This is a genomic window from Lacticaseibacillus daqingensis (assembly GCF_003946115.1).
Taxonomy (GTDB): domain Bacteria; phylum Bacillota; class Bacilli; order Lactobacillales; family Lactobacillaceae; genus Lacticaseibacillus; species Lacticaseibacillus daqingensis.
Map to the genome: position 1 here is coordinate 115,343 of NZ_RHOH01000001.1, position 57,671 is coordinate 173,013.

The window sequence follows — 57,671 nt, forward strand, 5'->3', positions numbered from 1 at the left end:
ACATGTTACACACCATCGACCCTGCGTAGGGGCGATGTTTCACGTGAAACAAAAAATGACTCAGGCGCGCCGGTGACAAGGCGCGCCTTTCATTCGCGCTAGTTCGTGAATCAGTTAATTATTTCCGGTTGAATCAGAAAATGTTAGCGTTTTCAATCTTGTCTAGCACCCCTAGACTAGATTGTGGGGGGAGGGAACCAGAATGAGATACGGGCAGATCTTGGAACGACTTGAAGAAGCGCAACCGGCGCCCGTTTCACGTGCGGCGCTGACGGGGTCACTGGCCATTACGGAGCGGACACTCAGCTCTGACATTCGGACGCTGAATGATGATGGTGTGCACCATGGCTTCACGATCACAACGGTGCGCGGCCGGGGCTACGCGCTGCGCATCACGGATCCCAAGCGATACGCACAGTACTGTACGCGCGAACTGCCGGCACCGGGCCCAGCCGATGTGGCCCAGCGCGTGCGCAACCTTGAGATGCTGCTCCTGCTGGCCGGCACCTTTATCACCTCAGAGGAGCTGGCCCAGCGCCTGAACGTGAGCGTGCCCACCATCAAAAGCGACATGAAGCAGACCCGCCAGTTCTTTGCGGAGCATCAGCTCAACGTGATGGGCCGCGCGCATTATGGCAGTTGTGTCACAGGCACCGAAGAGCACAAGCGGCGCGCCATCATTGACCTGTTCCGCGCGCAGCTCCCGGCCCCGATGGTCACCCCGGAGTACTCGGCGTTCGTTCAGACGCTGGACGAGCCGCAACTGCGCGCCCAACTGACGACCCAGCTGCAGGCCCATCAACTGACGATCAACGATGCGCTGCTTAAGAACGTGATCGAGCACACCCGGCTGTTGATCTATCGCATGACGCGCCGGAATTACATCACGCCGGACACCGCCAGCCTGGTGCCAGAGCCAACGCGCGATGCCCGCGTGGATGTGCTGGTTGACGCAATCGTGACGTACATCCACGGGCACTACGACCTGATCCTGCCGCAGTATGAGGTCACGTACCTGCGCAACCAGATGATCGGCAAGCTCTCGTATGTGGACAGCCAGGATGAAGCTCGGTACAAGGCTATGATCGCGGCGGCGCTCCGGCAGTTGGACCGGTCCTACGCCACGCGGTTTGCGGCGGATGAGGAGCTCAAGGCCTCGCTACTGATCCACCTGGCCACCCTGTTCAAGCGCCTGTCCACCAACCATCAGCTCAAAAACCCGCTGCTCGATGATATCTACATGCGCTACGCCAATGTGATCAACACCGCGCTGGACTTCATGCAGCTGATGCTCCCGGCAGACCGGCCGATGATCAGCAAAGATGAGCTGGGCTACATCGCCATTTACTTTGCCGCCAGCCTTGAAAAGCAAAAGGTGCAGGAGATGGAGGCCTACCGGAACGTGGTCGTGCTGACCGATAACGGGCGCGGCACGGCGTACCTGCTCGAAAACGGGCTGCGCCGCCTGTTCCCCAACGCCAAGATTCAGACGCTGGCGGTCAACGAGCTCAATCAGCTGACCGCGGCCGTGAACTTGGTGGTGGCCACCGTGGCGGTCCCGGCGCTCCCTGTGGCTGTGCCCGTGATCGAGATCAGCCAGATCCTGTCCGATCGCACGATGACGCGGGTCGAAAACGCGGTGCACCTGCTGCACGAGGACCCCACCCATTTTGTCAGTAGCCAGGAACAGCTGATGTCCCTGTTTGACCCGGCGCACTTTGCCGTTGTGGCTGGCGGGGACTACCTGACGCTGTTGCGCCAGCGCGGGGCGGCGCTGGAGGCGGATGGGTCCGCGGCGGCGGGCTTTGCGGCTAGCGTGCTCGAGCGTGAGGAGCGCATCGACACGGTGTACGAGCACGGCATCGCAGGGCCGCACCCGATGAGCAGCTTTGCCCAGTTTGAGCGGATCGATGTCACCTTGCTCCAAGCGCCCCTCGACTACGAACAAAAACGGGTGCAGGCCATCTTCTTGATCAACCTGCGCCGCGGCCACCTCGTGCTCCATCAGGAAATCAGCCGCATGATGATCGCGTTGATGAACGATGCGACACTGCTTGCCGAGCTGCACCGGGTGCGCACTTACCCTGAATTTATTGCCATTATGACACAAGCGATCAATAGGAGATGACCTCATGGACGAACAAGAACTCGCCGTTTTCAACATCATTTCACTTGCTGGTGACAGCCGCACGCTCGCGTTCGAGGCCCTTCGCCTCGCGCGGCAAGGCGATTTTGACCAAGCGGACGCCAAACTCGAGGCGGCCCGCAAAGCATCGGTCGAAGTACATAAGCTTCAAACCGAAATGATCACCAAGGAAGCGCAAGGCGAGCACCAAAACGTCAGCCTGCTCATGGTACATGCGCAGGACCACCTGATGACCAGCCTGCTGGCCCGCGATTTGATTACCGAAATGATTGGGATGCTGAAGGAACAAAATTTGCAAGGGAGTCTAGACTGATGGATGTAAACGTATTACGTGATCTGAGCAATGCAGACGGTGTGGTTGCCTGCGAACAGGAAGTGCGCGATGTCTTGAAGCGCACACTGGCCACCGTGGTGGATGAAACCACGTATGACGGCCTTGGCAGCATGATCTGCAAGCAAGTGGGCACCGGCACCGGGCCCAAGGTGATGATCGCCGCGCATATGGATGAGGTTGGGTTCATGGTGCGCAGCATCACGGACGGCGGCTTGTTGATGCTGATGGTGGTCGGCGGCGTTAAAACCAGCGTGCTGCAGTTTCAAAAGCTGCGGCTGACCACCCGCGAAGGCAAAAAGCTGAATGGTATTGTGGCGGGTGAATACGACCCAACGGCCAGCTCCAAGCTGTACTTTGACATCGGGGCCAAGACGAAGCAGGAAGTCCTGGACTTGGGCGTCAACATCGGGGACATGGTCACCTTCAGCACCGAGTTCGAAGCGCTTGACCTGCCCAACACCTACATCGGCAAAGCGATGGATGACCGGCTGGGGTGTTACGCCTTGTACGAAATTGCCAAGCAGATGCAACACATTGCGCACCCCAATGACATCTACTACGTCTGCACATACGGCGAAGAAGTCGGGCTGCGCGGGGCGCAAACCGCCTCGTACCTCGTGGACCCGGATCTCGTGTTCGTGATCGATGTGGCCTGCTACCCGGATGAGTTCCGGCGGGATAACACCAACAACCGCCAGATCGGGGCCGGCCCGATGCTGACCCACTTTGACCGCACGCTCTCGCCGAACCGCGCGCTGATGAACTTGGTCAAGGACACAGCCCAGGCTTCGGGCTTGCCCCTGCAGATGGACATGTTCAACCGCGGCGGCACCGATGGGGGCGAGGCCCACAAGGTGCGCGAAGGGAAGGCCACCGTGGTCACCTGCCTGCCGTGCCGCTACGGCCACTGTGCCTACTCGCTGATCGACCTGACCGACACCCAAAACATCGCGGCGCTGTACACCCGCATTTTGCCGCAACTGGATGCCACCATGAAAGACACCGTCTACACGTTCTAGAAGGGAGCGATTACTATGAATATCGTTTTATGCTGTGCCGGGGGATTCTCCACGACCATGATGATGGAAAAAATCAAAGATGTGATCCGCGCCAGTGCGCGGCTCAACATCGAGGACTTTACCCTGAAGGCGATCTCTGCGGATATGCTGCAGGAAGAAACCGAACCGATCGATGTCGTTTTGATCGGCCCTCAGATCGCGCACCGCGAAGAATACATTCGCGGCATTCTTGAGCCACGAGGCGCCGCGTACGCCATTATGGACAAGGAGACCTACGGCAAAATGGACGGTGCCACCGCGCTGAAAATGGCGCTGATCGCGGACCGGAAGGCGCACATGAAGGGGGCGTAGCCAATGTTTGACAAGTTCCAGAAGTTCATGGAGAAATACTTTATGCCGCTGGCGCAGAAGCTGGATAACAACCCCCAGCTGAAAGCCGTGAAGTCCGGGATGATGGGGCTGACCCCATTCACCATCCTGGGTAGTATCTTCGCCATCCTGCCGGCCTTGCCGAACATGATCGGGAAGAATAACCCGCTGAGCCAGTTCATTTTGACCAACGCGGAGATCCTCGACCTGCCCGTGACCCTGTCCTTGGGCTTCATGGCCTTGTACGCCACGATGACGATCTCTTACAGCATGGGTAATTACTACAAGCTTTACATCCCGGGCTGCGTGGGCCTGTCCACCTTCGCCTTCGTGATGCTGTCGATCCAGTTCGACAAAAACGGCGCCCCGAACCTCGCCAACTTTGGCGCCCGTGGCCTGTTTGTGGCCATCGCGGTGGGGCTGTTGACCGTTGAGCTGTACCGCTGGTGCCAGCACCACCACCTGTCCATCACGATGCCAGAAGGGGTGCCGGATTTTGTCTCCAGCTCCTTTGAAATCATTCCGACCGCACTGATCGTTGGGGGCACCTTCATCGTGCTCCGCGGCGTGTGCCTGAACTTCACCGGGGTGCTGCCACCGGACATGCTGGCCAAAGTCGTTGGCCCGCTGGTGGGGAGCATGGATAGCCTCGTGACCGTTTGGCTGCTCGGGATCCTGCAACTGACTTTGTTCTTCTTCGGGATCCATCCCTCCGTTCTCAGCGGGATCACCCAGCCGATCATGTACCAGTTCTTCGCCGAAAACGTGGAAGCCTTCCGTGCCGGCACCGCCATTCCGCACTTCTACACGCCGGGTTCCGCCAGCGCCTTCTTCGGGTTCACCGGTGCCGGCATGTCCATCGGGTGCGTCCTGCTGGCCATGTTCTCCAAGAGCCCACAGTACAAGAAGATTGGTCGGATCTCGCTGATCCCGTGCCTGTTTGGCATCAACGAACCCATTCTTTTCGGCCTGCCGGTGATCCTGAACCCGATCATGTTCATCCCGTTCGTGATCGGTGGCAACATCGTCGCCCAGCTGCCGTACATGTTTATGAAGTTTGGCTGGCTCGATAAGCCGATTTTCACGCCGCCATACGTGGGGGCGTTCCTCGAAGGGTTCCTCACCAACGGGGACTGGCGCTCCATTGTCGTCAACGCCCTGCAAGTGGTTTTGGCTGTCCTTGTTTACCTGCCGTTCTTCAAAGTGATGGAGAAGCAGCAGATGAAGCAGGATGCCGCCCGCAAGGAAGTCGTTTTGGAAGACGAATCGATGCTGGACGACTTGAACCTGGACTTCTAACGCACCGGATGACGAAGGGCCGCCTGGCGGCCCTTTATTATAGAAAGGAATGACTCAAATGACCGCACTTGAGCGCGTTCGCGCCTTACTCCCCCAACTGGATGTCGATGCATTGGTGGTGCATGAACCCGCGACCAAAATTTACCTCGATGCGCTGAGCGGCAGCGGTGTCTGGCTGGTGATCACGGCCACCGAGGCCTATCAGATCATGGATGGCCGCTATGAAGTGGCTGCCCGCGATTATGCAGATCGCTTCATTAACCAAGTGACCCCGCAAGGCAGCGTCTTCACCGGCGTGCTGGACTGGATCGCAACGCATCACCCGAAGCGGATCGGCATTGAATCCGAGCTGCCGTACGCCATGTACCACGAGCTGGAACGCGGCTGCCCAGTGGTGCCGTTACATGATGCGATCCCGCTGATCCGGGCCCGCAAGACCCCGGCGGAAGTGGCCCGTGTGCGTGCCGCCTGCCGCTTGGCGGACGACATTTTCCCGGCCTTGCTCAAGCAGATCCATGTGGGCATGACCGAAAATGATGTGGTGGGCGAGCTGTTTCGTCTGGTGTACCGCTTCGGCGCCAGCGGGGTATCCTTTGACCCGGTGATCTGCTCAGGGCCACGGACCGCGATGCCGCACGGACGCGCCAGTGGCCGGCAGATTGAGGCCGGGGATTTTCTCCTGCTCGATTACGGCGTGGTGAAGGACGGCTACCAGTCTGACATGACGCGCACGGTGGCGGTGGGGCACGCAACGGCACAGTTCACAAAACTCTATGAGACGCTGTTACCGATTCAGCAGACCATGGTCAGTCGCTACGAAAGCGGGCGGATCGGCGGCCAGCTACACCAAGAAGCCGCCAACCTGATCGCCACGGCCGGTTACGGGGCCTACTTCAACCACGGTCTGGGTCACGGCCTGGGCATCGGTGGCGGTGAGCGCCCACTGATCAACGCCACCTCACTGGATGTTTTGCAGCCGGGGATGATCGCAACCTGTGAACCGGGCATCTACGTTCCCGGTGTCGGCGGCATTCGCATTGAAGACGACGTGCTGGTCACCGAAGCGGGCCCGGAAAGCTTGTCGCAGACGCCGCGCGAGCTGTTGGTGGTTGGGTAAGTGGCATTACGGTCACAATCATCTGAGTTACAAAATCAAAGGGTGACTGAGTCATAATTCAAAGTCGCGAAAAAGTTCCGATCGTTCTATCAGATTGACTCTGAATAGTTCGATCGGATTTTTCTTTTTGGTGCAATCCTCGCGTTAGGTTTTTTAGACGCACAGCCTATTAGTTTTCAATGGCCGGCCTTAAATCCAGCAAGCTCAGGCAGATCCTCTGAGAATGCGGTGAAGCTGCCGTTTTTAGTTCCGACATTAAGTATCAAAAAGTCGTCCGGCATGCCCTCATCACCACTTTAACAGAAAATCAAAGTAGCAAAGATTGATTTCATCGAATCAATCTCCGCCACTAAGGGTTAGTCCGCTATATTTGTCGTGCGCTGGCTATTAGACAGATCGAGGGGAGTCGCTGAGGTGGCAAATGTAAGGGGAAATTATAGGCAGTGCGTGCTGAGGCGGGTACGGCACAACGATGTCTTAGATTCGCTAAACTTGACCGTTACTTAACGTATTAACGGATTGAGACTATTTAACCTAAAATGGAAACACATAGAAACCGGAAATAATGAAAAAATACCGAAATTTTTGTTTATTTTGCGAATTTTTGGAACAAGTTTCAAAATTTAGAGATAGCGTTTACATTTTGCGGTGGGACGTGTATGCTTGTTTTCGTTATGACATAACACGTTAACCCGATGAGCAACCTGGTGCGATTGTAGATTAGAAAGGCGGTGAGTTAGCGAGAATTGAAGGGTGCGGAGATACGGCGCCAAGGGCTGTTTAGGCCTGGTGGCGACGAATCATTCTGGGCTTGTGTGACGACAAAAAGGGCTTCATGTCAGAGCATGAGGCGTTGAGCAATGAACCAAAAAGAAAACGCTTTCTTTTTAATAAGGGTAGCAAAGACCTGGCAAGGGTCAAACGGAGGTAATGGGAATGAGGTTTTGGACCAAGGCTGCCATTGCAGGCGCCGTGGCGTTCGGATTCTTCGGCGTTGTACCACAAACCGTTGACGCGGAAGCTGCAGATTCGACAATTAGCGCGGACGAAATGACGCAAATCAAAGCAAATCAGATCGAGTACCTGATTGGGAATGAAACGATTAACAACGACCCAGCTAATCAGGCCAAAATGGAAAGCATCGAAAAGAGCGGGAAGGCCAATCTTCCCAACTTTGATCACGATGGGAACGCGATTTATGCAGGTGTGGTGCTCGATAATAGCAAAGGGACGGATCTTAATGTTGCCGACCTTTCAGCTAACCTTGGCACCACATACACGAACCTGTACAATGTGGCGCTGGCTTACGCGACGCCAAGCAAGTTCAATGCGCTGTATCATGATCCGGAGGTTAAAACGGCTCTTATTGATGCGCTACAGTGGATGCAAGACAAGTATCTGAAGGACACCGATAATGGTTACTATGGGAACTGGTACCAGTGGGAAATCGGGGTCCCCACAAGCCTGTCGCGAATGTTGTTGCTACTGCACGATGAGCTAGACGCGAACTTCATTAATGAATCAGTGAAAACTATGGATGCCTACCTACGTGGGGATGAGAAACTCGGCTCACCCAAGATCGGGGACGTTAATCTCGATGCGCGTCAGCATACCGGCGCCAACTTGGCGGATATCACGCTGAACCGGATCTGTCAGGGGATCGCCAACAATGATGCACCGCGGGTGAAGAAGGCAATTTCGGATTTCATGACCTGTCTGGCAGTCATCAATCCCGACAATATTCAGCATGGCGTCACGGACGGGTTCTATGAGGATGGGTCGTTCATCCAGCACTCAACCGTTGCCTATACTGGGAGCTATGGCATTGTGTTGTTAGGCCGAACGGCACAGCTGACAACGCTTCTGAAAGGGACGTCTCTCCAAAGTGAACAGCTGATGGGCGCCGTTGACAACTGGATCTATAACAGCTTCGCACCGCTGATGTACGAAGGTTACATGATGGAAATTGTCAAAGGCCGTGGTATTTCTCGGACAGGCTCGGGATATGGGGACAGTGCGGGAATCGTTGAAGCGTTGGTGCAGCTATCCACGGCGATGAACGGGGAGAGTCAGACCAAGCTGCAGCGTTACATCAAATACTTGGCAAGCATTAAGCAGATGAAGGTGAACAGCAACAGCTTTAAGTCACTGGACAACACGGTGGAATATAATCGGATTATGAACGATGCAAGCATTTCGAGCGTCAACCCATCGAGTAACGATCAGTACTTTGCCTTCAACCTGATGGATAAGTCGGTGGCAATTCGGCCGGGTTATGGTTTTGCAATCTCCAGAAGTTCTAATCGTGTTTCAAAGTATGAGTATATGTCTGGCGAGAATCTCAAGCCTTGGTACCAAAGCGACGGGGCGTACTATCTGTACCAGAGCGGCGTCGATCAGACGCAGGCATTTGGGATCGATTACCAAGCCACGGTTGACCAGAACAAGCTGCCGGGTGTTACGACGGTGAACGAGGTCAGAAAGACAATTCCAGAGCTGTACGGCGGAGATTTCTACTCACACGAACCAGACTTTGAGTCCGGGTCTGTGATGCAGAACACCTACGTCTACTTCCCACTGGGGACTAACGATTTCTCTGGGAGTGCAAAGCTGAATCAGTACGCCGCCGCGGGAATGCAGCTAGGCGATGAACAGTCCTACGCTGATCGTGATCAACTGCCGAGCGATTTTGTCGTCTTCAAGAACGCCGAAGCAAACAAAGCTTGGTTTATGTTTGACGATGAAATCGTGGTATTGGGTTCTAATATTCACGACATCAATGGGCGCAACATGACATCTACCATTGACAATAAGATGTTCGCGGCAGGTGAAAATGTTGCCATCAACTCGAATCTTCAGAGCAATGCAAACGGCGACAAGACTGGCTTGAAATGGTTGACAGTTGAGGATAACGATAACACCAAGCGCAACGTCGGCTACGTCTTTTACGACAACAACACGGTCAACATCTTGAAGGAAAGTCGGACAGGCAAGTATTCAGATGTCCGGAATAAGACAACGGGAACGGCGGACAAGACGGTTACTAAGGACTATGTCACGCTGACCTACCCACACGCAGGCAATAAAACTAGCAGTTATGCGTACAGTATCGTTCCGAACAAGAATGCGGCACAGTTGGCGGATTATATGAGCACTAACAGTGTCACGATCCTAAAGAATACAAGCGACGTTTCTGCCGTTCAGCAGAATAAGCTCGGCTTGAAAGGGTATGTCTTCTTCACGGATAAAGGGACGGTTGGGGATGTTAAGACCAACAGCCGCATGATCATGATGCGTAGCGGCAACCACTTCTCCATTCAGGACCCAACCAACAAGCAGGCTACCGTTTCCTTTGTCATCAAGGGTCAGTATCAGATTGCTGACGGCGATGCGCAGGCAACCATTCAGGGCAACAAGACCACTGTGACCGTCAACACACAGAGCAAGCACGGGGTGTCCCAGGCGGTTTCGCTTCAGGCGGTGACCCCCGTCAAGCAGACAGATAAAACTGCACTGCAGACACTGGTTGATCAGGCTAAGCGTCTAGATAAGGCGACCTACACTGAGGACAGCTGGACCGCATTGACCACGCAGCGCCGCAATGGGGAAACCGTTCTAGCCGATGATGACGCAACGCAGGGCACGGTCAACAAAGCGGCCAAGCAGCTGAAGCAAGCCCTCGCGGAACTGGTGACGGTGACAAGCACAAAGGCTGAGTCAACCAGCGAAAGTCAGTCGTCAGCGTCAAGCCAAGGGTCAACGCACGGCACTGACAAAACGAAGAAATCGAGCAAGAAGGCGGGCAAACCACTTCCGCAAACCGGTGAGCGCGTGGATAAAAGGCTCGTTGGACTTGGTCTCGTGGTCGTGCTGGCCGCATTAGCCGGCGCGGTCGTAATATCACACAAGAAAGACGCATAGGACCCAAGCTTTTCGGCTCAGGATGAAGCTGCCAAAATTGTGAAAATAATCAAAAGGACCGGCCGAATCATTGCGATTTGGCCGGTCCTTTTGATGTGGCAGAGGTAGGTTGTTCCACGTGAAACAGCGGTTTCGTAGATTCATGGGAGGATCACAGCGCCTGATAACGCAGATCAGGCGCTGTAAAAGCGATCATTGCAGTGACTATTTAACACATTAATCGAGTAAAAACGGCCATCGTTAAAGTGCGTATTCGCCACCCGCCGGAGCTGGAAGTGTCACTGGCTGGACCGGAGTCCGGGATTTTACAACACACCCTAGTCCGTCATAACCTCCAAGTAGTAGTAGTCCGGGTGGTCATAGCTGACCAGGTAGGCCAGGGCCTGATGATCTGGCCCGAAGAAGGTCTTCGTGATGTAAAAAAGCGACGGGGTATTGGCGTAGTAGGACATGGCGCCAATCGATTGGATCTCTTCTTGAAGCGTTGGACTCTGGGCCAGGGCTTGGATGTTGATGATGGTCTGGGTCGGGTAATCGGCCATGTTGCGGTCTAGGCGCATTTCACGGGAGAGACTGGAGCCGGACTCTAGGCGTTCGGCTGCCTTGCTGTCCAGGTAAGAGCCAAGAATGTAGCGGTCCTGAAACTTCCAAGGGATATCGTTGGCATAGGCGACCTGGTGGATACAGGTCAATCCCTGGGCTTCGGTGGGATCGCCCAGTAGCGTCGAGATACGGGTATCGACGACCGTGGTCACCTGCGTGGCACTGCGCTCGGTGACCTTCAGGCGTTGGCCGCTGGCGTTACGCACCACCGGTGAAAATTCAGTGAACCAGGCCTTTTGATGGTTCAGGTTGCGGCGGACGAAGGTGCCTTCACCTTGGTGCCGAACGAGGTATCCGTCGTTGACTAATTCGTTCAACGCACGCACCGCGGTGGTGCTGGAGACGCCGTACTTCGTGCGCAGTTCGATCTCAGAGAAGATGCGTTCGCCGGGTTTGAATTCACCGTTTTGAATCGCTTTAACAATGTCTTGTTTGATGGTTTGGTATTTAGGCTGCATGAGGCCACCTCTATTTTTTTAATGGCGTATTAAGGGTTAACGTGATAATCAGCTTGGTTGCTAATAGCGTACCGCAAACCGCATGAAAACGCTAGCTTTAAGCGCTTTATTTTGACGAATTCGGACAAGAAAAGCACTTAATTAGGGCTAAGTCCGTCATTTCGGGCAACGATCTGGCAAACCCGGTGAGATTTTGGGAAAAAAGCGTTTACACCCGAAACCTTTACGAGTATGATGAACCTTGGAAACAGATAACACGTTAACCCTTTATTAAGGAGGGGAGACTTGGAGGTTGCTATGAGTCAGATTAACTTGGAGCCGTTGAAGGATCCGCAGCGCTTTTTGGATCAGCAGGTTCTCTCGGAAACGGAGATCGATGCGGCGATTGCCGCCGTCGTGGCGAAGGTCAAGCACAACATCGTGAAGCTGGGGGAGACGTTCCCCAGCTCATCGACTGTGAATAACGCCTACGTCACGACGAAGAATGTGGAATGGACCACTGGGTTTTGGACCGGTATTTTGTGGCTGTGCTACGAAGTGACGGGAGATGATCACTTCCGCCACCTTGCCGAGAAGAACGTGGTGAGTTTCAAGGCACGAATCGATCAAGAAATTGATGTTGATCACCATGACCTGGGTTTCCTCTATTCACCTTCTTGTGTCAGTGCTTACAAATTGACGGGCAATCCAGTTGCTAAGGCAGCGGCGCTTGAAGCCGCTGATAAGCTCATGACGCGCTACAACCCCAAAGGCCAGTTCATTCAGGCTTGGGGCGCGCAGGGCTCGGCTGATAATTACCGGCTGATTGTCGATGCGATGCTGAACATTCCGCTGCTGTTTTGGGCAAGTGAAGAAACAGGGGATGAGAAGTATCGCGACGTTGCCACGAAGCACTACGCCACGACCCTTAAGTACGCGATTCGGGATGATGCATCTGCTTTCCATACGTTCTACTTTGATCCGGTTACCGGTGCACCACTGGGTGGCAAAACGCGGCAGGGTTACTCAGATGACTCGAGCTGGGCGCGCGGCCAGGCTTGGCTGATTTATGGGATCGCGCTGAACTACACGCGCCTGCGTGACGATTCAGACTTGCCCACGTATGAGGCGGTCACCAATTACTTCTTGAATCGCGTTCCAGCGGACATGGTGTCATACTGGGATTTGATCTTCGGCGATCAGGACTGGCAGTCTAAAGACTCCTCGGCGACGGCGATCGCGGTCTGCGGCATGCAGCAGATGCAGCGGTTTATCGCGGCTGATGATCCGCTGCATGATGTCTATGCGCACGCAGCGGCGGGGATGTTACGCAGCCTGATCCGCAACTACACCGAAGCAGAAACCACGGGGATCACCGCGCTACTGAACCACGGCGTCTATTCCTGGCATTCCGGTCGGGGTGTTGATGAAGGCAACCTGTGGGGCGACTACTTCTTCTTGGAGGCGCTCGTTCGCTACAAGAAGGATTGGCAGATGTACTGGTAAACTTGCACACAAACATTTCGGAGGGATAGTAATGGCAGAACCAAATATCGTGATGACACGTATCGACGAACGACTTGTTCACGGGCAAGGCCAAATGTGGATCAAAGTACTGGGCGTAAACACGGTGATCGTCGCCAATGATGAGGCAGCTGAAGACAAAGTTGCGCAGACGCTCATGAAAACCGTGATTCCATCAAGCGTTGCCATGCGTTTTTACCCAGTTCAAAAGGTTATTGACATTATTTTTAAGGCGAATCCAGCCCAGAAGATTTTCTTACTGGTCAAGGATCCAAAAGACGCGCTACGCTTGATTGCCGGTGGCGTCCCAGTGAAAGAAGTTAATATCGGCAACATCCATAATGCGCCGGGTAAGCAAAAAGTGACGCGCTCCATCTTTTTGGGCCAAGAAGACAAGGACGCCTTCAAGACCATGATCGAACAGTACCACATCTCGTTTGATAACCGGACGACACCGTCAGGTAACGACGGCTCCGTCCAGGTCAACATTGCTGACTACTTGGATTAAGGGAGGCATTACACATGCAGATCACACTCATTCAAGCCCTTTTAATCGGGCTTTGGACCGCGTTTTGTTACGCGGGGATGCTCTGGGGAATCTACACGAACCGGGCGCTCGTACTGAGCTTCGGGGTCGGGGTAATTCTGAATGACATTCCAACCGCCTTGGCCTGTGGGGCCGTTGCGGAACTGGCATTTATGGGCTTTGGCGTCGGTGCTGGGGGGACGGTTCCACCTAACCCGATCGGCCCTGGGATCATCGGAACGCTGATGGCCATCACAATGAACGGCGTGACGCCGCAAAGCGCTTTGGCGCTGTCGATTCCATTCGCGGTTGCCATCCAATTTCTTCAGACGTTTGTTTACACCTTGTGCGCGGGCCTGCCAGAAGCGGCCAGCAATGCGCTGAAGAAGCAGAACTTCACGAAGTTCCGCATCTTGTCCAACACAACGGTTTCCCTGTTTGCCATCGTTGGCTTCTTCCTTGGCTTCCTCGGTGCCTATAGCATGGACACGCTGAGAAACTTGGTTGGCCTGATCCCAGCCTGGTTGCTGTCCGGCCTGAGTGTTGCGGGTGGGATGCTGCCAGCGATCGGGTTCGCGATGGTCATGACCGTTATGCTCAAAAAGGAATTCGTTCCCTTTGCACTTTTGGGTTACGCCCTGGCAGCGTTCTTGCAGCTGCCAGTCATCGGGATCGCCATTATCGGGCTCGTGTTTGCCCTGAAGTACTACTTTGCAGAGGACGATAAGCAAGAGAAGACTGCGGGTCAAGCCGCAACCGAAACCGTCAGTGAGGAGGAATCGCGCGATGACTGGATCTAACAAATTAACGACCAAGGATTACCGCAAAACAACGCTTCGGTCCTACTTCCTTCAGAATGGCTTTAACTACAGTAACTACCAGGGGCTGGGCTACTCGTTGGTCATGTACCCTGCGTTCAAGAAGCTGTACGGCAACGACAAGGCAAAGCTGAGCGATGTCCTGTCTGAAAACATTGAGTTCTACAACACCAACCCCAACCTGTTGCCTTTCATCACGTCAATTCACTTGGCCATGGCAGACAACGGCATGGAATACAAGGAAACTCGCGGGATCAAGATGGCGCTGATGGGCCCACTGGCCGGGATCGGGGATTCGTTGTCCCAGTTCTGTATCGCGCCGCTGTTCTCAACCATTTTCGCTTCCTTGGCGATGAACAACATTGCGATGGCGCCTGTTTTCTTCCTGCTCGCGGAAAACCTGACGCTTCTGATGATCAAGTTCGGGATGGGGGCCTATGGTCAGCGTCTTGGGACCAGCATGATCGATAAGCTCAGCGCGAAGATGTCCCTGATCTCCAACGCAGCCAGCATGGTCGGTGTGACCGTCATTGCTGGCTTGGCGGCCACCTTCGTTAAGATGAAGGTGACACTGACTTACGCATCAAGCCAAAAGGCGGCCAAAGGGGCCACGACCTCAACGGTTGATATTCAGGCCTTGCTCGATAAAGTGGCGCCAGCGTTGCTGCCTGTTCTGTACACGCTGCTGATGTACTACCTGATCAAGAAGCACGGCTGGACGACATACAAGCTGGTGATCCTGACGGTTGTCATTGGGGTTGCGCTCAGTGCACTGCACATCTTAGGGGCCTAATCGAACCCTGACAATGAGGACATGACGGACTTTCTTACGATCGTTGATAAGAAGGCTGGCATGCCCTCTTTTGGTTTTGGGACGCAACACGTGGTACTGGCACAAGACGAGGAGGAAATAATTTTGGAGACGATTTTGGCAGTGAAGGCCGCGCTTCAGGCGCAGGCCGAAAAGCGTGACCTGGCAGGGATCGGGGATCTGCTCACGCAAGAGGACCGACAGGCCATTTGTCACCGGGCGGATCAGCTGTTGACCCACACGTTCACCTTCGATAAGACCTGGGACATGGAGCGGTGCCTGACGCCCTATCAGCTGGAGCCGCTGGATTATTCGGCGATTCGAAATGATGATCCGGAGTGGTGCTTCATGCTCAATCGGATGGATTGGCTCAGTGATCTCATGCTGGCAGGGGTGATCACCGGCAATAAGGCCTATTACCAAGCGGGGATCGACGACATCATGACTTGGCTCGATCAGCACCCAGTGATCCAGCCCCAGAATTCGACGCGAACGTTGGACACCGGGATTCGTCTCGTGAACATTGTCGACGCCTTGGTTTACCTGAACGATGCGCATCAGCTGACGGATCAGGCGTTGCAGCGTATCGTTGCGCATTTGCTTGCGCAGGCCAGTTACCTGCGCGACCAATACATTCCAAAGTATAAAACCAGTAACTGGGGGAGCATTCAAACCGCAAGCCTCTTAATGGTGCTGCCGATCCTCGATCCCGCACGACACGAACAGGGGCTGCTTGACTGGGCCGGCCAGGAGTTGCAGGCGCAGGTGTCCTTGCAGGTGCTGGACGATGGCATGCAGTGGGAACAGTCCACGATGTATCACGTGGAGGTGCTCAATTACCTGTTGCGGGTGATCGCCTGTGCCGAGGGAGTTGACGCTGGGGTGATCGCCGCACTTCGGCCGGCAGCCGTGGCGATGACGCGCGCATTGCTGCTGACGTTGCCGCCAACCGGCGAGCTGGAGCCTTTTGGGGACACCGATCGCATTCCGGCACAGGACGTCTTTGACCGCGCGGCGCTGATTCTGGGCGGTCAGCGGGTGGCTGGTTACACGAACGCGACGCTTGACCTTGAGGATCTTTACTGGCTGGGCGCCAACGCCGCCCGCCGGTTTAGTGAGATCGCCACCGGCCAACCCGACGCCATGTGCTTTGATGGCACCGATAGCGGCAATTTTGCCATTCGCTCAAGCTGGCGACCCGATGCGGATTTTCTCTTCTTCAATCACGGGCCGCTGGGCAGTGGGCATGGGCATAGCGACAACGGCCACGTGGCCATTTACGGGCACGGTCAGCCGCTTTTGGTCGATTCCGGGCGGTTCACTTACCGCGAGGATCACCCGCTTCGGGCCGCGTTGAAGGCCATGCCGGCGCACAATGTGGTGATGATCGACGACGATGCACCGTCTCAGCCGGACGGCAGCTGGGGCTACTTGCGGTATGGCACGCCGCTGAAGCCGTACGTGCGGCACCGCGGGCAGGTCCATTACTTGGAAGGCACGCTGATCAGCGATCACCCGCTGTCCGTGTGGACGCGCAAAATCGTGATGCTGCCGGGCAGCGTCTGGGTGATCACGGACGAGGTCCATCAGGCCGGTCACCACGAGATGACGCAGCGGTTCCACCTCGATCCGACGGTGACCGCGACAACCGAGGGGGATCGGGTGGACTTGAATGATGACTGGCAGCTGTTGAACCCGGGGCGGGTCGCAGTCACCACTGGCCCGTTTTCGCCGCGCTACAATGAGCTGACGGACCACGCCATCGTTCAATTCGATACCGCGTTCGATGATTGCTGTGCCGTGACCACGATCCTTGCGCCGAAAGCGGTGGCAGTTGAGGCCATTCCAATCTGCCAAAACCTTGAGACACCGGTGCCCGAGCAGGAAGGCTCAGCCTGGCGGATCCGATTATCGGCGCAGGAAAGCTACTCGGTCGGCATTTTTCACCGGGAACTCTTTCGGGGCAAGAAAATATATGGCCTCGATGGGGTGCCGTTCCATGCGCAGGTCGCGGTGGTGCACCGCACTGGTGAGGACACCGCGCTGCTGCGGATAAAGTTGTAGGGGGTAGGCAGATGGATGCACCAATTCGGGCGCGAGAAATCGCGCTGCTCAAGCGCTGGATGGCGCGGCTGATGGCTAACCAGGTGGCGTCACCGGAGCCGCGCTTCGGCGGCGGGGCGCTTTGCCCGAGCTGCCTACACTTTCACGGGCGCGTCATAGACAGCATTTACCCCTTAATGACGCTGGCCGATCTGACGGGCGACGCGCGCTACCGTGAGGCGGCGGAGCGCTTCTTCACCTGGGGAGACAACCTGTACTGTGACGATCATAGCTATTACAATGATGCGCAGCAGACCTGGAACAAGACCACGATCTTCTTCGCCCAGTCGCTGGAACAGGCGCTGGAGAAGCATGGTCACCTGCTGGCCGCGCCTGTGTATGCGGCCTGGCACACGCGGCTGCATGAGATCGCCGAGTGGCTACTTGCCCACTTCACCCCGGCGGATCCGGCCAACACGAATTACCATGCGGCGGGGGCGGCCGCAATGGCCATGTGCGGGCACTTTTTCGAGGAGCCGCGTTACTTCAAGCGGGCCCGAGAGTTGGCCGCGTTTTGTCAGGGGTATCTCACACCGGATCACCTACTTTTCGGTGAGGGCAATCCGCGCGCACGCATTACCGCCAAAGGGTGCTACTCGGTGGATGTCGGGTACAGTCTGGAGGAAACCCTGCCGAATCTGATCGACTACGCGGTGTTGATGGAGGACGCGCCGTTCTACGCCCGACTGGTGCGCGTGGCGCAAACCTACCTGCCGCTGATGCTGCCCGATGGCGGAATGGATAACAGTTTTGGCACGCGCAATTTTAAGTGGACCTACTGGGGGAGCCGCACCAGTGACGGCACATTGGCGGCGTTCACGCGGTTGAGCCAGCAGGATCCGGCCTTTGACCGGGTGGTTGAGGCGCAGCTTTCCCTGTTGGAACGGTGCACGCATGCGGGTTACCTGTACGGTGGCCCGGATTATGCGACGCATGGTGAGGCACCTTGCTTGCATCATCTCTTTGCGCATGCGAAGGTGCTGGCGGCCTGCATCGATGCGGCGCCGCCAGCGCAGCGGCCAACCACCACCACCGAGCTGACGGGGTGGTGGCACTTGGCCGCCGTGAACACCTCGGTTTGGCGAACGCCGCCGTTTTATGCCAGCGTCACCGCGACGGACTACGCGCATTTTGAAGGTGGACATAGCGTCGGTGGGGTGATGGGGATGCTTTGGCACCGCGACTATGGTCCCATTCTGGCTAGCGGGATGACCGACACCACCGACCGTGAGCCATTAAACACGCAACTGAGTCGTCAAAAAGCGACCCTGACCTCAAGCGCCTGGCGCCTGATGACGGAAGCGGGCGGCGTCACCTATTCGAACGTGTATGACCTGACGGCAACGATGGCGGCGGCGCAAACGGGGGCGACGGTTCAGTTCAATTTTGCAGATCAGCATTTTGCACATTTGGCTGGCGCAACGGGTGAGATCCGCTACGAGGTGGCAGATGAGCGGGTCAGCTGGACGATTCGAACGGCGGCAGCCGGACCTGTCACGTTGCGCCTGCCGATTCGGCAGCGCCACGACTGGCCGGTCAAACGGCACGCAAACGGTGTGACGATCCAACACGGCACCACGCAGCTGGTGGTCTCATCAAGCGCCACATTGAAGGCTGTGCAAGCCGGGTTCGCGTTGACGCCGGGGTTTGAGTTATGCGTGCTTGAATTTGATTTGGCCCCGGCTACCGCTGAGACGGTTGTATTCGAGGTTGAGGCGGTGCGGTAAGGTGATCAGGCTAATGAACGGTGAAGTGAGTTAGCGTGCGCACAAAAAAATGAGCGGTGTCTGTATCGTCCCGCAAAACCCGGGCCCGGGTTTTGCGGGACGATTTGCTTGTCCGCACTGAAACTGCGTCTCGGTGCAAAAATAATATAGAGACTGGCTGGTTCAGTGGGCAGAGCGCCGATCCTAAGGGAGATTGTCCTCCTGGGCGATCAGAGCGTACACTAAAGGAAATGTCTCAGCTGACAAAAAAAGAAAGCGCGGTCAAAGTTTATATATAGTATTTTACTTTTGGGTTAAATGTATTATACTAAATTCGAGATAGCGCTTACCAAAGGAGAAGGTCATTAAATGAAAGCAAAGCCGAAGTATCTCAAAATCAAGGAGGAACTCCTTGAGGAGATCCAAGCCGGAAAGTTTAAGCCTGGAGCGCAATTCTACACCGAAAAGGAGATGGTCGAAAGATTTCAGGTGAGCTCAATAACTGTCTTGCGCGCTGTGCAGGAGCTAGTTCAGGAGCGCTATCTCAACCGAGTACAGGGAAGCGGCACATTTGTGCGGCGGGAGTTGCCTGATCGTGTCATTAAATTTACGGAGCTGTTGAACGCACCGAACTCGCCAGTGCAAAAATTGGTGCGGAATCAAGACGAAAAAACTGTGGTGCTGAGTATTCAGGTCATTCAATCCGCTGCAATTGCCGAGCGATTGCAGATTGATGTCAATGCACCGATCGTCCACTTCAAACGGATTCGTAAGCTGGGCCATGAAATTTGGTCATTGCAGAACAACTACATTCCAAAATCGACACTGAGTGATCTGACCTTTGATAAGGAAGAGGATTACAGTGCGCTGACGGATAAGTTGGCCGAGGCGCTGGGGCTAGATTTGCGTAACGCCAAGTTCAGTGAAGATATCTCGGTCCAGTACCCGCAGCCGGATTATGTCAGTTATCTGTTTGGCACCGAGAAACATGAACCCGTTTACCATTTCACCCGCGTGACCTATACCCCGGAGACGAGCTACAACGTTTTTGAGTTCGTGGAGACATACGTTCGCTGGAATTATTACTCAATTAAGATTACACGCTAATTGGAGGCGTAATTATGCATATTGAAATGTGGCGCATCTTGTTATTAGCCCTTTACGGCGCCTGGTCCATTTACGATGGTTTGAATACGGCGATTGGCTTCAAGGGTTCCGCAGTGACCGGGATGTTTGTCGGCCTGATTATGGGCGACATGACGACCGGCTTGGTGATTGGCGGGACGCTACAATTAATGTCCTTAGGGATTGGCTCATACGGTGGGGCATCTGTTCCGGACTACAACACAGCAACGATTATCAGTACGGCATTTGCGGTGACGAATCACATGTCCACAGGGGCGGCGATCGGCCTGGCCATCCCAATCAGCTTATTGGCGGTCAACTTTGATATCTTTGCACGCTTCGTGAATACCTTCTTGCAACACCGTGCGGAAGCCTATGCAGATCAAGGCAAAATCAATGCCGTGGGCCGCATGAACTTGCTGGGCTCCGTGTCTTGGTCGCTGTCCCGCTTTTTACCCATTTTTGTGGCGCTGTGGTTGGGTAACGGTTTCGTCAAGGAAGCGCTGGCTGCTTTACCGCAGTGGTTCATGGGCGGCTTGAAGACGGCCGGCGGCATCCTGCCTGCCTTGGGGATTGCTATCCTCCTGAAGTATCTACCACTGAACAAGTACTTTGCTTTCGTTTTGATTGGTTTTGCGCTCGCAGCCTATGGCAAGATTCCGATGATTGGGATCTCGATCGTTGCGCTAGCGATTGCCATGCTGATCACATTTGCAAAAAGCAGCAATGGTCAGCCAACGCAGGCGCAGACAGTTGCAAATACGAATGCCACGCAGTTGGGGGTAGATGAAGATGAGTAAACTAACGAGCAAAGACCTGAAGCAGACCTTTTTCCGCAATTTATTTGCTTCAAGTACCGGCTGGAACTATGAAAAGATGATGGGCCTAGGCTATTGCTACGCCATTTTACCGGTCATGAAGAAACTCTATCAAGATCCCGAAGTGCTTAAGCGGCGGGTAAAGTCGCAGCTACAGTTCTTTAACTGTACCGCGATTATGTCCAACCTAGTTCTCGGTGCGAATATGGCAATCGAGGAAAGCGAAGGCGAGCAGTCTGCGGAAACTATCACGGCATTGAAGACCGGTTTAATGGGACCGCTTTCTGGTGTCGGTGACACGATTTTCGGGGTTACTTGGGGAACGGTATTCTTCTCCATTGCGGCGTACATGGCGATCGAAGGCAGTCCAATCGGCTGTATTCTGGCGCTGATTCTCGGGTTCCTGAAGATTCCGTTGGGCTATTTATTCCTGAAGATTGGCTATAACCAGGGGGCAAAGGTCGTTGACGCAGTTGGTGGCACAGTTCAAAAGGTCACCCAGATCGCTTCTATGGTCGGCTTAACTGTTGTTGGGGCACTGATTCCGACGGTGGTGACGGCAACGAGTGCATGGGTTTACAAGCACGGTAAGGTGACCGTTAACGTTCAGACGGATGTGCTGGATAAAATCCTCCCATCGTTGATCCCAGTGGCGCTGGTGGCGCTGACGTACTGGTTGCTTGGGCGTAAGCACATGAACTCGACACGCGTGATCTTTATTCTTTTGATCCTCGCAATCGCACTGTACAGTTTGAAGGTTTTGGCCTGATAGGAGGGAACATGAATGGACGGAATGCCAGGAATTATTCATATTAGAATCGACGAGCGAATGATTCACGGTCAGGTGGCAGCATTTTGGACCAACACGCTGAAGGCGACGCGGATCATGGTGATTAACGATGAGGTCGCCAACGATGAGGTTGAAAAGAAGATGTTGCGTATGGCCGCACCAGGTTCTGTGGCTACCTCGATTCTAACCAAAGAGACAGCGGTCAAAAATATTCTCTCTGGCCGATACGAAGGCCACCGGGTGCTGATGATTGTGAAAACACCGGAGGATATCGCCGCGTTGATTGCGGCAGGATTGCCAATTAAACAGTTCAACGTTGGGAATATGAGCGCTAAGGCAGGGACCCACGCAGTCAAAAAGTCCGTCAACGTGACAGATGAACAAGTCGCGTTGTTCAATCGCCTTATGGCAGATGGCGTGACAATTACTGCTCAGATGGTTCCGGATGATCAGGCCGCGTCCCTAGCCACATTTTTGAAGTAGTTTCTCAGCGTGACTGATGAGGGAAAAAGGGGACAAAGATAATGTTATTTCGGCAAGTACACTTAGATTTTCACACGCCGGAACTACCGTTTCAGTTGGGGAAAAACTTCGACAAGCAGCAGTTTCAGGCAGCACTTCAGATGGGGCATGTCAACTCGATGACATTGTGCGCCCGTGATCACCATGGTCACATTTTTTACGATACGACCCTGGCGGCGCGTCATCCCCAGATGAAGGGTGACTTCTTAATGCAGGAGGTCGATGCGTGTCATGAAATTGGAGTGCGCTGCCCGCTTTATGCAACCGTGGGTTGGGACGCGTATGCTGCCAAGCAGCATCCTGAGTGGCTAGAGCGCAAGGTGGATGGTGGTTTGTATGGCTTTGATGAAGTGGGCCAACTCGGACCAGGTTGGCGAACCTTGTGTTTCAATACAGGCTATGTGGATTACCTCAAAACGCAAGTGACAGATATGCTGGCGCATTTTAAGGGTAAGGTTGATGGTGTGTTCTTTGATATCATTCGCCAGGACGAGTGTTTCTGTGACCAATGCATTCAAAAGATGCAGGCGCAGGGATTAGACCCAACGAGCCACGCAGATCGGTTGGCGTTTGCAACAGCCACGAAGCAGACGTTCAAGCATGAAATGACGGCCATGATTCATGCAATTCTGCCGGATTGTCCCATTTTTTACAATGAAGGGAACATTACACCAGCGATTCGCCCTAATCTGGCGGATTACGATCACTTAGAGATTGAATCACTGGCTTCAGCTGACTGGGGTTACCAGCACTTTCCGGTCACCGTGCGCTATGCGAAGAAACTCGGCGTACCATACATTGGCATGACGGGTAAATTTCAACGCAACTGGGCAGACTTTGGGAGTCTAAAGAATCTGGCCGCGCTGGAGTACGAATGCTTCTTGCCGATCGCGCATGGTGCCGGCTGCTCCATTGGCGATCAAATGTACCCTGACGGCACCCTACAGCTTGCAACCTACAAGGAAATCGGCCAAGTTTACGGTGTCATTGAACAGCTAGAACCGTATATCCACGATCAGGAGTCTACTGCTGATATTGCGGTGATGCATACCGCGCTGTATCACAAGCCCAAGGCCAAAGTTGACCCATCATTGGCAGGGGTTACCAACATGCTTAATGAGGCGCATCTGATGTTCGATATCGTGGATGCCGAGATGTCGCTTGACGAGTATCGGGTCGTTATTCTACCGGATATGGTGCGGTTGACGCCACCGTTGGCTGACAAACTCAAGGCGTATGTGACGGCCGGCGGTAAGCTCTTACTGACTTATCACAGTGGCCTGATGCGGGACAGCGATCAGTTTGCCCCATTTCTGGGACTTGAAGCGCGTGGTGAGGACGCCTTTCATCCGACTTACGCCAAGTTTGATCCAGCGCTTGCAGGCGCAGACCTCGGTAAGGCTGAGCTGGTGCTACATGGGAACGCCTATAACGTGCAGGGAGCGGGGCAACCGATCGGCACGCGGTTCAATCCGATGTACAACCGAACGTTTGCGCACTACTACTCGCACTACCAGGCCCCGATCAGCGGTCAGTCGCGTTACCCATTTGGCTTGGCAACGGCGAATGTTGCCTACATCGGCAGTGATCTGTTTGCGATGTATAAAGAATTCGGGGTGCGGGAGTACCGCGAAATCGTGCTGTATGCATTGACGAAGGTGCTGGGCTATCAGCGTCGCCTGATGACGGATGCGCCGATTACGGCGGACGTTGTGGTGAATCGCGTGCCGGCACAGCATGATTACCTGATTCATTACATGCACTACATTCCGGTTCGCCGCGCCAAGCGGTTAGACACGATTGAGGCGGCGACACCGGTGACGAATACGCACTTTGCGCTTAAGCTAGCGACTGGTCAGGCTGTGCAAGCGGTCAAGACGTTGCGTGGTGGGGTCCAGCTACCTTACACAGTTACCGATGAAGGGATGGTCGCGTTTACGTTGCCGGAGCTCGACAACTATGAGGTAATTCAGGTGATCACCGATGACAAGTAACCTTTCAACTGTTTTGGCCACGATCGACACTAAGTTGTTAGCCGAAATTGCGCGACTGGGGGAAACCATTCCGTATGCCGCAGATGGCAGCGGGTATGGTCGATTTCCGAAAAAGGTGTCCTGGTGGACCAACGGGTTTTGGCCGGGACTGATGTGGCAACGCTACGCGGCAACCGGTAACGCGCGTTTTCGTGCCGTTGCGGAGCAGGTCGAACAACGCCTGGACGAGAATTTTGTCACCTTTACGTCGCTTCACCATGATGTTGGTTTTATGTATGGCCTGTCCGCGGTGGCGGATTATCAGCAAACCGGGAATCCGAAGAGCCGTGTTCGGGGGCTCCATGCGGCGACCATTTTGGCGGGACGCTACAACCCGAACGGTCAATTTATTCGCTCCTGGGATGATCCTGGCACGGAAGGGTGGGTGATCATCGACAGTATGATGAACCTCCCACTCTTGTATTGGGCGAGTGAAACAACTGGCGACCCCCGCTTTGCGGCAATTGCTGCCAAGCATGCCGAAACGGTGGCTGCGCATCACATTCGTGCGGATGGCACCGTGCGTCACATCTGCGTGTTTGATCCCAATACGGGGGTGCAAACCGACGTGCTGAAGGGGCAGGGCTACGCCGCCAACTCTGCCTGGGCGCGCGGTCAAGCGTGGGCGATCGCTGGATTTGCGCAAGCGTATACCTACTTTGGCCGGCCAGAATGGCTACGTGTGGCCACCAAGGTGACTGATCAGTTTTTGACGCATGTGACGGCAAACGGCGGTATTCCTAAACTGGATCTGCGGCAGCCGGCTGAAGCAACAATGACTGACACCAGTGCGTTGGTAGCCGCTGCGACCGGGATCATTCCCCTGCTGCCGGCGGTGCCTGCAACCAAGCGTGAGCAGTACCGAACGCAGCTGTTCGGGGCACTCAAGACCCTTCTGGCGACTCAGGTTAACCTGGATCCGTCGCAGGACGGGATCCTCTGGGGGTTCTCGACAGCGTATGATAAACCGGCAGAGCAAGGCATCAGCTCGGTGTACGGCGATTACTATTTAGTGATGGCGCTGATGCAGTTGCAGGCAACGTTTGGTGACGATTGCCTGCAGTGAAAAGGAGGCAGCCATGGCAACTGAAGAGACGCTGACCGGCCTGCCCACATACGTTGGCGACCGGACGCACTACTTGGCACAACTTAAAACACTTGACCTCAGCGTGATCCTAGCGAATGCGCAACGGTTGGTGACCAATACCTTTGTCTTCGATCGACCGTGGGAAATGGAACCCTGCACGACCCCGGTCAGGTTCGAAGATACCATTGACTGGCAACATATTCAGGCGGGTGACCCAGAGTGGATGTTTATGCTCAATCGCCACGGCTTTTTTCCGGATCTAGCGATCGCGTACTTGGCGACCGGCCAGGAAAAGTATCTCATCAGCCTCAAGGCGATGTGGCGCTCCTGGTTAGCGACTCAAGGGGATGGCGAGCGCAATCGAGCCACCACATGGCGGCCGTTGGATGTTGGGCTTCGGCTGAAGAATTGGGTGAAGACGCTTGATATTTTGCGCTGTGCGCCAGAGGCCGCGCTGGAGCCCGAGCTAACGGCCGCAATTACGCAGTCGCTAAGGAGACAATGTGAGTTTCTGCTGAACCACCACGCCGCGAACGAACTTCTCAGCAATTGGCTGATCCTGACGTTTCATGGGGTGTACATCACGTCACTTTACCTGAACGAGGTCCCGCACGCCCAACGCTGGCATGACGAGGCTTTGGCGTTGTTGCATGAGTGTATCACGTTACAGCTACAGCCTGATGGCCTTCACTGGGAGCAGGCGTTCATGTACCACCACGAGGTGTTGATCACTCTGGCGGAGGCCATCCTTGTTGGGCAACGCAACGGGGATGAGGCCGGGGTGGCATTGCTGCGGCCTGCACTGGTTAAAATGTTCGCGGCCTCGCTGGCGATGACGCCGCCGGATGCGCAGCAATTAGCGGCGGGGGATAGTGATGTTGAACGGTTAACGGGCGTGCAGAATTTTGCTCGCCTTGTGCTGACAAAGCCCCTTAAAACGCTAGGAAACGCAGAAGATCAGCGCGTGCTGTTCGAGTTGTACGGGGCCTTCCCCCCGACAGTCGTCCAGCAACCGCACCAACAGCCTGAGGATGCCGTCTTGGCCACATCTGGGCACACTTTTGTGCGCTCAAGTCAGAAGGCAGACGCGACATTTTTACACTTCAAAAATGGCTTTGTGGGCAGCGGCCACGGCCATGCCGATTTGTTACACGTTGATTTAATGGTGCACGGCCGGCCGCTACTGGTCGACTCTGGTCGGTACACGTATCGTGTCGACGATCCTAAGCGGCAGGCGTATAAAGCTGCGACGGCCCACAACACGTTGATCGTCGATGGTACCGAGTTTACGCAGCAAAAACGGGCGTGGGGCACCTTTACGGTCGCAGATCAGGTCCAGTTACCACAACGAGTGAATCAGCCGATCGACCTGATCCAGGGCATGCATCTGGGGTACTTCCCCAAAGCGGTAGTCGGCCGGCAAATTATCTACCTAAAACCCGATTTGTTTGTGTTTTTTGACTGGGCGAAACCAAGCGCGCCGCTGACAATGACCCGCCAGTTTCATTTTGCGCCAGGGGTTTCGGCCACTGTTGACGGCCAAGCGGTAACGACGCGCGATGCGACCGGCGTTTTGGCGGAATGGACCTTTTTGACGGATGAAACGCTCCGCCTGGCACCAACGACCTGTTCGCCGAGGTACAACCAGGAAGTCGCGACGACCGAATTGATCGCGACGGGTTCGTTTAGCGATCAAGGCAGCTTACCACTCGTCATCGATTGTCAGGCGCGTTCGCTGACGCTGACATCACCGACGGTCTTTGACATGGACGGCCGGCCCGTTTCACCGCAGTTCGTTCGAGCGGTAAAGATTCAGGTGAACGCGGCAGAGGACTGGTTGATCATTGCCAATTTGTTTGAGCAAGCCAACTCGCGTAAATTACTGGTAGTCGAGGGCACCCCAGTGTTTGGCAAAACTGTGGTGTGCCACCGTGTCGCGGGGCACGTGACCACGACCGTGTTGCAATAGATGCAAAGTGATGATTTAGTTCAGGAATAGTCAAATAAGCCGCCCCTCAAACTCGTCATCGGGTTTGAGGAGCGGCTTATTTGACTCAGATCGCATGCGCGCGCGGCGTGCAGACGCTGCCGTGCCTTGTTGTGTTGGATGAAAAGTGCGGGCGGTACAAGGGTCCAGGTGCAAATCAAAAAGGTGCTGAGACATTTTTGCCTCAGCACTTTTTCAGGGGATATCAGGAAAATTCACGCGTGCAAGCTGGCACCTTGCACAAATTAGAGGGGAGACAGGATCGCGCTAAGACCTAGTTGGCACGACGGATCTCAACGAGCTTTTGGTGGTAAGCGCGGGCGGTTTTCGTGACACCGGCATAGTCGCCTGTGCTGGCAGCTGCGGTCAGGTTGCTGCCGGCACCGACGCAGGTGACGCCGGCCTTGAACCAATCGGCCATGTTCTCGACACTGACGCCGCCGGTGGGCATGATGCTCAGGTATGGGAAAGGCGCCTTAGCGGCCTTCACCATACCAGGGCCGGCAACGCTGCCGGGGAACAGCTTGACCAAGTCCACGCCAGCTTCCAGCGCCTGTTGGATCTCCGTTGGGGTCATGCATCCTGGTGTGTAAGGGACCGCATACAGGTTGCACAGGGTGGCCACGGCCGGGTTGAAGCTCGGGCTGACGATGAATTCAGCGCCATTGATGATCGCGAGGCGCGCCGTCACCGGGTCCAGCACCGTGCCGGCGCCGATGATGACCGTGTCATCATCGGCGTATTTTTCCGTCAGTGTCGCAATGGCGACGTCGGCGTGCGGAACGGTGAAGGTCAGTTCAATGGCGGTGACCCCGCCTTCGATCACTGCATCTGACAGCTTGACAGCTTCTTCAGCGGTGTCCGCGCGAATGACGGCCACGACGCCGGCATTCGTAAGACGGGTCAGATATTCAATTTTTTGCATTGTTTCAAGACTCCTTTGATGAGGCAGCACGGGTGATGAAAGCGTCGAGTGCCTGCCGAGTGGGGTAACCATCATTGTCACCGGGGGCCATTACAGCTAATGCCCCGATGGCGGTGCCACGCTGAACCGCTTGCGCTAAAGCCGATCCTTCCATCAGTGCGGTGACAACACCCAGCGCGAAGCCATCACCAGCACCAACGGTATCCACCACCTGGGCTTGGAAGCCGGCGACAAAGCCGCTGGCCCCGGCCCGGGTGAACCAGTGTGCGCCACGCGGACCGTCTTTGATCACCACGGTGGTTGTCACGGTGCTTTGCGCGAAGTAAAACGCCGCGATATCCTGCGCCGTTTGCCTTCCGGTGAGCAGCTGGCCCTCCTTGATGCCAGGGAGAACTAACTGCGCCTGCGCAGCCAGCGCGTTCAGTGTCGTGACCATGGTGGCAGAATCCGGCCACAGCGCGGGGCGGATGTTAGGGTCAAAACTGATCGGCACGTGGGCTTGGTGCAGCGCGTGGATCAGGGCTGCCATGGTGGCGCGTGCGTCGGCGGATAACGCCGCGAAGATCCCGGTGAGGTGTGCGGCGGCCACGTCAGTCAACGCGCTTGGCGTCACCAGTGCTGGCGTGGTGTGCGCCCCAGCAGAGTTGCGCCGGAGGTAAAAGATCTCCGGGTCGCCGATGGCCGTTTTGGCTTTGAACTGCACCCCGGTCGGGTGGTCACGATCCGTGGCCATCGCGCGGGTGTCCACGCCGGCAGCCGCAAGTCCGGCCTGGATGAACGCGCCCATCGGGTCTGCCCCGACCTGCGCGAGGTAACGGGCCTGGTGGCCGAGGCGAACGGTACCAATGGCGACATTGGCCTCGGCGCCGGCGAGATGCTTCTCAAAATGCGTCGCGTCTTGTAGCGGCAGGCCTTCCTCCGTTGATGCAAAAACAGCCAGAGGTTCGCCGAGGGTTAAGAGTGTCGCCATGTGGCCCTCCTTGTGGTGTGATTAACGAACCAAGTAGCCACCGTCAACTGGGATGATCGCCCCGTTGATGTAGCTAGAGGCGTCACTCGCTAAGAAGACCGCGACACCCATCAGCTCGGATGGTTCTGCCCAGTGACCGGCAGGGATCCGATCGAGAATTTCCTTGTTGCGCGCCTCATCAGCGCGAATTGGGGCGGTGTTTTCGGTCTTGATGTAGCCTGGCGCAATTGCGTTAACGGTAATGTTGTAGACGCCCAGCTCGGAGGCAAAGGACTTGGTCAAGCCGGCGACCCCGTGCTTGGAAGCGGTGTAGGACGGAATGAACTTGCCCCCTTGGAAGGAGAGCATGGAACCGATGTTGATGATCTTGCCGTAATTTTGCTTGGCAAAGACCTTGGCGGCGGCCAGCGACATGTGGTAAACCGCACTCAGGTTAATGGCAATGACTTGGTCCCAATCCTTGTCTTGAGATTCCAGTAACGGATTGCGCCGGATCATCCCTGCATTGTTGACGAGAATGTCGATGTGACCCATCTTGGCGACGGCTTCTGCGACAACCTTGTCGGCGATGCCGGGCTCGGTCAGGTTGACATCCATGAATTCTACCTTGCGGCCACGCTTTTCGATCAAGTGACGGGTGGCTTCCCATTCGGCCGTCCCAAAGGTGGGAATGAAAACATCGGCACCGGCTTCTGCCATCGCAACGGCATAGCCCTGGCCGAGGCCGGTGTTGCCGCCAGTGATGACGGCAACTTTCCCGCTCAGGTCATACTGGGACATCTTGAACTTATCGAGGGCAGCTTCGTGCTGGCGGATCTCTTCTTCAGTCTGGTGAATTTCTGGCATGTGATCAGCTCCTATTGAATTTGGTTGACGTTTCCAATTAGGAAATTGTATTTCCTAAACAAATGAACACCCTTAATGTACACTGCGGCGGAAACGATTGCAAGAAATTCGTTTGAATTTAACTGTTTGCCGCGGGCATGTTTACCCGCCCAAAAAAACACGCGTCGTCCCCTGAACAGAATCAGGGAACGACGCGTGTGTGCGTGACATAGTTGAGTTTATAAGGCGGCTTGAATGGCGGTTTGGGTCGCCAATAGAAGTTTTTCGAATTTAGCTTGGCGGGCTTTGGGGAGTCGATACTTGGGGGTACTGATTGAGAAGGCGCCGTAAAGCCGACCGTTTTTTTGAAGCGTGGCGCCGAGGCAGAAGACTTCCGTTTCGTTTTCCTCATTGTCTTTGGAGACCCCGGTTTGACGAATGTGCGCCAAGTTGATGCGCAAGGCCTCATCTTCCACCAGCGTGTGCGGGGTGACAGGCGTCAGCGGGTGTGTGTTGAGGTAAGCGGCGAGGTGCTCCGGGGTGTAAGTGGCTAACACCGCCTTGCCCATAGCGCTGGAGTACATATGCATACCACCGCCGATAGTGGACTGAAGTTTGATGCTGGTGGGGCTCTCGAGTTTATCGATCAGGATGATTTGCTCGTTACGCACAATGCCAAGGTTGATCGTCTCGCCGGTTGCATCGCGAAGTTCATGGAGGTAAGGCTGCGCGATACCGGCAATGTCAAAGCTATCAATGGCTTTTTGCGCATAGGCGATGAGCTGAGTCCCTAAATAATACTGTTTGGTTTGTTCGTCACGGCGCACGAGCCCGAGCATGTCCATCGTCGTTAGTATCTTCAATGTCGTTGGTTTGGAGGCGCTCAACCCAGTGCTGATTTCAGCGAGTGTCGGTGGCGTGGGGTACGTGAAAAGAAAGTCCATGATTTCTTTGGCTTTGACCAAAACGGTCCCGTATGGTTTTACATCTAAATCAGTTGATTCCATGAGATACCCCCACCAGCGTTTATTATTTGGAAACTAGTCACATTGTACACGTCTCACTTAACAGATGGCAAGAACCTTCAGATAATTTCGGACTGATAATTTCTTTAAAAGAAATAGAGTTTCCAATTAGTTGGTTAGGTGCTACACTGACTGTGACAACGATTTCATTTTGGGAAGAGGTAGGCTATGACAGATGTGCTAACGATGGGCGAGCTGATGCTCCGCTTAATGCCCAACGATCATCAACGAATTATTCAGGCAGATGCATACATGGCGAACTATGGTGGATCGGAGGCCAACGTGGCAACTTCGCTCGCATTATTGGGGGATGACGCGGCATTTATTTCGAAGCTTCCGGATAATGCGTTAGGTGAAGCGGCACTCGGAACACTTCGGCGGTACGGGGTGGATACGACGCGGGTCTTGCGTGGCGGCGAACGCTTGGGAATTTATTTCTTCGAAAAGGGCGCGAGCGTTCGTGCCACAAGCGTGGTGTATGACCGGGCCAACAGCGCCTTTGCAAATCTGAAGGCGGCAGAGTGCGATTGGCCGCAATTGCTTGCGGGGGTTCGCTATTTTTACTTTAGCGGCATCACGGCGGCGCTGTCACCGGAGATTCGCGCGGCGCTGTTGGCGGCGTGTCAGTACTGTGCTTCAGCAGGGATTCAGGTCGTCTGTGATATGAACTTCCGCGGGAAAATGTGGTCACCAGCATTGGCACAGCAGGAGATGGCCAAGTTGATGCCATACGTGAACATCTGCATCGCTAATGATGAAGACTTCGAAGCAACACTTGGCATTAAGGCTTTCGATGGCGATATGACGAACGGCATCGCACAACGCGACCAGTTCGCGTCAGCGATGCGCCAAGTGACGGTTCAGTATCCGCAGTGTCATACCGTTGCAAGTGTCGTGCGGGACATTCATTCTGTCGAAAACAGCCGCTGGACTGCGCTGCTATTGCACAACGGGCAGTGCTATCAAGGGCCGATTTATCCGATGCAGGTGTTTGAGGGGGTCGCTGCCGGCGATGCCTTTGGCGCCGGTCTGATGCATGGGCTGCTCAACGGATTCGAGGGTCAACAAATCGTTGACTATGCGATCGCCGCGAGTGTCTTAAAGCTTACCATTCCCGGCGATTTAAACTTGATCACGGACGCAGAAGTGCGCCGTGCAATGACCCACGGCAATTCGGTTGACCGTTGATACGGTAGAGGAGAAACGATAATGGCAGACATTAAATTAACATTGATTGATCAGGCGGGGACCGTGGTGGCCACGCGGACCGGCACGAACCAAACCTATCTCGCGCGGCGTCGTGGCCTCGCGCGTGGCGATGTGTATGAGCTGACGGTTGCCAGTGCCCCGGCGTTTGTGGTGGTACAACTCGATGCGGCAGTTGCCCCGGCGTTACTGTATCTCAGTCAGTCGGTGTGGCGCTTTGCGGTGCCGATGGACGATCAGCGCGAATGGCCCTATCCGGCGGGCGCGTTCAAGGAGCGGCTGGGCTACGCGACGGCCCGTTACGCGACTGAAGCGGAGATCAATACGCACCGTAATCTTGCGGTCAACTCGCACGATCAACATGCAGCTAGTGGCGCATTCCCACATGTTGCGGCTAATGCTGAGACGCGCGGGGAGTTCGTCTTTTTTGCCCGCAACGCAATTGATGGCATGGTGGCGAATGAATCACACGGGAATTACCCCTTCCAGTCTTGGGGGATCAATGAGCAAGAAGACGCTGAGTTGACCCTGGACTTTGGCCGCCCTGTAACGCTTGACGGGCTAGGCTTAGTGTTGCGTGCGGATTATCCGCACGACAGTTACTGGAAGCAGCTAACAGTACAGTTTTCGGATGAGAGTCAGGAGACACTTGAAACGGTCAAGACTGCAGACTTACAGCGCTTCGACTTTGCGCCAAGGCGAGTGACCTGGCTCAAGCTGACGCAGCTGGTTAAGAACCCCGACTCGGCGACGTTCCCTGCCTTAACAGAGTTAGAAACGTACGGGTACGAAGTGCAAGCGAACTAGGGGACTATCAAGTTTTGACACAAGGGGCACAGTCGTGTGCAAACGCTTGATTTTAACTCGTATCAGCCGTATATTAAAGATGTTGACGATAAGTAAATTGTATTTCTGAATAAGAAATTGGAGGCACTATCATGACTTTAACGATGACCACAAACTACGCGCACAGCCCCAAGGACATTGAGCACTATTCCACCGCCGAACTGCGTGATCAGTTCTTCGTGGAAAAGCTGTTCGTTCCTGGCGACATCCTGCTGACCTACACGTACAATGACCGTATGATCTTCGGTGGGGTGACACCGACTGACACCGCGCTTGAGATCACGCTCGACAAGCAGCTGGGGGTCGAGTACTTCCTGCAGCGGCGCGAGCTCGGGGTGATCAACATCGGTGAGGCCGGCACCATCACCATCGACGGGGAAGCGCATGAGATGGTCAAGCACGACGGCTTTTACGTCGGCATGGGCCATCAGCATGTGACCTTCGCGTCCGCTGATGCGGCGCACCCGGCCAAGTTCTACGTCGTGTCCACACCGGCACACAAGACGTACCCAGACAAGCACCTGCCGTTTGCCAACGCGCTGGCCAAGCCGATGGGCGATCAGGCCCACATGAATAAGCGCACTATCTACAAATACATCGATGCGTCACAGATGGACACTTGTCAGCTACAAATGGGTTACACGGTCCTCGAGCCCGGTAACGCGTGGAACACGATGCCGGCACACACGCACGCGCGCCGCATGGAAACCTACCTGTACATCGAGTTCCCAACCGATGACACGCGCGTCTTCCACTTCATGGGCGAGCCGAGTCAGTCCAAGCACGTGGTGATGACCAACGAATCCGCGGTGGTCAACCCGAGCTGGTCGATCCACTGTGGCATGGGCACCACGAACTACGCCTTCATCTGGGCGATGTGCGGTGAGAACCAGACGTACGATGACATGGACGCCGTGACGATGGATCAGCTGAAGTAGCCTGACCCACCGCCTGTTAAGCAAAAATTAATCTGGTTTGCGTAAGCCGCGCGATCCGCTGAATAAGCGGGTGGCGCGGCTTTTTGGCGCGTGCCACCGGTCACACTCAGCAGATTCTCGCCGTCACCATAGCAACTATTCATTTATTTTCGGCGCAGCTGTGATATTATTTTTCGAAGCATTAAGTTTATATCAACTTAATTGCGGCAGTTATAACCAGTGTCACCCCACGGCACGTGAGGGGGTGACGGCCGGTTGATTGATTAAGGAGGAACCACATGTTTCGTTTCAAAACACTTGCAGTTGCGGCGCTGGCGGTCGGGCTTTTCGGCGTCGCCGCAGGGCCGGGCGTTGTCCACGCCGCGCCGGTGACCACCACCCCGCAGCTCGCGCCAGGGCTTGACGTGACGAATATCCACCTGGCGATCACGGATGCCGAAGGGGTGAGTCAGTCCGCCATGCCGAAAGTCGTTTCCGGTCGGACTTACCAGGGAACGGCCACGCTCAACTACTCGGGGGCCGGGGCCGAGCTGCCCCTCAGCGCGCTGCAGCTGACGAGCAATAATCCGGCGGTCACACTTGAGACCGGGGGCGGCACAGCCCTGACACCGGGCGCCGGCAACGGGCAGATCAGCTTGCCGTTCACCATCACGGTTGTGGGTGCAGTTGGGCCCAACCCGGTGGTGGTCAGCATTGGCATTCAACGCACAGACGGCGGCCGCCTTGGAAAAACCAGCCAGGGCCAGAGCTTCATGATCGTCGCGGCGACCCCAAACGAGGGCGGCGATGACGGCAACACCCCGGACACCCCTGAAGGTTCCGGTGATGGTGAGGACACCGGCAGGACAGACGGCGATGAGGACGAGAACATGCCGGAGACACCGGATGGCTCGGATAACGGGAATACCCCAGAGACGCCGGATGGTTCCGATAACGGGAACACGCCGGAGACACCGGATGGTTCCGATAACGGGAACACGCCGGAGACGCCGGATGGTTCCGACAACGAGAACACGCCGGAGACGCCGGATGGTTCCGACAGCGGGAATACCCCAGAGACACCGGATGGTTCCGACAACGGGAACACGCCGGCGGTGCCGGATGGCTCGGATAACGAGGGAACTCCGGCGGATGCGGTCACGCCAAGCGTTCCGGTGGTGCCGAGCATCCCGGGGCGCGTACCGGATCAGATGACCGCCCAACCAACCGAGCAGCCTCAGTTGCCGGGGCATCAAGCGACGCAGGCCTTGCCGCAAACCGGCGCGCAAACGCACCCGCTGTGGGTCGTCAGCGGCCTGCTGTTGGTGCTTGTCAGCAGTTGGGAGCTCGTTGGTTATCGGCGCACGCGCGAATTGCGCAGTTAGACAGTTGAAGCCGCTCCCCTGCAAGCCGTGGGGGAGCGGTTTTTTATCGGGCTGTAAAGTGTTGGTGCATGCGGTGAACAATCTGGTTGTTAAGCCGGGTCGGCTGCGGTGGCGGCGAGTAACGGTCGCGGGGGGCTTATGTACACAGACTGACAAATGTTATCATATGATGAGAAGCGGCGCCCTTTTATGAGGACGCTTTTTTGTTAGCACCCGAAAGTGTCCACGGTGGCACATTTAGTTAAGCGCTTGCATTATTTGGTGCAAAAGCGCTTCTGTTATAGAACAGGGACTAACGCTATCATAATTATAGATAAAGGGGAAGATTAGAATGAGACCTTATCAGATTATGCGGGCACTGATGGAGACGCGAGGTTACCTCTCTGTCACATACTTAATGGCACTCCTCGGGGTGTCGAAGCGAACCGTTCAGAATGAACTGGCATACCTTCGAAAGGTCAGCAAGTCTCATGGCTTTGTGTTGCACAATACTTATGCAAAAGGCTACTCCCTGGAAGTCGTTGATCGACAAGCGGTCTCGCGGTTTGTCGACAGCCTGAATTCTCCCGAGGCGGTGATTGATGAAGAACACCTTGTCATTGATATGATCAGCGAGCTACTGCTCACGCCCAACACGTACGTGACGGCCCAGACGTTGGCGGACACGCTGCGGGTCAGCAAGTCGCTCATTTTCTCCAAGGCGCAAACGGTCTCAGACTACTTGAGCGCCTCACACATTGCGCTGGAAGGCCGCTCGCACTACGGGATGCGGCTTCAAGGGACGGCTCAGGACATTCGGCAGTTGATGCTGGAGCTGTACTTGCGGGGCAACAATCGCTTCAAGGCCGCCACGGTGGCGCGGGTCGGCGATTTTTCGGCGGTGCAGCGCTTGGCCGAAGACAGCATTCGAACGAATCAGCTCAGGATCGGGTACTACGAGTTCCAGACCCTGCTGGCGTGGCTCAAAGTCATGGTGATGTCGGCCCCCATCGTCTCGCCAGGAACGGCGGTCGAGCATCCGGCAGTGCCGTTTGGGCCTGTCCTGCTGGCCCTGCAAAAGCAGTTTGACCTACCGCTGGGGGACCAGGAGTGGGCCGAGTTCACGGCGCTGGTCCAGACGCTGGTGCAGCCGTCCGCCAAGCCGCACCCGGCGTACGACCGCGACCACTTAACGGCCACGCTGCGTCAGTTCTTCGCCCGGGTGGACGCGGAACACCAGATGGATTTTAGCCGAGACGATGCGTTCATCAATCAGCTGACCACCCACTTGCTGTTCCTGTTCGACCGGCTCAATCACAACATCAGCTACAAGAACCCGATGCTGTTGGAGCTGTGCGTGCGCTACCCGTTGGTGTTTGACATCGTGCTGGAGTTCTCGTCGTTTCTCGAGTCGGCGTATCATGAGACGATTTCGCATGATGAACTGGGCTTCATCACGGTGCACTTTTTGAACCACCTGGAAAACGAGAAAACAAAGCGGCTGCACCAGTACGACCGCATTGCAGTGGTCTGCACGACCGGTGGCGGCGCAAGCAACCTGATCCGCACGCAGATCCGCACGCTGTTCCCGGTTGCGACCGTGAAAACTTTCTCGTTTTGGGAAGTGAGTGAACTGGAAAGCTTTGCCCCCGACTTAGTTTTCTCAGTGGTGCCGCTGGAGCTTTCGCTGGATGTGCCCACGCTGTACATCAAGGAGCTACTGTCCCAGCGCGACCTGGCGAACATCAAACAGATCCTGTGTCTGGACGTGACCCCGCGGGCGGATGTGCCGATTCCGGGGAAGGACGAGGCGTTCCTGGCGTTTTTCCGCCAAAGCAACTTCACCGTCACGGAAGCGGCAAGCTACCAGGCGCTGATCCAGACGATGGCCCAGCAGCAAGTGACCAATGGTGATGCGCATCCCCGTTTTGTGGCCGATGTGATGCAGCGTGAGCGGTACATGAGCACGATTTTTAACAACGGGATCGCCATGCCGCACCCGATCGAAATGAATGCGCGCCGAAGTAGCATTGGGGTCGCAGTGATCACGAATCAGTTGGTGGAGGACGGGCGGCCGGTCAAGTTGGTCTTCATGGTCAACCTCCGCAAAACCGACCTCGATCGGTATCAGGTGATCTCAGGCCACCTGTTTCAGCTGATGCAAAGTCCGCACCGGATTGATCAGATCATGGCCAATCCGGTGCTGCAAGAAGTGTTGAACGTACTGAAGAGTCTACCTGAGCCAGACTAGGGGCCGCCGGCTGAGCCGGGCGGCCGAAGGAGGAAGCCATGAACTGGAACTTGTTACAAGCGTTGTCGAATGCGGATGCCGTCGCCTCGAACGAAACGGCGGTCAGAACCCTGTTGAAGGAGGCGCTGGCAGATTACGCGGACACCTTTACCTATGATGGGTTGGGCAGTCTGATGGTCACGAAGGCGGCGACTGAACCGGACCGGCCGACGATCATGTTTGCGGCCCACATGGATGAGGTCGGCTTTATGATCCGCAACCTGTCCGCGATCGGGTTTGCCTACCTGCAACCGCTGGGCAACGTGGAGGACCGCGCCAAGTCCATGCAGCTGGTGCGCGCGCACACGCAGGCCGGCCAGGTCGTGGAAGGACTTTTGAACATCACCCGGGACGCGAGCGGGCAGGTGGCCGACATGTACGTGGACTTCGGCTTTGACTCCCGCGAGGCACTGTTGGCCGCGGGGCTTGAGATCGGCGATGTCGTTTGCTTTGCCTCGGATTATCGCGAGCTTTCGGCGGCCAACCTGGCGGCGGGCAAGGCGATGGACGATCGCGCCGGTTGCTTCGCCTTGGTGCAGGCGATGAAGGCTCTCAAGGACGTGCCGCTTGCGGTCAATGTCGTGGCCGCCTTCACCAGCAGTGAAGAGGTGGGCACTCGCGGTGGGCGCACCACCACCGCGCTGGTGGCGCCCGATGTGTTTTTCGCCATCGATGTGGCTAAGCACCCGGAGCTGGACCGTGGGTTCACGGATCACCGAGTGTTAGGGGCCGGCCCGATGTTTGAGTTTTACGACAAGACGATGGTGCCCAACCGCGCGCTTTTGACGCAGGTGCAGGCGATCGCGCAGGCCGCCAACCTGCCGTACCAAAAAGACATGTTCAAGGGCGGTGGCACGGATGCCGGCACGGCGCACCTTGAGCACGGCGGGACCGCCGCAATGGTGATCGGGCTGCCGCTGCGGTACTGCCACGACCCGTACTCGTTTGTGAACAAGCAAGACGTCGTGACCACGGCCACGCTGATCGAGCAGATCGCGCGGCAGCTGGACGCAAAAGCAATTACGAAGTGTTATCAATTTTAATGGGATGGTGATCGTCTATGAATGAAGCAGAGCAACAGATTATGGGGTTAATCTCGTCAGCCGGTGAAAGCCGGGCCAAGGCGTTTCAGGCCTTGCAGGCGGCGCGCAAGCGGGATTACGACGCAGCACATGCGTTCTTGAAGGAGGCCGCGACGGTGGATGTGGAAGCGCATAACATCCAGACGCAGCTGATTCAAGCGGAACTCAGCGAAGGTGGTGATAAACCAGAAATCAATCTGTTGATGGTTCATGCCCAAGATCACTACATGACGGCACAGTTGGCCCGCGATTTGGTTGAAGAAATGATCCTGATTTTGGAAGACCGCGATAAGGAGTGAATGAGATGAAAATCATTTTGTGTTGTGTTGCTGGCCTGTCCACTACGATGATGATGGACAGCATGAAAAGTGTGATTAAGAAAAGCCAGAAGCTTGATATTGATAACTTCAACCTGATGGCGATCCCCGTTGAGCAGCTACCACAGGAAATCGAAGGCACCGATGTGGTCTTGCTCGGCCCGCAGGTGTCTTACAAGAGTGATTACGTGAAGTCCGTCACCGAACCGCTGAACATTCCGTTTATCGTGATCGATAAGGCCACGTACGGCTCGATGGACGGTGGGACGGTGATCAAGGAAGCACTGATCGCCAAGCGGAAGCAGGAGCTGAAAAGTCAGGCAGGAGGGGCGAACTGATGTTTGATAAATTTGAAGCATTCATGTCCAAATACTTCACGCCGCTTGCGGATAAGATGGACAAGCAGGTCTACCTCAGCGCCATCAAAAAGGCGATGGTGGCGATGACCCCGATCCTCATCATCGGGAGTTTCTGTTTGATCCCAGACGCGCTGCCGAACATGATCGGCAAAGATAACGTCATTTCGCAGTGGGTGACCGCCAACTCAGGCATTATCTCGATTCCGTACACGGTCGGGATGGGGATGATGGCGCTGTATGTGGCCGCTATTATTTCCTATCACTTGGCCATCTCGCGCAAGCTCGATGTGCCCGGCTGTGTCACCATGGGGGTCATGGGCTTCCTGATCCTCGCCGTTGACTTCACCAAGGACGGCGCGATCGACACCACGTACTTCGGCACGAAGGGGTTGTTCGTTGCGATGTTCGGCTCGATCCTGGCGGTTGAGCTGTTCCGCTGGTGCAAGAAGCGCAACTTCACCATCAAGATGCCAGAAACGGTGCCAGACTTTGTGTCGAAGTCTTTTGAAATGATCCCGATCTCGGTGATTGTCGTCGGGGCCTTCGTGGTCATCCGGGTGCTGTGCGTCAATGGACTGCACACGCTACCCCCGATGATCTTCACGAACCTGCTGGCGCCACTGGTTGGCTCGATGGACAACCCGTTTGCTACACCTTCCTCAAGATGCTGCAATGCCTGCTCTTCTTCTTCGGGATTCACCCAGCGGTGCTGAGCCCGATCACCAGCCCGATTTCGACCCAGTTCTTGGCGGAAAACATTGCCAACTACAAAGACGGCCTGGCGCTGACCCACTTCTTCACGCCGGGGATGGACTCCGCGTTCGGGAACTTCACCGGGACCGGCGTGACCTTCGGCTTGGTCTTCTGGTGCATGTTCTCCAAGGCTGCGGCCCAAAAGAAGATCGGTCGGATCGCCTTGATCCCTGCGCTGTTTGGGATCAATGAACCGATCCTGTTCGGCGCCCCGATCGTTTTGAACCCGTTATTCTTCATTCCGTTCGTTGTGATCGGCCCGATCGTGTCCTCCCTTGGGGGCTGGGCCATGAACCTGGGCTTCCTCAAAATGTCGATCTTCACGCCACCGTACGTGGGGGTCTTCCTGGAAGGCTACCTGACCACGTTCGACTGGCGGAGTATCGTGGTCAACGGGCTGCAGATGGTGCTGTCGATCTTGATCTGGTACCCATTCTTCAAGTTGTACGAGCGTCGCGAACTGCAACAAGAACAAGCGAAGCAATCTGCGATCTCTAAGGAAGATGAAGCCCTGATCGATGATCTGAACCTGGACTTCTAAACGCTGTGTGAACCGCTGATAAATCGGCAGGCGCGTGACCCTTATCTAGCGGGCGCGACGACTGTCGATTTTTTCACCCGTCAAGTGTGCTTGGCGAGGCAAGGAGGAACGTGCTGATGAGTAAACATCGAATGAAACAAGAACGGCCGGCGCAGGCCGTGGTCGCGCCGGTGGTCCCGGCGGTCGAATACGGGCGGACCCGAGTGTATGCCACGGGGATCGATTGGCTCGTCGGTGGGGTGGTCAGCGGGCTGCCCGGCGTGGTGGCGTATGCCGTCCTGACCGGTACGGACAAGCCGATGAAGACACTTTACGCGTTTCGTGAGGCCGGGTTTTCGGCCGGCACCACGATGCTGATCGCGGCGCTGTGCCTCCTGTTCGGGCTGGGCTACTACGTCATCGTGCCGTGGCTCGTTTTTCCCGGGCAGACACTGGGCAAGCGCTTCATGCACCTGCGCATGGTGAAGCAGGACGGTCAGCCGATGCACCTGCAAGACTACCTGCTGCGCCAGGTCGTGGGGCTGGTCCTGATCGAAGGGGCCGCCACCGCGACGGCGACGTATGTGCGCGTCATGATCACGGCCGGGAGCGGCTTTTATGTCGATGGCTACTTCAGTATTTTCTGGAACATCGTGACGCTGTTCTCGATGTTTCTGGTGTTTGGGACCAAGCGCCACCTCGCGTTGCACGATTACCTCGCCAAGACTCAGGTGGTGGCTGCCCCGATGACAAAATTGGAGGTCGTTTAATTGAACAGTTCACGGCTTAACGCACTACGCCAACAGATGACGGCGCAGTCGCTGGACGCCTTTATCCTGAGCGAAAAGGCGAACCGCTTTTACCTGACCGGGTTCACCGGCACCTATGGGCAAGGGGTCATCGCGCAAGACGCGCAGTTCATCGTAGCGGATGGCCGCTACTTTGAGCAGCTAAAAACGCAGTCCCCAGCGTTCACGGTGGTGGATAACCAGATGCGCATGGTGCCGACCCTGCAGCGCCTCATCCAGGACCAAGGCTTTCGCCGGGTGGGGATCGAGGCGGAATACATGAACGTCGAGGAGTACCTGGGGCTGACGGCCGGGGCCGCGACGCTGGTGCCGACGACCAACGTGGTCGAGTCGCTGCGCATGATCAAATCGGCGGCCGAGCAACAGGCGATTCAGGCAGCGGCCCGCGTGGCAGACGAGACGTACCGCCACATCCTCGACTTCATTCGCCCTGGGATGACCGAAAAGCAGGTGGCCAACGAGATCGACCAGTACGGCCTGACGCATGGGGCCGATGCCCCGGCGTTTGAGACCATCGTGGCCTCAGGGGTGCGCTCGGCCCTGCCGCACGGGCACGCGTCCAACAAGGTGATCCAGGCCCATGAGCTGATCATTTTTGACTTCGGGTTCCTGGTGGACCACTACTACTCCGACATCACCCGAACCGTTGCGCTGGGCAGTGTCAGCCCGGCGCTGCGGGAGATCTATGCCGTGACGCTTGAGGCCCAAGAGGCGGCCATTCAGGCCTGCCACGCCGGCACGGCCATGGCGACCATCGACCAAACCGCCCGCCGGGTGATCACCGATGCCGGTTACGGGCCGTACTTCCTCCACGGCACGGGGCACGGCCTGGGGCTGACGGTGCACGAGTATCCGCTGCTCAACCAGGACAGCCAAGAGGCGCTGCAGGCCCACATGACCTTTACCGTCGAGCCGGGCATCTACCTGGCCGGCCAGGGCGGGGTGCGCATTGAGGACGATGTCTGGCTGGACGATGCCGGGGCCCCGGTGCTGATGACCCACGCGCCGAAGCAGCTGATCGAATTGTGAGGGGAAGACATGGACAAAATTGACTTTGACACGGTGGTGGACCGTTACGGGACTTACTCCACCCAGTGGGATTACGTGCAGGACCGGTTTGGCCAGGCCGACCTGCTGCCGTTCACCATCTCTGACATGGATTTCAAGGCACCGAGCAGCGTCGGGACCGTGCTGCGCACCGCAGCTGAACGCGGCGTGTTCGGGTACACGCGCTGGAACCACGCGGACTTCAAGGGCGCCATTCAAAACTGGTTTCTGCAGCGATACGCCGCTACCATTGCCCAGGACTGGGTGGTTTACAGCCCAAGCGTCATCTTTAGCCTCGCCAAGCTGGTCGACCAGTTCAGCCGGCCGGGTGCCAAGGTGGTGACGCTGAGCCCCTGCTACGATGCGTTCATCGCCACCATTGAAGCCAACGACCGCCAGCTGATCCAGCTGGATATCTCCGCGGGCTTTACGCTTGAGGCGCTTGAGGCCGTTTTTGCCCGGGAGCACCCCGCCGTGTTCGTGCTGTGCAACCCGCACAATCCGCTGGGGATCGCGTGGACGCACGCGCAGTTGCAGGGGATGGTGACCCTGTGCAACGCGTACCACGTGGCCATCATCAGCGATGAGATCCACCTGGATATTCTGCGGGCCGGTGTTCAGCCGCACACGCTGGCGGCCTATTTTAACCGCTTGACGGTGCCTTGCGCCGTGCTTTCGTCCGCCAGCAAGGCCTTCAACATTCCGGCGCTGGGCTGTTCGTACGGCCTGATCCCGGATGAGCGGCAGCGGCTCGAGTTTTTGTACACGCTCAAGCAACGCAACGCGCTGTCATCCGTGCCGTACCTCGGCATGCTGGCCACCATGACCTGCTACAACCACGAGGCGGCCTGGCTGGATCAGCTGAACGCCTACCTGGACGCGAACTTCACGTTCATGACGCAATTCCTGGCCACGCGGTTGAACTACGCCTACACCGTGCCGCACGCCACCTACCTCGCGTGGCTGGACATCCGGCCGCTGGGCGTCGACATGGCCGCGCTCCAAGCCGAGCTCGTTGACCACCAGCAAGTCGCCATCATGGATGGCCGCGTGTACGGCAAAGGCGGCGCCAACCACCTGCGGTTCAACCTGGGCGCGCCACGAACCAAAGTGGTCGACGGGCTGAACCGACTGCGTCGAGCCGTTGACCAGTTGACCCAAGAAAAGTGAGGAAGAGGCATATGAAGACGATCTACACAGACGCGGCCCCGGCACCCATCGGCCCGTACTCCCAAGCCAAGCAAGTTGGAGACCTGTTGTTCATCTCGGGCCAGATCGGGCTCGACCCGGCCACCGGGCAGCTGGTGGCCGGCGGGATCGAAGCCCAGACCCGCCAAGTGCTGGCCAACATTGAAGCGATTCTCAAGGCGGCAGGCAAGACCTTTGACGATGTGGTCAAAACCACCTGCCTGCTGCGGCAGATCGATGATTTTGCCGCATTCAACGCCATTTACGCCACAGCGATGGTCAGCAACCCGGCCCGGGCCACGTTTGCGGCGGTGTTGCCGGCCGATGCGCGGGTGGAGGTTGAGGTGATTGCCCAATAGGACGATGATGGCACCAGGCTTGTGCCATCGGGGGCACCGCAGCGTGGCGGTGAACCGGGGATGTTTCACGTGAAACAGGCGGCGTGCATACTGGTGTGACACGTGAGTCACCAGAGCAATCGGTTGCGGCGCGCGATACGATTTCGCTAGACTGAAGTTAGGGAGGCGTGTGGCTTCCCGTGAGCGAAGGAGGCACAGTGATGACGACAATGTTACCCCCAGAGGAGCGCACCGGGATCCCCGGCGGCACACTGATCACGAAGACGCCGGAAGAAGGCCGACAGCTGGCGATGCTGATCGCACGCCATACCATTCACCAGATTCAGCCTGACCTTGATGTCTTGAAGGCGGGACGGCCGGATTACACCAGCGATGCGCGGGCCCTGACCGCCGCCGGGCAAGTGGTCGCGATCGAGTTTCAGACGATTGCAGCCGCGAACAACTACTGGCGCTGAGCGAATTGCCGCACGCAGTCGGGTGCGGCTTTTTTTATCGCCAGTTCGCGGGCGGCAAAGAAGTCAGAACGCGGTTAAAAAGTCGGCCTCAATGCGCTCACGCACGGGTGCGCCGGTATTGTATGCTAGTAGTATCAGCGCAGATCAGCGCGACAACCATAGGAGGGCTCACGATGATTGAATACTACCTGATCAATAAGCAGGACTACTTTGCGGCCGGTTACACGATCAGCCGCGGCCAGGCGTATGTCGACACGACCGGCGGCCTGAAAACGGCGGCCAGCGTCAAGGCCGCCACCGCGGCGGCCGCAAAGGCCTCGCTCTACGCGCAGGTGCTCGCGACACCGGCCGCGCAAAGCGAGCGCACGACGCTGACGGCGGTTGATGAAGCGCGGCTGACGGCCAAGCTGGACGCGGATTTTGAAGTGATCGGCACGGCCGATTTAGCTAGTTGCTAGGGGGACAAGTGCGATGACAGAAGACCAGAAACCACAGACGACCCAAGACGACAACCCGTTTTGCCACCACGGCATGACGTGCGCGCCGGGCTGCGGCTGCGCAGACGCAGCCGGTAAGTGCCCGTGCGCGATGATCTCGGAGCGGCGGTGCACGTGTAACGGACTGTGCGGGGTCAAAATGTAAACGAGTACGCGAAAGAAGACGCGCTGCGGGGGGATCCCGGGGCACGTCTTCTTTTTTTTGTTTAACGGGACGTTTAATATCTTCTGGTCGTCGAACTAGAACCGCTGAATCGTCTGGGTAAGGTCGGCCTCGGTTTTCGCCGCATCACGCTCCTGCTTGGGGGAGTGGCCGAAGCGGGCCTGAAACTTGTGGTAGAAAAAGCTGGTGTTGCTGATGCCCACGCGCTGCGCGATTTCGCTCACCGGGAGCACCGTGACGCGAATGAGCTCATTGGCGCGGATGAGCCGCTCCTCGGTCACGGTTTCCCGGAAGGTTTTCCCGACTTCCTTCTTGAACAGGTTGCCGAGGTAATTCTTGTTGTAGCAGTAGTGATCGGCAAGCTGTTCGAGGGAGACATCGCGGTAGTTGCGCTTGATGTCTTCGAGCATTTTGATGGCGATCGATTGCGTTTTGGTTTCAGGGGCCGGGGTGACGCGATAATTGCGCACGAGGCGGGCCAGCAGCACGGTGAGCTCGGCAGAAATGATTTGCTCGGAGAAGTCGCGTTTGCGGTAGTATTCCTCGATCAAGGAGTCGATGGAGCCCTGAATGGCCTCATCGTCGTGCTGGCGAAAGATCACATGGAGCAGGGGGTCGGTTTTGGCCGGCAGCCGGTTGAGCAGGAAATCGTACAGCACGCTTTGCTTACTTTGAATCTGATTGATCAGATCAAAGGAGAGGTTGCGATCGCGGAACAGAATGTTGATCAAAAGGTCGTTCTCGCCGATGGCGGCGATGCTGTGCTTGCTGCCGACGTCGAGCAGCAAGATATCGCCTTGATGAAGGGTGAGGGCCTGCCCGTCGACCACCTCGGCGGCTTGGCCACGGAGCATGTAGTTGATCTCGAGGAATTGGTGTTGGTGCAGGGGGTACGCGGCAAAGCGGTTATGTTTGCTGATGTACACGGGGCTGCCGCGGAAGAAGTAGTCATTCAAAACCGGCATCTGAGTTGAGGTGGTTTGGGTGAGATCAAGCGCATCCGGGGGAATGTCGTCACAGACGATCCGGTTTCGCTGCTGATACTGCTCGATTGGGGTTAGCGTTGCGAGCTCGCGCATCAAGGTGATGTCCATGGGCGCCTCCTGTGAAAATGATCCTTTTTTGCCGCGGATCTGTCATTGTGACCGGACGTTGAAAACGGTTTAATAATAATGATTTCACAAAGTAAAGTCAAGATAGGCGAAGGATGGTGACGGCATGAAACCCTGGGTAGCGGTTGATATTGGGGCGTCAAGCGGCCGCGTAGTGCTCGGAACACTCGTAGCCGGCCGACTGCAGCTGAAGGAAGTGAGCCGCTTTAGCAACCAGTTCGCGCATCAGGCCGGGCACGACCGATGGCTGGTGGACCGGCTAGTTGATGAAATTTTGCGTGGCTTGGCCGAAGTGCGCGCGCTGGGTTACGACGAGGTGACGCTAGGGATCGACACTTGGGCCGTGGATTACGTGCTGGTCGATCGGCAGGGCCAAAAACTGGCCGATCCGGTTTGCTACCGGGATGCGCGCACGGATCGGGCCATTGAGGCCCTCACGACAGAGGTGCCTAAGGCGGTCCTTTACGAAAAAACCGGCATTCAGTTTCAGCAGTTCAATACGCTGTACCAGCTGTACCGCGAAGATCAGGCGCTGCTCGCCGATGCGGCAAAGATCATGCTGATCCCTGATTACCTCGGCTACGTGCTGACGGGCCAAGCGGTCAGCGAGGTGACCAACGCCTCAACGACCCAGATGCTGAACCTTCGGCAGTCACTGTTTGACTCGGAGTTGCTTGAGCGACTCCACGTGCGTCCCGATCAGTTCGCCCCCTTGGTGGATGCGGGGACGGTCTTGGGGCCGATCCGGCCCGAACTGGTGGCCGCGTATGGGCTGCCGGCCACAACGGTGATCACGGTGGCGACGCACGATACCGCCAGCGCAGTGGTGGGCACGCCGGCTGCCGGGGATAACTGGGCGTTTCTCAGCTCCGGGACCTGGTCATTGATCGGCCGCGAACTGACGGCACCGAACACGGGCACGGCGGCCTTTCACGCGAATTACACGAATGAATGGGGCGCGTTCGGCACCTACCGCTTTTTGAAAAATATCGCCGGGCTGTGGATGGTCCAGTGCTTGCGGCGCGAATGTGCGCCGCAGCAAGACTTTGCCACGCTGGCGCAGCAGGCCGACCAGGAGCAGCCGTTCCGGACGCTGCTGGATCTGAGTGATCCGCGTTTTGTTAATCCGGCGCGCATGCAAACCGCGATCCAGCGTTTTGCGCGAGAAAGCGGGCAACCGGTGCCGCAGACGCTGGCGCAGCTGGCGCGAAGCGTGTACGACAGCCTGGCCCTCACCTACGCGGCCGCCGTGACCGAGTTAAAAGTGTTGGTGCCGGCGCCGCTCACCCAGCTGTGGGTGGTGGGCGGCGGCGCCAATCTGCAGGCGCTCAATCAGGTCACGGCGGACCTGACTGGGCTGACCGTGTGGGCAGGGCCAACAGAAGCGACCGCCCTGGGCAACATTGCCGTGCAGATGATGACGACCGGCGCGGTTGCTACCCTCACCGCGGCCCGAGCGCTGATCCGGGCGACCTTTCCGCCGACGCAGTTCGGCCCGCAGCGCGACCTAGCGGCAACGCAACAGCAGTACCAGAATTTTTTGACTAATTGGAGGCAGTCTCGTGACGCAGCAAAATGAAATTGAGCAAGCATATGATTTGGCTCGGGAACAGTACCAGCGCATCGGAGTGGACACCGATCAGGCGATGGCCAGACTTGCGCAGTGCAGCCTCGCGTTGCATTGCTGGCAGGGGGATGATGTTCAGGGCTTCTTGACCCCGGACCAGCCACTGAGCGGCGGAATTGCCGTGTCGGGGCAGTACCCAGGGCGCGCGCGCACCCCGGCGGAGTTGGCAGCCGACCTGGCGCAAGCCCTCAAGCTGATCCCCGGGCATCAGCATAAGGTGGCCCTGCACGCGATGTACGCGGTCGTACCTAAGCCGGTGGACGTGAATGACGTTGAACCCGAAGACTTTGATTTTTGGATCGACTGGGCGCTGGCACAGGGCGTGGGGCTCGACTTCAACGGCACCTTCATGGCGAACACGATGATGAAAGACAACCTGACGCTGACCTCGCCGGACCCTGCGGTGCGCGCGTACTGGATCGCGCACGGTAAGCTTGCGCGGCGCATTGCCGATTACATGGGGCAACGGTTGGGGCAGCAGGTCATCAACAACCTCTGGATCCCCGATGGGTCAAAGGACAATCCGATCAGCAAGCGCGGCCCGCGTGAACGGTTACTGACTGCGCTGGATGAAATCGAGGCGACCCCTTATCCTGAGGCGCACACGATCGACGCTTTTGAAGGCAAGCTGTTTGGCACCGGGATCGAGTCCTACACGGCCGGGTCGCACCTATTTTATAACAATTACGCGTTGACCCGCGGTAAACTGTGGACGATCGACGCAGGCCACTGGCACCCAACGGAGGATGTTTCGGATAAGTTCAGCGCGGTCTTGCCGTTTGCAAGTAAGGGGCTGTACATGCACGTTTCCCGACCGGTGCGATGGGATTCGGATCACGTGGTCATCCTTGACGATGCGCTGATGAATATCGCGCACAGTCTGGTGCGCGATGATTACCTGAGCCGGGTTCACCTGGGGCTGGACTTCTTTGACGCGACCATCAACCGGATCGCCGCTTGGGTGGTGGGGGCGCGGGCGATGCAACAAGCGTTGCTGCAGGCGTTGCTTGAGCCGACTGAGGCACTCGCGCAGGCGGAGCGCGCAGGCGATTTCACCACGCGGTTGGTGACGACCGAGGGGCTGAAGAGTTATCCGTTTGGCGCCGTCTGGGATAAGTTCTGCGCGGATCAAGGCGTTCCGGTGGGGCTGACATGGCTCAGCACGGTGCGCGCGTACGAGCAGCAGGTTTTGGCGAAACGGTAGGAAAAAGGGGTAATGATGATGACACCATGTAGTTTTGATCCGGAGTTTGACCGCCAGTTTGTGACATCGCCTTATGTGCGGCAGTTGCAACAGGTGACCCAGAACCTTTACCGCCACGGCTGGGATGAGCGAAACGGCGGCAACGTCAGCATTTTGCTGCACCCCGAGGAAGTCGCGGGCTTTGCAGACGTTGCCGCAACAGGGCGGCAGGTGCCCCTGGGCTTTGACGCGCAGGCGCTGGCGGGACAGTATTTCCTGGTGACCGGGACGGGGCGCTACTTTAAGAACGTTCAGGATTTCCCCGCCCGTGATGCCGGCTTGGTGCGGATCAGCGCCACGGGCACAACCGGTGAAATTGTCTGGGGGTTCACGGACGGGGGGTTTCCCACCAGTGAATTGCCAACGCACCTGATGACGCACGCGCAGCGGTTGCAACAGGATCCGACGCACCGGGTCGTGATGCACTGCCACCCGACCAACCTGATCGCGATGAGCTTCACGGTGCCGCTGGACGAGTGCACCTTGACACGGATCCTGTGGAAAATGCAGGCGGAATCGCTCGTGGTTTTCCCCGAAGGCGTTGGCGTGTTGCCATACATGACCCCGGGCACCAATGCGATCGGTGAGGCGACGGCGGCCAAGATGGCCACCTTCAGGCTGGTCTTGTGGGCGCAGCACGGGCTGTTCGGCACCGGGTGCAGTGTGGATGAAGCGTTTGGGTTAATTGAAACGGCAGAGAAGGCGGCACAGATTTACACCACCATCTGTGCGCAAGGCGGGCGGTGTCTGGCGGAGATCACGGATCGCGAGCTTCAGGCGCTTGCCACGCGCTTTGGCATCACACCGGACCCGCGCTTCATGGTCGGTGCGGCGCTGCAGCAGTTGCCCCTGGCGTGAAAATTTCACAGAATGTGATGTGCTCGACGAGGACCTGTGGTTTTGTTCTAATCCATCTTGAATTTTGTCATTGTTGGCTTTGTTGAAAACGCTTAACTTTGGTAGCGTAGAGGGTTGCAACGACAGACTTCTGCAGCGTCTGTTGAGAAAGGGATGATAGAAGTGCAATTAATGGTAAACGGCAATGTGAATCTGAACGCCGTGGACGTCAGTCGGCCGGTTCAATTGACGTGGCTTGTCGAGACGCCCCCAACGACGCTGACGTTATGTGGCGGTGGGATTCAGCAAACACTCGCGGTGCAAAACGCCCCGGGGCAGGTCCTGGATCTGAGCGCGTTCCCCGCGCGAACGACCGTGACCGCAACGTTACACTGTGAGACGCAGCAAGTGACCCAGCAGTTCGTCACGGCCAGCGATGCGCTGGCGCGTGCGCCATGGATCACGCGGTTGGACGACCCCACAATGCGTGAGTTTGCGTTTTATGAGAACCGCCCCAACATGGTGTTTTCCCGTGAGTTTGATGCGGCGGATGCGGACCAGGTGTTTCTGGATATTGTGGGGTTGGGGTACTACCGCTGCTTGATCAACGGCCAACCGGTGAGCCCCGCCGAGTTGAACACGGACCTCACAACCTACCGCAAACGGGTTTACTTTGATACCTATCAGATCCAAGCCCTCCTGCAGCCGACCCATAACCTGATCACGGTGGAGTTGGGCAACGGGTGGTTCAACCCGGCACCATTGCGGATGAACATGAAGTATAACGTGCGAGACCGAATGAGCATCGGCTTCCCCTGCCTGGTTGCCAACCTTGAGTTCTATCGGGCCGGGCAGCTGATCGACCGGCTGACCACGGATCGGACCTGGCGCGTCACGGACGGGGCGCGGGTCTTCGATAACGTCTTTATTGGCGAGCGAGTTCAAGTCGATGCGGCGCGGCCCGCGCGGATCGGGAAAGTCGTGCAGATCGCCAGCCCCACCGCGGAATTAGTGCCTTCTCGGATCGAAAAGGTGACGGTCGCCGCGCGGGTATCCACGTACCGCGTTGTGGCTCAGGATGACCAGCACTTTATCGTGGACTTTGGTCGCATTGTCTCGGGCTTTCTCGCCTGTGACCTAGCGGCGGCGTTTGCGGGCACGGTCACCATTGATTACGCGGAGCGGCTCGTTGCCGGCCGGTTGGACCAAGTCAGCACGATCCCGGGGATCTACGGCCGCAATGATAGTGGCATCGACGAGGATCGCCCCGTGATGCAACACGATGAAGTGACCAAAGCGGCATCGGCAGACCCTTATCACTTCGAGAACCGGTTCACGTACCACTCGTTTCGCTACGTGGAATTCACCGGCATTCAGTTGACGGAAGTGGCGCAGCTGACGGCCGAGATCGTGCACACGGCAATGCGCCCGCGGACCCAATTCAGCGCCAGCAATCCGCTTCTTGAGGAAATTTGGGCCCTGGCCAATACCACGAAGCTAAACAATATCCACTCCTATTACGAGGACTGCGCACGCGAGCGATTGGGCTACGCGGGTGATGCCGCGATCCTGATCGACTCGCAAGTCTATGCGTTTGAGTCGCAGCAGATGATCGAAAAGGTGTGGGATGACTTCCTGCTGGAGCAACACGAGGCCGGCGGGGTGACGCAAACCGCGCCGTACATGGGCATCAAGTCCAACGGCCCCTCCGACAAAGCGGGTGCTTGGGGGTGGCAGAAGGTCTTCACCGCCATCCCGCTGGCCCGGGCGCGGTACTACGGGCAAACCCAGATGACCCCAACAGAAGCGCAGGCCTTCAAGCGGTTTGCCAAGTATGTCTTAGCCTTCGACTATGACTACGCGAAACACTGCTGCTTGGGAGACTGGGCCGCCATCTCCGCCGTCTTTGTGGGTGGGGTGCACGGGCGCTCTGTGCCGCCCGATCAGGACTTTGAATGTGCGGTGATGTTCTACCTGAACCTGCGTGACATTCGCCGGGTCTTTCAGGTGTATGGACTTGAGGATGCTGACCTGCTCCAAGCCCTGGATGAGAAGTTGAGGACCGTGAAGGCAGCGATCAATGATGAGTTTTATCACGGAAAGGGGGTTTACGGGACGGGCAGCCAGTCTGCGAGTGCCTATGCGTTGTTTGCCGACATGGCACCGACAGAAGCGCGCGCAGCAGTGGCGACGCAGTTCATCACCCAGATCACCCAGACGGGCTACCTGGATTCAGGCATCTGGGGGATGAAGATGAGCTACGCCTTGCTGTATCAACTCGGGCGTGATGACCTGGTTTACCAATGGCTGACGCGGCGCCTTCAGCCGAGTTTTTACAGTATGGCCGCACTGGGCAATCAGACGATGAACGAGTTCTTTGATTTAGAAAACGGCTCGTTCAACCATGCGATGTTTAGCGCTTACACCCAATGGATGACGGAGCGGCTCCTCGGGTTGACCCTGGTGGACGCCAAGACGCTTCGCTTCGCCCCCTACTTGGGGCATGGCGAAGCGGCGATCGCCGGGCAATTGGGCGACTTGGCCACCGTCCGGCTGACAAAAACGCCAACCGGTTACGTTGTGGCGCTGACTTGGCAGCCCACCGTTACCTTGCAGATCGATCAGGCCGCGCTGGCCGCGCAAGGCTATCAAGTCGCGGTTGACAAGGCGGCGACCCGCGCCGAGGTCACCCTGACTGCAGTCAAAAACGCATAATGGAGGTAGTGAAATGACAATTACGGCAACACGCATCGATGGTCGACTGGTGCACGGCCAGGTGGCCAACCTTTGGACGACCAAGTTATTGATTGACCGAATCTTGGTGGTGGATGATGCGGTGGCGCAAAGCCAGATTGAAAAATCCGGCTTGCGCATGGCGACACCAACAGGGGTCCGGCTTTCGGTGTTGACTGTCGACACGGCAGCCGACCACGTCCTGGCTGGGCGGTACGACAAGCAGCGCGTCTTCGTGGTGGCGAAGAAGCCGGCAACGCTCCTTCAGCTGGTTCAAAAAGGGGTGCCGATCAAAGAGATCAATGTCGGCAATATGTCCCAAAGCGATGACACGAAACATATCTCGAAGTCGATCAACGTTGCGCCGGCAGACGTGACCGCCTTTGAGCAGTTGAAGCAGCTGGGCGTTCGCCTCGTGGCGCAGATGGTACCAGCGGATGACGCACAAGACTTTGAAAAACTACTACGTAAGGAGTGAACGGGATGTCAATTCAGTGGTGGCAAATTTTAATTCTGACATTATATGCGGGTTATCAAGTAATTGATGAAATTCAGTTCTGGAGTTCCCTGAACACACCGATCTTTGGTGGCTTGCTGACGGGGCTCGTGATGGGCGACATGAAGACGGGCTTGGTGATCGGCGGGAGTATGCAGCTGATGGTCTTGGGGATCGGGACCTTTGGCGGGGCCTCGAAGCTGGATGCCAACTCTGGAACGATCCTGGCAACGGCATTCTCTGTCGCGACCGGGATGGATGCCACGCAGGCGGTTTCAACGCTGGCGGTGCCAGTTGCGAGTCTGATGATTTACATGGATATTCTGGGGCGCTTTACCAACACCTTCTTCGCGCACCGCATCGATGCCGAAGTTGAAAAAATGAACTACAAAGGGATCGAGCGCTACTTCGTGGCCGGGATCCTGCCTTGGTCCCTGTCACGCATGATCCCCGTGTTCCTTGCCCTGGCGTTTGGAGGCGGCTTGGTGGCCAAAGTGGTGGCTTATCTCAACGGCCCGCTGAAGTGGCTGGGTGATGGGATGTCCACTGCGGGGGCTGTGCTGCCAGCCGTTGGGTTTGCGATCTTGCTACGGTACCTGCCGCTTAAAAAGCACGTGTCCTACTTATTCTTGGGCTTTGTGATCACGGCGCTGCTGACCACCCTGTTTGGGAACATTCAGGCGATCGGGACCGCGGTTGGGAGTGTTGTGAAGAACTTCAGCGGCAGCTTCAACGGGCTGTCCATGCTGGCGATCGCACTGATCGGGCTGGCACTGGCGCTGATCAACTACAGCCACGCATCGGCGATGATCGAAAGCAAGGGGGCGGCTGCGGTCGCCACCGCGGTTGACGCGAAGGGGGAAATTGAAGATGACGAACTATAAGTTAACGGATCAAGACTTTCGCCAAATCAACCTGCGCTGCCTGTGCGGGTTCGAACTCGGCTGGAACTACGAACGGATGCAGGGCTCGGGCTATCTCTACACGATCTTGCCGCAACTGCGCAAGATCTACGGCGATAATACCCCTGAGCTGAAGGAAATGATGCGGGTGCACACCCAGTTCTTCAATACCTCGAACTTCTTCAACACCATCATCACGGGGATCGACCTTGCGCTTGAAGAAGAGCAGGGGGTCAAGGCAAAGGATGCCGTTGTCGGGATGAAGGCAGGACTGATGGGCTCCTTTGCCGCAATCGGCGACTCCATCTTTGGCGCCCTGCTGCCGGCCATCTTCGGGGCCATCGCGGCCACGCTGGCCATCAAAGGGAATCCGCTGGGGTTAGTCATCTGGTTCATTGCGCAGATGGGCGTGATCCTGTTCCGGTGGAAGCAACTGCCATGGGCATACAAAGAGGGGGTCAACTTGGTCACGAAGATGGCCAACAAGCTCTCCGCGGTGACCGATTCCGCCAGTTTGATGGGGATCTTTATGGTTGGGGCGCTGGTCGCGACCATGGTGAACGTGAAATTCGCGTGGGCCCCAACGATTGGCTCGGTGCCACTGAACATTCAAAACAACCTGGACATGATCATGCCGCGCATGGTGCCGGCAATCATTGTGGGGCTGGTGTACTGGCTGCTGGGCAAAAAGGGGATGACCTCAACGAAGGCCATCTTCCTGGTCCTTATCCTGTCAGTCCTGTTCTCCGCGCTCGGCGTTTTGGCGAAGGGCTAAGCCAAAAGGCGTGATGGCTCAGCGGCCGGCAATATTGCCGGCCGCTGAGTGCGCTTGCCGCACTAAAAACCCCAGCCACCGCAAGGTATCGCACCTTGTGGTGGCTGGGGTTTTGTGGTCTGGGTCAGAAACTGAGCGTGTCTTCGCCGACCTGCGCCTCATCAAAGGTCGCGGCGTACACGGCCATCCCGGCGCGGTACTCCGGGGTGAAGCGACTGAAGCTTGGGTACTTCGCATCCATCGCGGCAAAGAACGCGCTGCGGTCGCTGACGCGCGTCACGTGCGCGCCGGTCACGCGCACGGTTTGGAAATTGACGGGCGCGGTTTCAAAAGACACGGTCGGGTTGGCGGTCAGCTCCGCCACTTTTTCCGCAGTGCCAGCGGTCCCAAAGTAGATCTTGTTGGGCTGGTCGGTGGCGTGCAGGAAAAAGACAAAGCGCACGCTGGGGGTGTGCCCCGCGGTGGTTTCGGTGGCCAAGGCGATCATTTCGGCAGTGGTCATCAGCTGGTTGTAAGTTTCTTCAACGGACATAGCAAGGACTTCCTTCTCTGAATTTGCCTCCAGTATAACGCGTTTGAAAGCGCAAAGACAGGCACCTGAACGCCCACGGCCCCGGTTGTTTCACGTGAAACAACCGGGGCCGTGAGGCGTTAAAACTGCCGGAACCGCGCTTGGCGCTGGGCCAGCAGCGTGGCGGCTGGCAGCTTAATTTTGGCGGCGAAGGCCGTGGTCAGGGCAGCCTTCAGGGTGGGGCCGAAGCTGGCCCCCTGATCGGGAATGATCCGCTCGATGACGTGCTGTTTCAGCAGCGTCTCTGGGGTCAGGCCCATCACACCGGCGGCTTCGTGCGCGCGGGTCACGTCCTTCCAGAGGATCGAGGCGAAGCCCTCCGGCGAGAGGATCGCGTACATGCTGCGGTCCGTCATCCAGACTTCATCGCCGGCGGCCAGGGCCAGCGCCCCGCCGGAGCCGCCTTCGCCGATCAGCACGGCGATTATCGGGACGGGCAGGGTGCTGGCGGTCAGCAGCAGGGACGCGATGGCCTCGCCTTGGCCGTTTTCCTCGGCATCGCGGCCGGGATACGCGCCAGGCGTGTTGATCAGGGTGAGCACGGGGCGGTGAAACTTGGCCGCCTGGTGCATCAGGCGCTCGGCCTTGCGGTAGCCCCAGGGCTCGGGCCCGCCAAAATGGGTGGCGAGCCGCTCCGCCAGGGTGTCGCCCTTGTCGGTGGCGATGACGGTCAGCGGCTGCGCCCCTAACCACCCAACGCCGCCGATGATCGCGGGGTCGTCGCCATGCCGGCGGTCGCCGTGTTGCTCGACAAAACCGCTGACGAGCTGAGCGATGAGCGCGCGCACAGGCTCGGCCCGCGGGGTGCGCGCCGCTTGAACGATTTCATAGGCTTCAGTCATGCGTCACCCCGCCGTTCATCGCCAGCAGAGCCGCGATCTGCTTGGCCAGTGCTGGACGTGGCACGATCAGATCGACGAAACCCTGCTTGAGCGCAGTTTCCGCCCGCTGGAAGTCATGCGGCAGCTGCTGGTTGATGGTGCTTTCGATCACTCGGCGGCCGGCAAATCCGATCATGGCGTGCGGTTCGGCGATGATGATGTCGCCTTGCATCGCAAAACTGGCCGTGACACCGCCCATCGTCGGATCCGTCAGGACCGTCAGGTAAAACAGACCGGCTTGGCTGTGCGCGGCCACGGCGGCGGAGACCTTGGCCATCTGCATCAGGGCCAAGATCCCTTCCTGCATCCGGGCGCCGCCGCTGGCTGTCAACACCACGACCGGGAGCCGCTGGGCGGTGGCGCGCGCGAAAAGGCGGGTCAGCCGCTCGCCGGCGACCTGCCCGAGCGACCCCATCATGAAGTCGGGCGCCATTACCGCCAGCGCACAGCGCTGGTCTTCGATGGTGGCCAGCCCGGTTTGGACGCTGTCGCGCTGGCCGGTGGTGGCTTGCACCTGGGCCCGTTTTTCGGCGTAACCGGGGAAGGCCGGGGCTGTCTTGAGGTCAACGGCCTCGTCCCACGGCGTGAACCGGTGCGTCAGCTGCGCCAGGCGGGCCGCCGTGGTGAGGCGCAGCCCGTAGCCGCAGTGCACGCACACGCGCGCCGCGCCGTAGCGCTTGCGGTATTCCGTGCGGTGGCAAAAGCCGCAGGTGACCCACAAGTCATCGGGCAGTGCGGATTCTCTTGCTTTGGCGTTGGCCGCCAAGGTTGCTGCATTTGGTCGCATCAAAGTTCCCCCTTTGGAATCAATCAGCTGCGGGGGCAAGCCATTGCGGCAGCCAGGTCGTGGTGAGGTAATCCGTGGCGACATGGCCGTTTTGCACCTTCGGGTCGCGCAGGAGCGCCGCGTGCATCGCGGCGGTGGTGGGTAAGCCCACCACCCGTAGCTCGTGCAAGGCGCGCTGCATTCGGCTGAAGGCGGCCGCTTGGGTGTCGGCGTGCACGATCAGCTTGGCGATCATGGAATCATAGAACGGACTGATGACGTCACCGCTTTCCACGCCGCGGTCGACGCGGACTCCACGCCCCCCGAGCGGCCACCGGATCTGGTCGAGGTGACCGGCCGCTGGGGCGAAGGCGCGCGTGGGGTCCTCGGCGTTCAGCCGGCACTCCAGGGCGACGCCGTGTGGGGCCAGGGTGCGGTCGGCGGCCAGGCTGTCCCCGTTGGCGATGCGCAGCTGCCAGGCCAGCAGGTCGACACCGGTGACCATTTCCGTCACCGGGTGCTCCACCTGAATGCGCGTGTTCATTTCCATGAAGTAGCACCGCCCCGCCTTGTCCCGCAAAAACTCCAGGGTGCCGGCGTTGCAGTAGTGGACCCCATGGGCGATCGTGGCGGCCACTTGCTGCAGGTGCGCCCGCTGAGGGGCCGTCATGCTGAGGCAAGGGGAGAGCTCCATGACCTTTTGGCTGTTGCGCTGC

General features: G+C 57.2%; 54 protein-coding genes and 1 pseudogene (2 of these 55 running past the window's edge). 45 read left to right on the forward strand and 10 right to left on the reverse strand.

The annotated features are described in order from the left end of the window. From EKM88_RS00455 to EKM88_RS00490, 8 genes are all read left to right on the forward strand, one after another. Positions 1-29 carry the final stretch of a lactate/malate family dehydrogenase gene (locus EKM88_RS00455; RefSeq protein ID WP_125702212.1) on the forward strand. 910 nt of this gene lie to the left of the window's left edge, so only the last 29 of its 939 coding nucleotides appear in the window; the start codon falls outside the window, past its left edge; the stop codon is at positions 27-29. Between the two features lie 173 nt (positions 30-202). Then, complete coding sequence (locus tag EKM88_RS00460) at positions 203-2,128, forward strand: BglG family transcription antiterminator (RefSeq protein ID WP_125702213.1); 1,926 nt, start codon at positions 203-205, stop codon at positions 2,126-2,128. Between the two features lie 4 nt (positions 2,129-2,132). Continuing rightward, positions 2,133-2,459: a PTS lactose/cellobiose transporter subunit IIA gene (locus EKM88_RS00465; RefSeq protein ID WP_125702214.1), complete on the forward strand. Its 327-nt coding sequence runs from the start codon at positions 2,133-2,135 to the stop codon at positions 2,457-2,459. Beyond that, positions 2,459-3,499 carry an aminopeptidase gene (gene ypdE / locus EKM88_RS00470; RefSeq protein ID WP_125702215.1) on the forward strand — a complete coding sequence of 347 codons (1,041 nt, stop codon included), beginning with the start codon at positions 2,459-2,461 and terminating at the stop codon, positions 3,497-3,499. Before EKM88_RS00465 ends, ypdE (EKM88_RS00470) begins: the two co-directional genes overlap by 1 nt. Before the next feature lie 15 nt (positions 3,500-3,514). Further along, the gene (locus EKM88_RS00475) at positions 3,515-3,850 is read left to right on the forward strand and encodes a PTS sugar transporter subunit IIB (protein ID WP_125702216.1); all 336 of its coding nucleotides are present in this window, start codon (positions 3,515-3,517) and stop codon (positions 3,848-3,850) included. Between the two features lie 3 nt (positions 3,851-3,853). Further along, positions 3,854-5,167, forward strand: coding sequence for a PTS sugar transporter subunit IIC (locus EKM88_RS00480; RefSeq protein WP_125702217.1), 1,314 nt, complete (start codon positions 3,854-3,856; stop codon positions 5,165-5,167). A 49-nt stretch (positions 5,168-5,216) separates the two neighbouring features. Next, positions 5,217-6,284 (forward strand): M24 family metallopeptidase, encoded by a 1,068-nt coding sequence (locus tag EKM88_RS00485; protein ID WP_125702218.1) that lies wholly within the window; start codon positions 5,217-5,219, stop codon positions 6,282-6,284. A gap of 936 nt (positions 6,285-7,220) precedes the next feature. Then, on the forward strand, positions 7,221-10,205 hold the full coding sequence (locus EKM88_RS00490; protein ID WP_164511943.1) for a polysaccharide lyase 8 family protein: 2,985 nt from the start codon (positions 7,221-7,223) through the stop codon (positions 10,203-10,205). Between the two features lie 317 nt (positions 10,206-10,522). Here the strand turns inward: EKM88_RS00490 and EKM88_RS00495 are convergent, their stop codons facing one another. Continuing rightward, positions 10,523-11,266 carry a GntR family transcriptional regulator gene (locus EKM88_RS00495; RefSeq protein ID WP_125702220.1) on the reverse strand — a complete coding sequence of 248 codons (744 nt, stop codon included), beginning with the start codon at positions 11,264-11,266 and terminating at the stop codon, positions 10,523-10,525. Between the two features lie 297 nt (positions 11,267-11,563). Between EKM88_RS00495 and EKM88_RS00500 the strand changes: the two genes are divergently transcribed. The 13 genes from EKM88_RS00500 to EKM88_RS00560 all read left to right on the forward strand — a co-directional run bounded on the left by EKM88_RS00500 (position 11,564) and on the right by EKM88_RS00560 (position 27,077). Then, on the forward strand, positions 11,564-12,751 hold the full coding sequence (locus EKM88_RS00500; protein ID WP_125702221.1) for a glycoside hydrolase family 88 protein: 1,188 nt from the start codon (positions 11,564-11,566) through the stop codon (positions 12,749-12,751). Positions 12,752-12,782: 31 nt separating this feature from the next. After that, positions 12,783-13,277, forward strand: a complete 495-nt coding sequence (locus EKM88_RS00505; protein WP_125702222.1) for a PTS sugar transporter subunit IIB — start codon at positions 12,783-12,785, stop codon at positions 13,275-13,277. Positions 13,278-13,291: 14 nt separating this feature from the next. Next, positions 13,292-14,095, forward strand: a complete 804-nt coding sequence (locus EKM88_RS00510; protein WP_125702223.1) for a PTS mannose/fructose/sorbose/N-acetylgalactosamine transporter subunit IIC — start codon at positions 13,292-13,294, stop codon at positions 14,093-14,095. Then, positions 14,082-14,906: a PTS system mannose/fructose/sorbose family transporter subunit IID gene (locus EKM88_RS00515; protein ID WP_125702224.1), complete on the forward strand. Its 825-nt coding sequence runs from the start codon at positions 14,082-14,084 to the stop codon at positions 14,904-14,906. Before EKM88_RS00510 ends, EKM88_RS00515 begins: the two co-directional genes overlap by 14 nt. A 21-nt stretch (positions 14,907-14,927) precedes the next feature. Beyond that, the gene (locus EKM88_RS00520; protein WP_125702225.1) at positions 14,928-16,988 is read left to right on the forward strand and encodes an alginate lyase family protein; all 2,061 of its coding nucleotides are present in this window, start codon (positions 14,928-14,930) and stop codon (positions 16,986-16,988) included. Positions 16,989-16,999: 11 nt separating this feature from the next. After that, the gene (locus EKM88_RS00525) at positions 17,000-18,754 is read left to right on the forward strand and encodes a hypothetical protein (RefSeq protein WP_125702226.1); all 1,755 of its coding nucleotides are present in this window, start codon (positions 17,000-17,002) and stop codon (positions 18,752-18,754) included. Between the two features lie 348 nt (positions 18,755-19,102). Then, positions 19,103-19,840, forward strand: coding sequence for a GntR family transcriptional regulator (locus tag EKM88_RS00530; RefSeq protein WP_125702227.1), 738 nt, complete (start codon positions 19,103-19,105; stop codon positions 19,838-19,840). A 14-nt stretch (positions 19,841-19,854) separates the two neighbouring features. Then, on the forward strand, positions 19,855-20,658 hold the full coding sequence (locus tag EKM88_RS00535) for a PTS mannose/fructose/sorbose/N-acetylgalactosamine transporter subunit IIC (RefSeq protein WP_125702228.1): 804 nt from the start codon (positions 19,855-19,857) through the stop codon (positions 20,656-20,658). Next, positions 20,651-21,445, forward strand: a complete 795-nt coding sequence (locus EKM88_RS00540) for a PTS system mannose/fructose/sorbose family transporter subunit IID (RefSeq protein WP_225418394.1) — start codon at positions 20,651-20,653, stop codon at positions 21,443-21,445. Before EKM88_RS00535 ends, EKM88_RS00540 begins: the two co-directional genes overlap by 8 nt. A 24-nt stretch (positions 21,446-21,469) precedes the next feature. Next, a complete protein-coding gene (locus EKM88_RS00545; protein ID WP_125702635.1) occupies positions 21,470-21,949 on the forward strand; it encodes a PTS system mannose/fructose/N-acetylgalactosamine-transporter subunit IIB in 480 nt (159 codons plus the stop codon). Positions 21,950-21,990: 41 nt separating this feature from the next. Beyond that, a complete protein-coding gene (locus tag EKM88_RS00550; RefSeq protein ID WP_125702230.1) occupies positions 21,991-23,982 on the forward strand; it encodes an alpha-amylase family protein in 1,992 nt (663 codons plus the stop codon). Next, entirely contained in the window at positions 23,972-25,087 is a 1,116-nt protein-coding gene (locus tag EKM88_RS00555) for a glycoside hydrolase family 88 protein (protein ID WP_125702231.1), read from the forward strand. The genes EKM88_RS00550 and EKM88_RS00555 overlap by 11 nt, the downstream gene beginning before the upstream one ends. Positions 25,088-25,100: 13 nt before the next feature. Next, positions 25,101-27,077: an alginate lyase family protein gene (locus EKM88_RS00560; RefSeq protein WP_125702232.1), complete on the forward strand. Its 1,977-nt coding sequence runs from the start codon at positions 25,101-25,103 to the stop codon at positions 27,075-27,077. A gap of 292 nt (positions 27,078-27,369) precedes the next feature. Here EKM88_RS00560 and EKM88_RS00565 read toward each other — a convergent pair whose 3' ends face one another. The 4 genes from EKM88_RS00565 to EKM88_RS00580 all read right to left on the reverse strand — a co-directional run bounded on the left by EKM88_RS00565 (position 27,370) and on the right by EKM88_RS00580 (position 30,822). Beyond that, the gene (locus EKM88_RS00565) at positions 27,370-28,020 is read right to left on the reverse strand and encodes a bifunctional 4-hydroxy-2-oxoglutarate aldolase/2-dehydro-3-deoxy-phosphogluconate aldolase (RefSeq protein ID WP_125702233.1); all 651 of its coding nucleotides are present in this window, start codon (positions 28,018-28,020) and stop codon (positions 27,370-27,372) included. A 4-nt stretch (positions 28,021-28,024) separates the two neighbouring features. Beyond that, positions 28,025-28,990 (reverse strand): sugar kinase, encoded by a 966-nt coding sequence (locus EKM88_RS00570; RefSeq protein WP_125702234.1) that lies wholly within the window; start codon positions 28,988-28,990, stop codon positions 28,025-28,027. Between the two features lie 21 nt (positions 28,991-29,011). Beyond that, a complete protein-coding gene (kduD, locus tag EKM88_RS00575) occupies positions 29,012-29,836 on the reverse strand; it encodes a 2-dehydro-3-deoxy-D-gluconate 5-dehydrogenase KduD (protein WP_125702235.1) in 825 nt (274 codons plus the stop codon). 218 nt (positions 29,837-30,054) lie between these two features. Beyond that, complete coding sequence (locus tag EKM88_RS00580) at positions 30,055-30,822, reverse strand: IclR family transcriptional regulator (protein WP_125702236.1); 768 nt, start codon at positions 30,820-30,822, stop codon at positions 30,055-30,057. A gap of 186 nt (positions 30,823-31,008) precedes the next feature. Here EKM88_RS00580 and EKM88_RS00585 point away from each other — a divergent pair, with 186 nt between their 5' ends. From EKM88_RS00585 to EKM88_RS00655, 17 genes and pseudogenes are all read left to right on the forward strand, one after another. Continuing rightward, positions 31,009-32,028, forward strand: a complete 1,020-nt coding sequence (locus EKM88_RS00585; RefSeq protein ID WP_125702237.1) for a sugar kinase — start codon at positions 31,009-31,011, stop codon at positions 32,026-32,028. Between the two features lie 21 nt (positions 32,029-32,049). After that, positions 32,050-32,853, forward strand: coding sequence for a hypothetical protein (locus tag EKM88_RS00590; protein WP_125702238.1), 804 nt, complete (start codon positions 32,050-32,052; stop codon positions 32,851-32,853). A 131-nt stretch (positions 32,854-32,984) separates the two neighbouring features. Continuing rightward, positions 32,985-33,830, forward strand: a complete 846-nt coding sequence (gene kduI, locus EKM88_RS00595; protein WP_125702239.1) for a 5-dehydro-4-deoxy-D-glucuronate isomerase — start codon at positions 32,985-32,987, stop codon at positions 33,828-33,830. Between the two features lie 278 nt (positions 33,831-34,108). Continuing rightward, on the forward strand, positions 34,109-35,194 hold the full coding sequence (locus tag EKM88_RS00600; RefSeq protein WP_125702240.1) for an LPXTG cell wall anchor domain-containing protein: 1,086 nt from the start codon (positions 34,109-34,111) through the stop codon (positions 35,192-35,194). A 349-nt stretch (positions 35,195-35,543) separates the two neighbouring features. Continuing rightward, a pseudogene (locus EKM88_RS13640) lies at positions 35,544-35,639 on the forward strand (HTH domain-containing protein); the annotation flags it as partial. A 36-nt stretch (positions 35,640-35,675) separates the two neighbouring features. Next, entirely contained in the window at positions 35,676-37,424 is a 1,749-nt protein-coding gene (locus EKM88_RS00605; protein WP_225418414.1) for a BglG family transcription antiterminator, read from the forward strand. 38 nt (positions 37,425-37,462) lie between these two features. Next, positions 37,463-38,506 (forward strand): aminopeptidase, encoded by a 1,044-nt coding sequence (gene ypdE / locus EKM88_RS00610; protein WP_125702242.1) that lies wholly within the window; start codon positions 37,463-37,465, stop codon positions 38,504-38,506. 17 nt (positions 38,507-38,523) lie between these two features. Beyond that, on the forward strand, positions 38,524-38,844 hold the full coding sequence (locus EKM88_RS00615) for a PTS lactose/cellobiose transporter subunit IIA (RefSeq protein WP_125702243.1): 321 nt from the start codon (positions 38,524-38,526) through the stop codon (positions 38,842-38,844). A gap of 5 nt (positions 38,845-38,849) precedes the next feature. Beyond that, entirely contained in the window at positions 38,850-39,200 is a 351-nt protein-coding gene (locus EKM88_RS00620) for a PTS sugar transporter subunit IIB (RefSeq protein ID WP_125702244.1), read from the forward strand. Then, positions 39,200-39,934 carry a PTS transporter subunit EIIC gene (locus tag EKM88_RS13695; RefSeq protein ID WP_225418395.1) on the forward strand — a complete coding sequence of 245 codons (735 nt, stop codon included), beginning with the start codon at positions 39,200-39,202 and terminating at the stop codon, positions 39,932-39,934. The genes EKM88_RS00620 and EKM88_RS13695 overlap by 1 nt, the downstream gene beginning before the upstream one ends. Further along, positions 39,886-40,515 (forward strand): PTS transporter subunit EIIC, encoded by a 630-nt coding sequence (locus EKM88_RS13700; RefSeq protein ID WP_225418396.1) that lies wholly within the window; start codon positions 39,886-39,888, stop codon positions 40,513-40,515. Before EKM88_RS13695 ends, EKM88_RS13700 begins: the two co-directional genes overlap by 49 nt. 116 nt (positions 40,516-40,631) lie before the next feature. Beyond that, a complete protein-coding gene (locus EKM88_RS00630; protein WP_125702245.1) occupies positions 40,632-41,264 on the forward strand; it encodes an RDD family protein in 633 nt (210 codons plus the stop codon). After that, positions 41,265-42,332, forward strand: coding sequence for a M24 family metallopeptidase (locus tag EKM88_RS00635; RefSeq protein ID WP_125702246.1), 1,068 nt, complete (start codon positions 41,265-41,267; stop codon positions 42,330-42,332). It begins immediately after the preceding gene. Positions 42,333-42,341: 9 nt separating this feature from the next. Next, a complete protein-coding gene (locus EKM88_RS00640) occupies positions 42,342-43,520 on the forward strand; it encodes a MalY/PatB family protein (protein ID WP_125702247.1) in 1,179 nt (392 codons plus the stop codon). An 11-nt stretch (positions 43,521-43,531) separates the two neighbouring features. After that, the gene (locus tag EKM88_RS00645; protein ID WP_125702248.1) at positions 43,532-43,897 is read left to right on the forward strand and encodes a Rid family detoxifying hydrolase; all 366 of its coding nucleotides are present in this window, start codon (positions 43,532-43,534) and stop codon (positions 43,895-43,897) included. A gap of 200 nt (positions 43,898-44,097) precedes the next feature. Continuing rightward, entirely contained in the window at positions 44,098-44,352 is a 255-nt protein-coding gene (locus EKM88_RS00650) for a hexameric tyrosine-coordinated heme protein (RefSeq protein ID WP_125702249.1), read from the forward strand. Between the two features lie 173 nt (positions 44,353-44,525). Further along, a complete protein-coding gene (locus EKM88_RS00655) occupies positions 44,526-44,810 on the forward strand; it encodes a hypothetical protein (protein ID WP_125702250.1) in 285 nt (94 codons plus the stop codon). A 279-nt stretch (positions 44,811-45,089) separates the two neighbouring features. Here the strand turns inward: EKM88_RS00655 and EKM88_RS00660 are convergent, their stop codons facing one another. Beyond that, positions 45,090-46,106, reverse strand: coding sequence for an AraC family transcriptional regulator (locus tag EKM88_RS00660; RefSeq protein ID WP_125702251.1), 1,017 nt, complete (start codon positions 46,104-46,106; stop codon positions 45,090-45,092). Positions 46,107-46,230: 124 nt separating this feature from the next. On the opposite strand from EKM88_RS00660, the gene rhaB reads away from it, so the two are divergent. The 7 genes from rhaB (at position 46,231) to EKM88_RS00695 (ending at position 54,737) form a co-directional block, all read left to right on the forward strand. Then, positions 46,231-47,703, forward strand: coding sequence for a rhamnulokinase (rhaB, locus tag EKM88_RS00665; protein ID WP_125702252.1), 1,473 nt, complete (start codon positions 46,231-46,233; stop codon positions 47,701-47,703). Continuing rightward, entirely contained in the window at positions 47,687-48,955 is a 1,269-nt protein-coding gene (locus EKM88_RS00670) for an L-rhamnose isomerase (RefSeq protein ID WP_125702253.1), read from the forward strand. The genes rhaB and EKM88_RS00670 overlap by 17 nt, the downstream gene beginning before the upstream one ends. An 18-nt stretch (positions 48,956-48,973) precedes the next feature. After that, on the forward strand, positions 48,974-49,852 hold the full coding sequence (rhaD, locus tag EKM88_RS00675) for a rhamnulose-1-phosphate aldolase (RefSeq protein WP_225418397.1): 879 nt from the start codon (positions 48,974-48,976) through the stop codon (positions 49,850-49,852). 171 nt (positions 49,853-50,023) lie between these two features. After that, positions 50,024-52,546, forward strand: coding sequence for a family 78 glycoside hydrolase catalytic domain (locus EKM88_RS00680; protein ID WP_164511944.1), 2,523 nt, complete (start codon positions 50,024-50,026; stop codon positions 52,544-52,546). Positions 52,547-52,559: 13 nt separating this feature from the next. Then, positions 52,560-53,042, forward strand: coding sequence for a PTS system mannose/fructose/N-acetylgalactosamine-transporter subunit IIB (locus EKM88_RS00685; protein ID WP_125702256.1), 483 nt, complete (start codon positions 52,560-52,562; stop codon positions 53,040-53,042). Between the two features lie 5 nt (positions 53,043-53,047). Next, positions 53,048-53,944: a PTS mannose/fructose/sorbose/N-acetylgalactosamine transporter subunit IIC gene (locus tag EKM88_RS00690; protein WP_125702257.1), complete on the forward strand. Its 897-nt coding sequence runs from the start codon at positions 53,048-53,050 to the stop codon at positions 53,942-53,944. After that, complete coding sequence (locus tag EKM88_RS00695; protein WP_164511945.1) at positions 53,925-54,737, forward strand: PTS system mannose/fructose/sorbose family transporter subunit IID; 813 nt, start codon at positions 53,925-53,927, stop codon at positions 54,735-54,737. The genes EKM88_RS00690 and EKM88_RS00695 overlap by 20 nt, the downstream gene beginning before the upstream one ends. A 124-nt stretch (positions 54,738-54,861) precedes the next feature. Here EKM88_RS00695 and EKM88_RS00700 read toward each other — a convergent pair whose 3' ends face one another. The 4 genes from EKM88_RS00700 to EKM88_RS00715 form a co-directional block, all read right to left on the reverse strand. Beyond that, positions 54,862-55,269, reverse strand: coding sequence for a pyridoxamine 5'-phosphate oxidase family protein (locus EKM88_RS00700; protein ID WP_125702259.1), 408 nt, complete (start codon positions 55,267-55,269; stop codon positions 54,862-54,864). A gap of 119 nt (positions 55,270-55,388) precedes the next feature. After that, complete coding sequence (locus tag EKM88_RS00705) at positions 55,389-56,150, reverse strand: acetyl-CoA carboxylase carboxyltransferase subunit alpha (protein WP_125702260.1); 762 nt, start codon at positions 56,148-56,150, stop codon at positions 55,389-55,391. Then, positions 56,143-56,976 (reverse strand): acetyl-CoA carboxylase carboxyltransferase subunit beta, encoded by an 834-nt coding sequence (locus tag EKM88_RS00710; protein WP_125702261.1) that lies wholly within the window; start codon positions 56,974-56,976, stop codon positions 56,143-56,145. The genes EKM88_RS00705 and EKM88_RS00710 overlap by 8 nt, the downstream gene beginning before the upstream one ends. A gap of 19 nt (positions 56,977-56,995) precedes the next feature. Further along, positions 56,996-57,671, reverse strand: partial view of an acetyl-CoA carboxylase biotin carboxylase subunit gene (locus EKM88_RS00715; RefSeq protein ID WP_125702262.1) — the 3' end only. Its footprint extends 689 nt past the window's final position; 676 of the gene's 1,365 nt are visible here — the last part of the coding sequence; its start codon lies beyond the right edge, outside the window; it ends in the stop codon at positions 56,996-56,998.

Coding starts and splice junctions, on each gene's coding strand:
- EKM88_RS00460 (WP_125702213.1), top strand. CDS start 203: ATGAGATACGGGCAGATCTTGGAACGACTTGAAGAAGCGCAACCGGCG.
- EKM88_RS00465 (WP_125702214.1), top strand. CDS start 2,133: ATGGACGAACAAGAACTCGCCGTTTTCAACATCATTTCACTTGCTGGT.
- ypdE (WP_125702215.1), top strand. CDS start 2,459: ATGGATGTAAACGTATTACGTGATCTGAGCAATGCAGACGGTGTGGTT.
- EKM88_RS00475 (WP_125702216.1), top strand. CDS start 3,515: ATGAATATCGTTTTATGCTGTGCCGGGGGATTCTCCACGACCATGATG.
- EKM88_RS00480 (WP_125702217.1), top strand. CDS start 3,854: ATGTTTGACAAGTTCCAGAAGTTCATGGAGAAATACTTTATGCCGCTG.
- EKM88_RS00485 (WP_125702218.1), top strand. CDS start 5,217: ATGACTCAAATGACCGCACTTGAGCGCGTTCGCGCCTTACTCCCCCAA.
- EKM88_RS00490 (WP_164511943.1), top strand. CDS start 7,221: ATGAGGTTTTGGACCAAGGCTGCCATTGCAGGCGCCGTGGCGTTCGGA.
- EKM88_RS00495 (WP_125702220.1), bottom strand. CDS start 11,266: ATGCAGCCTAAATACCAAACCATCAAACAAGACATTGTTAAAGCGATT.
- EKM88_RS00500 (WP_125702221.1), top strand. CDS start 11,564: ATGAGTCAGATTAACTTGGAGCCGTTGAAGGATCCGCAGCGCTTTTTG.
- EKM88_RS00505 (WP_125702222.1), top strand. CDS start 12,783: ATGGCAGAACCAAATATCGTGATGACACGTATCGACGAACGACTTGTT.
- EKM88_RS00510 (WP_125702223.1), top strand. CDS start 13,292: ATGCAGATCACACTCATTCAAGCCCTTTTAATCGGGCTTTGGACCGCG.
- EKM88_RS00515 (WP_125702224.1), top strand. CDS start 14,082: ATGACTGGATCTAACAAATTAACGACCAAGGATTACCGCAAAACAACG.
- EKM88_RS00520 (WP_125702225.1), top strand. CDS start 14,928: ATGACGGACTTTCTTACGATCGTTGATAAGAAGGCTGGCATGCCCTCT.
- EKM88_RS00525 (WP_125702226.1), top strand. CDS start 17,000: ATGGATGCACCAATTCGGGCGCGAGAAATCGCGCTGCTCAAGCGCTGG.
- EKM88_RS00530 (WP_125702227.1), top strand. CDS start 19,103: ATGAAAGCAAAGCCGAAGTATCTCAAAATCAAGGAGGAACTCCTTGAG.
- EKM88_RS00535 (WP_125702228.1), top strand. CDS start 19,855: ATGCATATTGAAATGTGGCGCATCTTGTTATTAGCCCTTTACGGCGCC.
- EKM88_RS00540 (WP_225418394.1), top strand. CDS start 20,651: ATGAGTAAACTAACGAGCAAAGACCTGAAGCAGACCTTTTTCCGCAAT.
- EKM88_RS00545 (WP_125702635.1), top strand. CDS start 21,470: ATGCCAGGAATTATTCATATTAGAATCGACGAGCGAATGATTCACGGT.
- EKM88_RS00550 (WP_125702230.1), top strand. CDS start 21,991: ATGTTATTTCGGCAAGTACACTTAGATTTTCACACGCCGGAACTACCG.
- EKM88_RS00555 (WP_125702231.1), top strand. CDS start 23,972: ATGACAAGTAACCTTTCAACTGTTTTGGCCACGATCGACACTAAGTTG.
- EKM88_RS00560 (WP_125702232.1), top strand. CDS start 25,101: ATGGCAACTGAAGAGACGCTGACCGGCCTGCCCACATACGTTGGCGAC.
- EKM88_RS00565 (WP_125702233.1), bottom strand. CDS start 28,020: ATGCAAAAAATTGAATATCTGACCCGTCTTACGAATGCCGGCGTCGTG.
- EKM88_RS00570 (WP_125702234.1), bottom strand. CDS start 28,990: ATGGCGACACTCTTAACCCTCGGCGAACCTCTGGCTGTTTTTGCATCA.
- kduD (WP_125702235.1), bottom strand. CDS start 29,836: ATGCCAGAAATTCACCAGACTGAAGAAGAGATCCGCCAGCACGAAGCT.
- EKM88_RS00580 (WP_125702236.1), bottom strand. CDS start 30,822: ATGGAATCAACTGATTTAGATGTAAAACCATACGGGACCGTTTTGGTC.
- EKM88_RS00585 (WP_125702237.1), top strand. CDS start 31,009: ATGACAGATGTGCTAACGATGGGCGAGCTGATGCTCCGCTTAATGCCC.
- EKM88_RS00590 (WP_125702238.1), top strand. CDS start 32,050: ATGGCAGACATTAAATTAACATTGATTGATCAGGCGGGGACCGTGGTG.
- kduI (WP_125702239.1), top strand. CDS start 32,985: ATGACTTTAACGATGACCACAAACTACGCGCACAGCCCCAAGGACATT.
- EKM88_RS00600 (WP_125702240.1), top strand. CDS start 34,109: ATGTTTCGTTTCAAAACACTTGCAGTTGCGGCGCTGGCGGTCGGGCTT.
- ypdE (WP_125702242.1), top strand. CDS start 37,463: ATGAACTGGAACTTGTTACAAGCGTTGTCGAATGCGGATGCCGTCGCC.
- EKM88_RS00615 (WP_125702243.1), top strand. CDS start 38,524: ATGAATGAAGCAGAGCAACAGATTATGGGGTTAATCTCGTCAGCCGGT.
- EKM88_RS00620 (WP_125702244.1), top strand. CDS start 38,850: ATGAAAATCATTTTGTGTTGTGTTGCTGGCCTGTCCACTACGATGATG.
- EKM88_RS13695 (WP_225418395.1), top strand. CDS start 39,200: ATGTTTGATAAATTTGAAGCATTCATGTCCAAATACTTCACGCCGCTT.
- EKM88_RS13700 (WP_225418396.1), top strand. CDS start 39,886: ATGCTGCAATGCCTGCTCTTCTTCTTCGGGATTCACCCAGCGGTGCTG.
- EKM88_RS00630 (WP_125702245.1), top strand. CDS start 40,632: ATGAGTAAACATCGAATGAAACAAGAACGGCCGGCGCAGGCCGTGGTC.
- EKM88_RS00640 (WP_125702247.1), top strand. CDS start 42,342: ATGGACAAAATTGACTTTGACACGGTGGTGGACCGTTACGGGACTTAC.
- EKM88_RS00645 (WP_125702248.1), top strand. CDS start 43,532: ATGAAGACGATCTACACAGACGCGGCCCCGGCACCCATCGGCCCGTAC.
- EKM88_RS00650 (WP_125702249.1), top strand. CDS start 44,098: ATGACGACAATGTTACCCCCAGAGGAGCGCACCGGGATCCCCGGCGGC.
- EKM88_RS00655 (WP_125702250.1), top strand. CDS start 44,526: ATGATTGAATACTACCTGATCAATAAGCAGGACTACTTTGCGGCCGGT.
- EKM88_RS00660 (WP_125702251.1), bottom strand. CDS start 46,106: ATGGACATCACCTTGATGCGCGAGCTCGCAACGCTAACCCCAATCGAG.
- rhaB (WP_125702252.1), top strand. CDS start 46,231: ATGAAACCCTGGGTAGCGGTTGATATTGGGGCGTCAAGCGGCCGCGTA.
- rhaD (WP_225418397.1), top strand. CDS start 48,974: ATGACACCATGTAGTTTTGATCCGGAGTTTGACCGCCAGTTTGTGACA.
- EKM88_RS00680 (WP_164511944.1), top strand. CDS start 50,024: ATGGTAAACGGCAATGTGAATCTGAACGCCGTGGACGTCAGTCGGCCG.
- EKM88_RS00685 (WP_125702256.1), top strand. CDS start 52,560: ATGACAATTACGGCAACACGCATCGATGGTCGACTGGTGCACGGCCAG.
- EKM88_RS00690 (WP_125702257.1), top strand. CDS start 53,048: ATGTCAATTCAGTGGTGGCAAATTTTAATTCTGACATTATATGCGGGT.
- EKM88_RS00700 (WP_125702259.1), bottom strand. CDS start 55,269: ATGTCCGTTGAAGAAACTTACAACCAGCTGATGACCACTGCCGAAATG.
- EKM88_RS00705 (WP_125702260.1), bottom strand. CDS start 56,150: ATGACTGAAGCCTATGAAATCGTTCAAGCGGCGCGCACCCCGCGGGCC.
- EKM88_RS00710 (WP_125702261.1), bottom strand. CDS start 56,976: ATGCGACCAAATGCAGCAACCTTGGCGGCCAACGCCAAAGCAAGAGAA.